This window comes from Microbulbifer sp. ABE4_465 (assembly GCF_056160765.1).
Genome location: NZ_JBSWXV010000009.1, coordinates 57,672 through 115,342, shown reverse-complemented (window position 1 = coordinate 115,342; position 57,671 = coordinate 57,672). Strand labels below are relative to the sequence as shown.

General features: G+C 56.9%; 45 protein-coding genes and 1 tRNA gene (2 of these 46 cut by a window edge). 15 read left to right on the top strand and 31 right to left on the bottom strand.

Annotated features, from left to right (window positions below):
• The 10 genes from dptH to ACXAG1_RS14160 all read right to left on the bottom strand — a co-directional run.
• Positions 1-4,867, bottom strand: the 5' portion of a protein-coding gene (gene dptH, locus ACXAG1_RS14205) for a DNA phosphorothioation-dependent restriction protein DptH (RefSeq protein ID WP_475120053.1). Its footprint begins 233 nt before the window's first position; 4,867 of the gene's 5,100 nt are visible here — the first part of the coding sequence; its start codon is at positions 4,865-4,867; the stop codon falls past the left edge of the window.
• Positions 4,848-6,194, bottom strand: coding sequence for a DNA phosphorothioation-dependent restriction protein DptG (dptG, locus tag ACXAG1_RS14200; RefSeq protein ID WP_475120052.1), 1,347 nt, complete (start codon positions 6,192-6,194; stop codon positions 4,848-4,850). The genes dptH and dptG overlap by 20 nt, the downstream gene beginning before the upstream one ends.
• Positions 6,194-7,762, bottom strand: coding sequence for a DNA phosphorothioation-dependent restriction protein DptF (dptF, locus tag ACXAG1_RS14195; RefSeq protein ID WP_475120051.1), 1,569 nt, complete (start codon positions 7,760-7,762; stop codon positions 6,194-6,196). The genes dptG and dptF overlap by 1 nt, the downstream gene beginning before the upstream one ends.
• Before the next feature lie 814 nt (positions 7,763-8,576).
• Positions 8,577-9,824, bottom strand: a complete 1,248-nt coding sequence (locus ACXAG1_RS14190) for a tyrosine-type recombinase/integrase (RefSeq protein ID WP_475120050.1) — start codon at positions 9,822-9,824, stop codon at positions 8,577-8,579.
• Positions 9,825-10,234: 410 nt separating this feature from the next.
• A tRNA-Phe gene (locus ACXAG1_RS14185) sits at positions 10,235-10,310 on the bottom strand.
• A 122-nt stretch (positions 10,311-10,432) separates the two neighbouring features.
• Positions 10,433-10,714: an oxidative damage protection protein gene (locus ACXAG1_RS14180; RefSeq protein ID WP_475091084.1), complete on the bottom strand. Its 282-nt coding sequence runs from the start codon at positions 10,712-10,714 to the stop codon at positions 10,433-10,435.
• Between the two features lie 8 nt (positions 10,715-10,722).
• A complete protein-coding gene (gene mutY / locus ACXAG1_RS14175) occupies positions 10,723-11,856 on the bottom strand; it encodes an A/G-specific adenine glycosylase (RefSeq protein ID WP_475120049.1) in 1,134 nt (377 codons plus the stop codon).
• A gap of 174 nt (positions 11,857-12,030) precedes the next feature.
• Positions 12,031-14,148, bottom strand: a complete 2,118-nt coding sequence (locus ACXAG1_RS14170) for an AsmA family protein (protein WP_475120048.1) — start codon at positions 14,146-14,148, stop codon at positions 12,031-12,033.
• Positions 14,149-14,245: 97 nt separating this feature from the next.
• Positions 14,246-16,537, bottom strand: coding sequence for a TonB-dependent receptor (locus ACXAG1_RS14165; RefSeq protein ID WP_475120047.1), 2,292 nt, complete (start codon positions 16,535-16,537; stop codon positions 14,246-14,248).
• A 130-nt stretch (positions 16,538-16,667) separates the two neighbouring features.
• On the bottom strand, positions 16,668-16,958 hold the full coding sequence (locus ACXAG1_RS14160; RefSeq protein WP_475091080.1) for a hypothetical protein: 291 nt from the start codon (positions 16,956-16,958) through the stop codon (positions 16,668-16,670).
• 151 nt (positions 16,959-17,109) lie between these two features.
• Here ACXAG1_RS14160 and hisB point away from each other — a divergent pair, with 151 nt between their 5' ends.
• From hisB to ACXAG1_RS14135, 5 genes are all read left to right on the top strand, one after another.
• Positions 17,110-17,697, top strand: a complete 588-nt coding sequence (hisB, locus tag ACXAG1_RS14155; protein WP_066960431.1) for an imidazoleglycerol-phosphate dehydratase HisB — start codon at positions 17,110-17,112, stop codon at positions 17,695-17,697.
• A gap of 13 nt (positions 17,698-17,710) precedes the next feature.
• Positions 17,711-18,355 carry an imidazole glycerol phosphate synthase subunit HisH gene (gene hisH / locus ACXAG1_RS14150; RefSeq protein WP_475091079.1) on the top strand — a complete coding sequence of 215 codons (645 nt, stop codon included), beginning with the start codon at positions 17,711-17,713 and terminating at the stop codon, positions 18,353-18,355.
• A 211-nt stretch (positions 18,356-18,566) separates the two neighbouring features.
• The gene (gene hisA / locus ACXAG1_RS14145; RefSeq protein ID WP_475091078.1) at positions 18,567-19,310 is read left to right on the top strand and encodes a 1-(5-phosphoribosyl)-5-[(5-phosphoribosylamino)methylideneamino]imidazole-4-carboxamide isomerase; all 744 of its coding nucleotides are present in this window, start codon (positions 18,567-18,569) and stop codon (positions 19,308-19,310) included.
• 27 nt (positions 19,311-19,337) lie between these two features.
• Positions 19,338-20,099, top strand: a complete 762-nt coding sequence (gene hisF / locus ACXAG1_RS14140) for an imidazole glycerol phosphate synthase subunit HisF (protein WP_475091077.1) — start codon at positions 19,338-19,340, stop codon at positions 20,097-20,099.
• A gap of 133 nt (positions 20,100-20,232) precedes the next feature.
• Positions 20,233-21,198, top strand: coding sequence for an AraC family transcriptional regulator (locus ACXAG1_RS14135; RefSeq protein WP_475120046.1), 966 nt, complete (start codon positions 20,233-20,235; stop codon positions 21,196-21,198).
• Positions 21,199-21,708: 510 nt separating this feature from the next.
• Here the strand turns inward: ACXAG1_RS14135 and ACXAG1_RS14130 are convergent.
• The 4 genes from ACXAG1_RS14130 to gpmI all read right to left on the bottom strand — a co-directional run bounded on the left by ACXAG1_RS14130 (position 21,709) and on the right by gpmI (position 26,464).
• A complete protein-coding gene (locus ACXAG1_RS14130) occupies positions 21,709-21,954 on the bottom strand; it encodes a DUF6316 family protein (RefSeq protein WP_475091075.1) in 246 nt (81 codons plus the stop codon).
• Positions 21,955-22,116: 162 nt separating this feature from the next.
• A complete protein-coding gene (locus tag ACXAG1_RS14125) occupies positions 22,117-23,526 on the bottom strand; it encodes a S41 family peptidase (RefSeq protein WP_475091074.1) in 1,410 nt (469 codons plus the stop codon).
• Positions 23,527-23,707: 181 nt separating this feature from the next.
• The gene (locus ACXAG1_RS14120; RefSeq protein ID WP_475091073.1) at positions 23,708-24,865 is read right to left on the bottom strand and encodes a murein hydrolase activator EnvC family protein; all 1,158 of its coding nucleotides are present in this window, start codon (positions 24,863-24,865) and stop codon (positions 23,708-23,710) included.
• A gap of 54 nt (positions 24,866-24,919) precedes the next feature.
• Positions 24,920-26,464 (bottom strand): 2,3-bisphosphoglycerate-independent phosphoglycerate mutase, encoded by a 1,545-nt coding sequence (gene gpmI / locus ACXAG1_RS14115; RefSeq protein ID WP_475091072.1) that lies wholly within the window; start codon positions 26,462-26,464, stop codon positions 24,920-24,922.
• A 380-nt stretch (positions 26,465-26,844) separates the two neighbouring features.
• Here gpmI and ACXAG1_RS14110 point away from each other — a divergent pair, with 380 nt between their 5' ends.
• From ACXAG1_RS14110 to smrA, 6 genes are all read left to right on the top strand, one after another.
• On the top strand, positions 26,845-27,261 hold the full coding sequence (locus ACXAG1_RS14110; RefSeq protein WP_475091071.1) for a rhodanese-like domain-containing protein: 417 nt from the start codon (positions 26,845-26,847) through the stop codon (positions 27,259-27,261).
• Positions 27,262-27,318: 57 nt separating this feature from the next.
• Entirely contained in the window at positions 27,319-27,570 is a 252-nt protein-coding gene (gene grxC, locus ACXAG1_RS14105) for a glutaredoxin 3 (protein ID WP_475091070.1), read from the top strand.
• A gap of 149 nt (positions 27,571-27,719) precedes the next feature.
• Complete coding sequence (secB, locus tag ACXAG1_RS14100) at positions 27,720-28,223, top strand: protein-export chaperone SecB (RefSeq protein WP_475120045.1); 504 nt, start codon at positions 27,720-27,722, stop codon at positions 28,221-28,223.
• Between the two features lie 291 nt (positions 28,224-28,514).
• The gene (locus tag ACXAG1_RS14095) at positions 28,515-28,961 is read left to right on the top strand and encodes an acyl-CoA thioesterase (protein ID WP_475091069.1); all 447 of its coding nucleotides are present in this window, start codon (positions 28,515-28,517) and stop codon (positions 28,959-28,961) included.
• 31 nt (positions 28,962-28,992) lie between these two features.
• Positions 28,993-29,856, top strand: coding sequence for an SDR family oxidoreductase (locus ACXAG1_RS14090; protein WP_475120044.1), 864 nt, complete (start codon positions 28,993-28,995; stop codon positions 29,854-29,856).
• Between the two features lie 51 nt (positions 29,857-29,907).
• Positions 29,908-30,504: a DNA endonuclease SmrA gene (gene smrA, locus ACXAG1_RS14085; RefSeq protein ID WP_475091067.1), complete on the top strand. Its 597-nt coding sequence runs from the start codon at positions 29,908-29,910 to the stop codon at positions 30,502-30,504.
• A 453-nt stretch (positions 30,505-30,957) separates the two neighbouring features.
• On the opposite strand, the gene ACXAG1_RS14080 is transcribed toward smrA, so the two are convergent.
• From ACXAG1_RS14080 to ACXAG1_RS14070, 3 genes are all read right to left on the bottom strand, one after another.
• On the bottom strand, positions 30,958-31,506 hold the full coding sequence (locus tag ACXAG1_RS14080; protein ID WP_475120043.1) for an META domain-containing protein: 549 nt from the start codon (positions 31,504-31,506) through the stop codon (positions 30,958-30,960).
• Between the two features lie 93 nt (positions 31,507-31,599).
• Entirely contained in the window at positions 31,600-32,073 is a 474-nt protein-coding gene (locus tag ACXAG1_RS14075; protein WP_475091065.1) for an META domain-containing protein, read from the bottom strand.
• Positions 32,074-32,806: 733 nt separating this feature from the next.
• On the bottom strand, positions 32,807-35,014 hold the full coding sequence (locus tag ACXAG1_RS14070; RefSeq protein ID WP_475120042.1) for a TonB-dependent receptor: 2,208 nt from the start codon (positions 35,012-35,014) through the stop codon (positions 32,807-32,809).
• 168 nt (positions 35,015-35,182) lie between these two features.
• On the opposite strand from ACXAG1_RS14070, the gene ACXAG1_RS14065 reads away from it, so the two are divergent.
• The 3 genes from ACXAG1_RS14065 to ACXAG1_RS14055 all read left to right on the top strand — a co-directional run bounded on the left by ACXAG1_RS14065 (position 35,183) and on the right by ACXAG1_RS14055 (position 40,837).
• The gene (locus ACXAG1_RS14065; protein WP_475120041.1) at positions 35,183-38,620 is read left to right on the top strand and encodes a PAS-domain containing protein; all 3,438 of its coding nucleotides are present in this window, start codon (positions 35,183-35,185) and stop codon (positions 38,618-38,620) included.
• Positions 38,621-38,745: 125 nt separating this feature from the next.
• Positions 38,746-39,918 (top strand): MFS transporter, encoded by a 1,173-nt coding sequence (locus ACXAG1_RS14060; RefSeq protein ID WP_475091062.1) that lies wholly within the window; start codon positions 38,746-38,748, stop codon positions 39,916-39,918.
• The gene (locus ACXAG1_RS14055; protein ID WP_475120040.1) at positions 39,905-40,837 is read left to right on the top strand and encodes an alpha/beta hydrolase; all 933 of its coding nucleotides are present in this window, start codon (positions 39,905-39,907) and stop codon (positions 40,835-40,837) included. The genes ACXAG1_RS14060 and ACXAG1_RS14055 overlap by 14 nt, the downstream gene beginning before the upstream one ends.
• A gap of 397 nt (positions 40,838-41,234) precedes the next feature.
• On the opposite strand, the gene ACXAG1_RS14050 is transcribed toward ACXAG1_RS14055, so the two are convergent.
• The 6 genes from ACXAG1_RS14050 to ACXAG1_RS14025 all read right to left on the bottom strand — a co-directional run bounded on the left by ACXAG1_RS14050 (position 41,235) and on the right by ACXAG1_RS14025 (position 45,251).
• Positions 41,235-41,912, bottom strand: coding sequence for a response regulator (locus ACXAG1_RS14050; RefSeq protein WP_475120039.1), 678 nt, complete (start codon positions 41,910-41,912; stop codon positions 41,235-41,237).
• Positions 41,897-42,682 (bottom strand): 3-hydroxybutyrate dehydrogenase, encoded by a 786-nt coding sequence (locus ACXAG1_RS14045; protein ID WP_475120038.1) that lies wholly within the window; start codon positions 42,680-42,682, stop codon positions 41,897-41,899. Before ACXAG1_RS14045 ends, ACXAG1_RS14050 begins: the two co-directional genes overlap by 16 nt.
• Before the next feature lie 134 nt (positions 42,683-42,816).
• The gene (locus ACXAG1_RS14040; protein ID WP_475091058.1) at positions 42,817-43,227 is read right to left on the bottom strand and encodes a hypothetical protein; all 411 of its coding nucleotides are present in this window, start codon (positions 43,225-43,227) and stop codon (positions 42,817-42,819) included.
• Positions 43,228-43,326: 99 nt separating this feature from the next.
• Positions 43,327-43,599: a hypothetical protein gene (locus ACXAG1_RS14035; protein ID WP_475091057.1), complete on the bottom strand. Its 273-nt coding sequence runs from the start codon at positions 43,597-43,599 to the stop codon at positions 43,327-43,329.
• A 381-nt stretch (positions 43,600-43,980) separates the two neighbouring features.
• A complete protein-coding gene (locus ACXAG1_RS14030; RefSeq protein ID WP_475091056.1) occupies positions 43,981-45,075 on the bottom strand; it encodes a hypothetical protein in 1,095 nt (364 codons plus the stop codon).
• A complete protein-coding gene (locus ACXAG1_RS14025) occupies positions 45,072-45,251 on the bottom strand; it encodes a hypothetical protein (RefSeq protein WP_475091055.1) in 180 nt (59 codons plus the stop codon). The genes ACXAG1_RS14030 and ACXAG1_RS14025 overlap by 4 nt, the downstream gene beginning before the upstream one ends.
• Here ACXAG1_RS14025 and serB point away from each other — a divergent pair.
• Positions 45,250-46,281, top strand: coding sequence for a phosphoserine phosphatase SerB (serB, locus tag ACXAG1_RS14020; RefSeq protein ID WP_475120037.1), 1,032 nt, complete (start codon positions 45,250-45,252; stop codon positions 46,279-46,281). The genes ACXAG1_RS14025 and serB overlap by 2 nt on opposite strands.
• A gap of 6 nt (positions 46,282-46,287) precedes the next feature.
• On the opposite strand, the gene ACXAG1_RS14015 is transcribed toward serB, so the two are convergent.
• The 8 genes from ACXAG1_RS14015 to ACXAG1_RS13980 all read right to left on the bottom strand — a co-directional run.
• Entirely contained in the window at positions 46,288-46,479 is a 192-nt protein-coding gene (locus tag ACXAG1_RS14015) for a hypothetical protein (protein ID WP_475120036.1), read from the bottom strand.
• A 173-nt stretch (positions 46,480-46,652) separates the two neighbouring features.
• Positions 46,653-49,772, bottom strand: coding sequence for an efflux RND transporter permease subunit (locus ACXAG1_RS14010; protein ID WP_475120035.1), 3,120 nt, complete (start codon positions 49,770-49,772; stop codon positions 46,653-46,655).
• Complete coding sequence (locus ACXAG1_RS14005) at positions 49,769-50,839, bottom strand: efflux RND transporter periplasmic adaptor subunit (RefSeq protein ID WP_475120034.1); 1,071 nt, start codon at positions 50,837-50,839, stop codon at positions 49,769-49,771. The genes ACXAG1_RS14010 and ACXAG1_RS14005 overlap by 4 nt, the downstream gene beginning before the upstream one ends.
• Before the next feature lie 240 nt (positions 50,840-51,079).
• Positions 51,080-51,628 (bottom strand): hypothetical protein, encoded by a 549-nt coding sequence (locus ACXAG1_RS14000; protein ID WP_475120033.1) that lies wholly within the window; start codon positions 51,626-51,628, stop codon positions 51,080-51,082.
• 3 nt (positions 51,629-51,631) lie between these two features.
• Positions 51,632-52,288, bottom strand: coding sequence for an AHH domain-containing protein (locus ACXAG1_RS13995; RefSeq protein WP_475120032.1), 657 nt, complete (start codon positions 52,286-52,288; stop codon positions 51,632-51,634).
• 151 nt (positions 52,289-52,439) lie between these two features.
• The gene (locus ACXAG1_RS13990; RefSeq protein ID WP_475120031.1) at positions 52,440-53,654 is read right to left on the bottom strand and encodes a pyridoxal-phosphate-dependent aminotransferase family protein; all 1,215 of its coding nucleotides are present in this window, start codon (positions 53,652-53,654) and stop codon (positions 52,440-52,442) included.
• Between the two features lie 152 nt (positions 53,655-53,806).
• Complete coding sequence (locus ACXAG1_RS13985; RefSeq protein ID WP_475120030.1) at positions 53,807-55,801, bottom strand: M1 family metallopeptidase; 1,995 nt, start codon at positions 55,799-55,801, stop codon at positions 53,807-53,809.
• Between the two features lie 208 nt (positions 55,802-56,009).
• Positions 56,010-57,671, bottom strand: the 3' portion of a protein-coding gene (locus ACXAG1_RS13980; protein ID WP_475120029.1) for an EAL domain-containing protein. It continues 420 nt past the right edge of the window; 1,662 of the gene's 2,082 nt are visible here — the last part of the coding sequence; its start codon lies beyond the right edge, outside the window — the gene reads right to left on this strand; it ends in the stop codon at positions 56,010-56,012.

Genomic DNA, 57,671 nt, shown 5'->3' with positions numbered 1-57,671 from the left:
TAAGCTCCTGTGTTGATAGAATCGTACCAACACCAAATTCCCGGCCTTCTTTTAATATCTTTTTCAGACTTTCGAAGTCCTGCGACATAAAGTTATCAGCTTCATCAACCAGAATCATTTTGGAGATTTGGCGGAAGTTTCCATCAAGTTTTGAGCTACCCTGCTGATGCATCTGGGTGTAAAACAAATCAAGAGTTAAAGCGACTACAAGATTTTGGATGCTGGGGTCGTACCCCGACAGGTTGATTACCGTGACTCCGTCGACAAGATCATATAACGATTTGGTCTTAGTACTGTCTGGTTCGAATATTTCGAAGCTGATCAAATCATCTAACGCAGCATAGAGTGAATCTTGCTCAACTTTATCCTGAGCCTGAAACTCGGCCCATACGTCAGCAATTGTTGGTGGCAGTTTGCTCCAAGTGCTACTATCTTGAGGGCGGATACCTGCAACTTGGTAAGCGTCCATAACCAAAGTTCGAACTTTATTTTGCTGCTTAGCCCCTAAACCAAATGCCTTAGAGATAGTTGTCTTAAAGAGGTTCGCTGTATGCATTGGCTGCATCGGCCTGCGACCAAATATGGCCAATGGATTAAATGGTAGCTTGTATAGGTCGTATACCTTGGCACAAGTGGCGTCGACAAAGTCGTCTTTCACATAGTCGGCTTTATAATCAAATATCAAAATTCCTATTGGCTTACCGTCAACGTTATTATGTTGGTTACGAACAAATTGCGTGATCACAGACTTAGTGAACTGGGTTTTGCCTGTCCCCATAGTTCCAATAATGCCGGTATTCGTGTTGAAGAGTTTTTCAGTATTCGTTGGCTCCCACAGCACTGGCTGATTCGTTGAGATATCAGTACCAAATTGAATATTCAGCGGGCATGCCTGGTGTTGAGTTTCAGGAGTTTCGGTCTCTTCCGAAGGATCAGCTTGAGGCGTCATTACTGCAGAGGAGGGGCTTTCTTCCTCTAGTTCTTCGTTGGCAAGAGATGTTGTTGTCAGAGCGCGACATACATCTTTCTGGAGGTTGCCGAGCATATACATTTCGGGCACCGCTAAATGACTACGCTGCCGAATTTCGTCTTTTAGGATCTTGTATGGGGTATGCACTAAATGGTTAAGCTTTGACATGGGGACTTCGATCTCGAGAACCCCATCATTTTCTTCATAGCGCTCAGCGATACAAGAATCCGTGTTCAGGTGTGCAACCACGATGCCGGTAGGGTAATTCGGAATATCCGCTATCTGATAATTACCTTCCAGCCATTGCTCCCGCTCGTTAAGTAACAAGTCGAAGTGACTTTCTTCAAACACGTCGTAGAGTTTGTACTTATCAACCTGTAGTAAAACCTGTCGAATAAACAAACCCCGATAGAGATTGCCTGCCAGGTTCTCCTGTCCCAACAGTGATTCCATATACGTCTTCAGTTCTTTTGCCTGAGTTCGAGCCTTGCGGTAATCTGGACGACTACCTGCTTTGGCTTCTACAGGCAATAAATACAGGTATCCGTCCTTAAACCCGGCAAACAAGATGTCGTCTGAGATCGCTCCCTGTTTTATACCAAGGTTATAACGTGAAAAATCAGAGTCAGACATAGCCAGCCCGACGTTACCGGCAACTCGGATCATCTCTGCAACCGAAAGAGGGACCCAGCAGATATCTGACTGCGATAGCATGCCGGAAACCACTTTGTAAGAAGCGATCACACCTGCTTTCCCAAGCTTCTCATTGCCATTGTCATTTACCATCTGCAACAGCCATTCCCCATTGAAAGCATTGAACTCTCTAATGAGACTTTCACCAGATGCACCTAGGACATTTCGGTAAAGTTGGGCCTGTCTAGTAACGGTAATTGCATCATATCCCGCAGAGCTCGTGTACTGATCAGAGTAATGAATCAGGATCACATCACCTGTATTATCGAAGAAGTCCAATGTTACTTTGGGGTCAATAATCGTCACCCAGACAGAGCTTTCGTATGACTTTTCAAGCTGTCTACGCACTCCATCACTCACAGCCAAGCTGATTCCCGAGTGATCGTGATATTGGTCGCTACTAAGACGCGAAGGTTTCCACATCGCACCCACTAAACGAGCAATCCTTAAATGTGGCTTATCTGAGCGATTAACGCTTTTAAGACCAAACGCGGTAAAATATGCGTCATTTTCACTGCGTGAAGACTCTCCATTAAGCAACCCTCCACATGCAATGCCGGAAAGATGCTCATCGATATTGTTATCTCGTACATCGACTACTTGATTGTTCTTAAAAAATGTTAAATGCGCGTAGTTCTGTTTTGAAACTTTAACATTTAGAAACTTGCTGAAGGTCAAACGAGTACGCAAAACATCCACTATTGTATCCGTATTGCGTTTGGCCGAACCTTTATCTAATCGATAACGGTCTTTTATGTCATCGTAGGTGGCCATTTCCGCAAATACATCAAACTCTGTTTCAACCTCTTCATCATCATAGAGATTTACATGTATGTGCCGGCCGTCTTCCAAATACTCTATGTAGTAGGCAAGAAGTCCTCTGAAAAGCTCTCTGTTTTCGTAATTATTTACAGAGTTGATCAAGATTGGTGCTGCAGAAACCGTATCAAATAATTTGGTAAAGGTTTCGGTGAATTCTTCAACCTTGTTTTTAACAAGCTTTGTTACATACTCGAAACTAGTATCCTCGCGTGGAACTATCTCAAGCCAAAACGCATTTTCTTCAACCGCTTGTGTGTAACTGTACTTCTGCGTTTCGTCGTACAAATGCGGCAAAAGCCCTCGTGCATTTAGACGTTTTAAAGTAACGTCTGGTAAACTTCTAAAACTAAGTTCGTCACCGTCGGCCTTAATTCGATCGATCAGATAAAGGTAGTAAGAAAGAATCAACGGATGGAATGGTGTTAGGTAGCTTTTGACGTGGCCATCTTGCGTATCACGCAATACTGCCGTGCCAAGTTTCATCACAAACTTAGCCCCGGAGTCCAGAGTTTTGCCGGTCGGAACCGATTCTAAGTAGTTTAGGTATGCTTCAATATAGTCTTTTGTGAGCCCTATAAGTGTTGGTCCCCATCCTTCGAGAGACGGAAGAGAGCGACGATTATTGGATTTAAAGTACCTTAAAAAGGCTAGGTATTTCTCACACAGGTCCATTAACCCATATGCCGTTAACCCTTTGGCAGGGAGCCCCTTTTCTTTGTTCGCATCCCAGAACGCGTATTCACCGTCAATAAATGACCACTCAGACTCCAGTAGCTGTTTGCGCAAAAAAACCTGTTTTATCTCCTGATTATCGATTACTACTGTTTCTTTTGACGCTTTATAGATGCCATAGTAGTTGTCGTTGAACATATGCCGTATACGGCTAGAATCCATAATTAATGGAAGCGTCAGAGATTCCTTCGCGGACTCTCCTTCAATCTGCACAGGCAATTCCGTAGTGCCACTCTTTAGAATAAACCGTACTTCGTCCGATTCATCGTAGATTTGCTGATAATCAAGTACTCCTACTTGATGGATGTCTATCACTTTCCCGTTATCTTGGAGTGTGAAATATTCATCAGAATCTGGATTTAAGATCAATGTCTGAACTTCAGATTGAATAATCAACGAAGACTTACCCGAAGACTTAATCAAGAACTGATTGATTATTTCGTCAAAATAGAAACTTCCTTCAGGCAACACCAGAAACTGGAACTTATACTGCTCGCTAGTCAATTCACGCTTAAGCCGAACCGAGAAAAATAACGGTTCATCTTTAATTTCTCCTGTGATGTATAATGCCGTATTTTCTCGCCTGGGCTTATGTTCGACCTCTAACAAGTTTGCGACTCTTCTTGGCTGAATCTCAAACTCGCTCTTTTCAGTTCTAGAGCCTGAAAAAGTTAGTTTGACTTGAAAATTGAAAGCCGAATCAGGAACCTGAAGAAGTACACTTCGGTCTCTCTGACCTGCCGGAGTTTCCCTCTTACTCCGATACTGGAGATTCCCCTCGCGCGCTTGAATGTCAAGAAACTCTAATGCCTGCTTCTTCTGTCGTTGTATTTCAGATATATACTCATCGTATGTTCGCTCTTTCCAGTTCTCGCTGTCGATGAAGTTGTCTTTGACGAATTTACTTCCGAATTGGTTCAACCGCTCTTCCAGCTCTGCTGCGTGGTGCTCTACTTGAAACGCAATTTCAGAACGGAGCTTTCGGTTATCCTCTAGACGGCGCTCAACCTGCCGAGCATTAGGCTCCGCCCCTGTACCAGACCAGGTCTCGGTAAGATATGGATCATTAAACAAACCCAGTTCGTCATAACGCAAATCACCATCGGAGAGTGACTTATAAAGGCTACGAAAACCGAATATGCTAGACCCTTCTGATGCAACGATCTTACTTTGGAGATCGAGAAGGCATTTCGACGTCACACGATTGTTCATGCTGTTATCAATGAGGCCTTCAAGTAGATCTTTTATTTTGTCGACTGACCAGATAGCGCCTGGCTGAGCAAGATCAAAGGTGCTATTGGTAATAGTGTCAAGACTACTATTATGTATCATGAGCAAGGCATTATTCTGCTCAACTACATTGTCACGAAGCTTCGCCAGATAGTTATCTGTGTAACACCCTTGTTCAACCGTTCTCTCTTCAGCATGCCCTGAAATAATAAGTTTCACACTATCGATATCGAGGTAACTTAATGGTTGCTCTTCATCATTTATAATTCCGTCGGAGCTAGATTGTAGTTCGGCCAATAACTTAATGGTGTTATCGGGGTCCGCTGATCGGAATTGAAAGCGAGCACCTGGCTTAATTCTTGCTGCCAGCCAATCTTTTAGGTGCTCTACCAGAAAGGCTTCAAATTGTCTTTCTGACATATACTGCATCTCCGCTGTCACTCATCCGATCGAGATTTCCAACTCGTTCGTAAAACTCAATTAATGCCTGTTGAGATTGTTGATCAAACCAGACCCCGCGGCGCTTAAACTCTCCCAGCAATAGCTGGTATTGCATCTTTTCGTTGTCGCCAATAGCCAGATTCGTCAGTAACAAAAGGTAATCTTGATTCATAATCAGAATTCGGCCTCCACGTTTACGATTCTGTATAAAGTGCCGCGCAACCTCATTTTCAAACGACCCGACTACTTTACGATTCACAGTCAATTGGCTCGAACGCGCTTGCTCGAAGATATTCATGGCTGTACGAACAATGGCTTTGAATACATCTTCAGCAGTATCCAATAGACCAGTCCATGGTTCTATCTGACGCTTTTCCCTATACCGATGTAGAAAACCGCGAAGGTCAGCTACAACTTTCTGCTGCTCAATTTCTGGTAAATTGGAGACATATTGGTAATGCATCCATAACGGATAGTGACAAGATGTTTTCGAGTCGGATTGATTTAGATACTCTAATGCAGACAATACAGGAAAGAGACTCTGCACTTGGTCCAGCAACTCTGGCAATGCCTCCCGTACATGAGTACGTTCGACACTGGCCCTTTCCGTATCAAGAATGAAGAATAACGGTTTGCTGCACGGTGTCTCTCGCCAGCCTCGGATATTCTTAGCTAGTTGCGCGCTGTAGAGAAAGTTGTACAAACTAATAAAGGCTTTGCAATTCTGCATCATATAGCTCGGATGCTGGCTCAGGTGTGTCATATCCTCAGCAAATACCTCCGCAAGGAACGGGAGATAATTAATAGAGCCAACAGAAATTTCAATATCGGTGACGAAGCTTTCGAGCTCGTTGATAAGCTCTGACTCCAGGAAGTTCACATCTAGAGACTTGGGTGGTGCTGAATGCCCGTTAGTCAAAAGCATATTGCCAAGAACGTTCGCTACATGCTTGGTGTTGCTACTTCCGGCGCCCGCAACTTTAAACAGTAAGAATTCTGGAGAAACTTGGTACAACCCTTTTGCGTCATCATCAAAATACATCTGAGCGAGCAAAGCTTCAAACCCTTCATCCGCTATTTTTGACTTTAGTCGTGCGGAACTTGATTCGATATACTTTTCTAGGGTGCTTCCTTTTTTCAGAGTTTTTCGCCAAGCGATAGAAAGAAGCTGTCCCGCAATAGACATGATATCGAGGTCAGAAATGGCCTCGCCACGCTGCTGTCTGAATGTTAGAAAATGATTAACGAAATTCCGGTCTTTTATTTCTATCGCTGGAATTGCCTGAAGATTATCTTTGATGTTCATTAAATTTCCGCCACTACAAATTCATCGTCTTCGAGAAGCAGTGCCCAGACATCATTTTTTCTATGGAAATATAAGGCCTCACTCTTTGAGGCCACCCGGGTAACTTCTTCGACAACCTCTTCCAGAATGACTACCGTATTTTTATCGTGCCTGTTAGGCCTGTAGCCGGCCATAATACGTTCTGTCAGTTCTAGAAATGAGACAGTGATAGGGAATGGTGTTATAGCGTGATCTTCAACTTTTAAAGCCGCATTAAAGCAATGTACCTGCCCAGAGTTTGCTTCCTGAATTGATTTTGTGTCTAGTCTTAAACGAATTTTTGCCGAAATGGTTACCCCATTCCGTTCGGCTAGATAGAGGCCATTGCCATCTAGTTTTGGGGCTAGCCGATTTGAGAATTTAATGAGGCTCGCGATCAGAGTTTTTTCATAAAACTCTCTTAATTTTTTTCGATCAGATGGTGAATTATGTAACTGCCATATATTAATGTAGTGTTCAAACAGGCTGCTCTCAAAGTCCGATGAGAACTTATGGTGATAATTGTTGCCAATATCAATTCCCTGAAGAACGTAGAATGCTCGTATCCAACTCATTGGCGATATTTCTATTGCGCCATAACGGTTCTGATACGCGGTTTTGAAATCTTCAAAATTCTTATCTTCAATGTCGAGCGAGCGTTGTACAACAAATTCGTCTATTTTTTGGGATCGAAGCAAGCATGGATCAAAATTTGACAAGCTCTCGGATAACCCCCCAGTGGTTGAGGAAAATAGGTTGTCAAACAATGTGGACTTGCCAGCAATTAGGTTATGGATGAAATCTAGGATTGCGCGCGCAGAAAAAAATTGATCATACTTCAAGCGCACATGGAGCAATGTTTTTGTTATAAGCTTTTGAACGCTCTCTTCCTGAAGTATTCGGTAGTTTTGAAATTCGAGCCTATGATGATTTTTTTTGTCAATTTGATAGGCAGCATACAGAGGATTTGCGTTGTCTTTAGCTGTTACCTTGGCCAGAAGTTTAGATATAAACTCTGATCCTACTTGACCTTCCTTCAAACTGAACTTTGGATAGTCCTCAAAACTAAGAAAGCGATAATTTCCAATATTACGCTCACCTTTAATGAAGCGACCAATAGCCTCTTTTATTGCAGTGTGACGCTCTGCCCCTGTGTTCTGGAAATTGAACATCATCCCAATGTTTATGCCCACAACAAGCGGTCGATCAGATTTCTGATGGTCATCAAAGAGCTGATTAAGCGCCTCCACAGCATTTTGATCAGGTTTAAAACTATGTGTAGCATCGAGATGAAAGCGATACTTATTTGAATAGTTATCGTAGTGGCGCCGTAAAATTTCAGACTTTCCATCACCACTTGAGCCGCACAGAAAAAGAATAGTATCGGAAGGAGGTGAGGAATCTAGCAGTTCAAAAAATCGCTTTTCAATCTCGGTTTCCACATATAGATAAGAGCGAAGCAGTTCAATTTCATCTGATGATTTTTTGAGCGTCGATACTGCTTGTGCAGAGGATCTAGCCAAGGTTCCTAAAAGATCTTGAAAATTCATATACTGTCCATGATGCTAGCCATATAGCTTTATGCGTTATGTTTAGACATTTGTTATTTTTCTTTCTAAGAGCCCGCCAATTTCACAGCCAGGACATATATTGGCCTCATTGCTCTTGGATGTTAATCACACCATTTGCCCTGAAAGCAATTACGGCGACAGTGGCTGTTAGTGTATCAACACTCTCCCGCTATGTTTAATACATATTAAGCGTGGAAAAACAGGCAAGAGATCGTTTTTTGTCCAATTTGGGGGCAGAAATGATATTTATAGGGGCGTTTAAATACTTAGATTGCTCAACGTGTACGCCGCTGCACTTGTGCCAGGATGGAAATAGTCGATAAGCCGATCGCTCGCGCCAGAGGGGCGGCGACCACCAAGCTTGGAGGTACGGCTAAGAATTCTCCGTGTTTTTTCTCGGCGGGTATTTGTAGGCCCTATCCTCTTGGATGATGGGGCCAATGGCCTTGGCGACTGAGGTCGTGATTGCTGGATCGAAGCCCACAACTTCCGGGGGACCACGGTCACGACTGAACAGCATCAGGATAGACATCGAGGACGTCGGCGAGTAGCGGGGCTAGCAATGGTGGGGTACTGACGACATAGTTCGGATGGGCTCCCGTAAACAATCTATTAAAGTAGGCTGCAGTGTCGAACTGAGGTCGCCGAGTTGCTTGGAGTCGGAGAATCGACCTGGTTGAGATGTGCGGCAGGCGACCGAGTACCACAAGCAATTCGTCTTTCGCTAGCGGTACTTTTGTGTAATTAAGGTCATCTACGGTAGATCAGGCTGATTTAAGCGGCCCCTGCAGCTTTAGCTGCTTTCAATCGAAATGTTTTTCAGCTGGTCTAGATAGTCTGCCCAGTGCTGCATCAAGGCGCGGCGCTCGGGTAGAAATGTTGTGCGGTTGTAAGCTCGACCGAGCGAATCACGCACGCGATGCGCCAGTTGCGCTTCGATGATCTCTACTCTTTCGCGCAGTGCTTCATCGAGTAGCGTGCGTGCACTTGCTCGAAATCCATGTGCGCTGTGTTTTGGCCTTTCGGTGCGGCTGTGTTGGCTATTAATCCGCTCTTTGTAACCGAGTTTTTCTAGGGCACGATTTAGCGATTCTGGATTCGCGTGATGTCGGTGGTCGCGTTGACTGCGAAACACGTACGGTAGGTGACCAGTATAAGGATGGATTGTCTTAAGCAGTTCGATTGCCTGTCGTGAAAGGGGAACTAGGTGATCTATTTTATTGCCTTTTCCTTCCTTTTTATCTTGCCAAGGAATAGTCCAAAGAGATTCCTCCCAATTGATATTTTCCCAACGCATTTTGGTCAGCTCGACTGGGCGCTGAAAGACCAGTGGTGCGACCTGCAGCATGGTGCGGATGACCATAGACCCCTGGTAATTGTCGATGACGACAAGCAGGCGCCCGAATTCGGCCGGCTCCACAATTGCTGCATGATGCTCGACCTGTTTCGGTGGCAGCACGCCCTGAAGTACCGCAGCCGGATTGTGGCGAGCGAGTCCGGATTGAACAGCAAACCTCAGTATCTGATTTAACACTTGGCGTGCGTTATGTGCTGACTCCAATGCACCACGGCCTGCAATCTCCTGTAGGAGCTGTGCGAGCTCAAAAGTCTCAATCTCGGTTACCGGGCGTGATCGCAAACGCGGAATCAGGTCATTATCCAGTAGTGCCCGCCGCTTTTTCCGCGTCGACGGTGCCCAGGTTGGTTCACGGAGTTCGTACCAGTGCTCGGCCACCTGGTCGAATCGATTATTCTGGACTTGGAATTTCTCCCGATCTTTTTGTTCACGCCAGATGCGGGGGTCGATTCCATCTGCCAATAGCTCCCGGTAATGCTCGCGAACTGCGCGGGCCTTTTTGAGGGAGACAGCGGGGTAGGTACCAAGGCCGATGTCGCACCTTTGCCCCTGCCAGACATAGCGGAAGAGCCAGCGCTTGGTGCTACTGGGAAGTACTTCTATCAGCAGGCCCTGCCCATCGCTCTTTCTGTACTTTTTATGTTCTGGTTTCAGAGATTTCAATTTGGGATCTGTCAAATACATGACGCTTGCCTCTCCTGTGCTCGATTTGCCTGCCGGGGAATTGCTGCCTTGCGACAATGGGTGCCAAGGGTGCCCATCACGGAGAGGTACATGCTGGCAGGGAGCCAGCAGTGCAGGTGTGGCGAGCACCGGGGGTAGAGGGGGCGCTCGCCTACGGCGTAATCGGAGGATGGAGACTTGAATTGGAGCGATTGGGGCGGGGTAACAATTCGCGCTAACCCCCGCCGTATAAGGGCTGGAGGGCGATTGTGTGGGTACGAAATTGCAGAAAGGCGCTGTAACCACACCTGTAACCACAGATTGTGGGTATACAGGGAGTGGATGCGAGTCGTTCCGAGAAAACAAAAAAGCCAGTAGACCTTGCGGTTACTGGCTTTTGAGCACATCGGAGAAAATCCGATAAAAGTAGATGGTGCCCAGAGGCGGAATCGAACCACCGACACGGGGATTTTCAATCCCCTGCTCTACCGACTGAGCTATCTGGGCATTGCTGATTCGGGGTTGTCCCCGGCAGCGAGGCGCGTATTAAACCTGCTCTCTCGGGGGGAGTCAACCCTTTGATTGATAAATAGTTTTTGCGATTGATCAGGGGGTTGGCGAGCGGTCGCTTACTTGTCGCCGTCTTGCTCGGGGACGAAGCCTTCGGCGTCGTCGTAGTCTTCGCCGCTGAAAAATTTGCTCATCTGGTCGGCTAAATAGGCGCGGGAGGAGGGTTCCATCATGTTGAGACGCTTTTCGTTGATCAGCATGGTCTGGTGGGCCATCCACTCCTGCCAGGCCTTGGCGGAGACGTTGTCGAAGATGTCCTGCCCTTTGGGGCCCGGGAACGGCGGGTTGGGGAGGCCTTCGAGTTCTTCCTGGTATTTGCGGCAGAAGACGGTGCGGGACATGGTTTCTCCTAACAGGGTGCCAATAGTGGGGCCCGCAGTGCCAGCAGCTGTTTGACCAGCCTGGTGATGGGTGCGGGCAGGCCCAGATCCTGGCCGGATCTAGGGCGGTCGAGCTGGCGCAGTTTATACCAGCCGCTGGCCCCTTCCGCCACCTGGCAGGGCCTGCTGGGCAGACTTATCCACACCGGGTGGATATCCAGATGGAAGTGACTGAAGGTGTGGCGCATGGGCGGCAGAGCCTGAATCTCGCTGGCGTCCAGATCCTGCGCTGCCAGCCATTCCTGGGCGCTGGCCTCGCCGCCGTCGTCGCCCTCCAGCTGTGGCGGTATCCACAGGCCACCCCAGATACCACTGGCGGGGCGCTGTTCGAGATACAGCTCGCCGTCGTGCTCGATCAGCAACAGGGTAGTCTGGCGCTCGGGCTTCTCCTTTTTCGGTTTCTTGCCGGGGTAGTCCGTGGGGTTGCCCTGGGCGCGGGCGATACAGTGACTCCCGAACGGGCAGCGCTCGCAGGCGGGTTTGGCGCGGGTGCACAGGGTGGCGCCGAGATCCATCATCGCCTGGGTATAGTCGCCGGTACGCTCCGCGGGGGTGTAGCGCTCGGCGATTTCCCACATCTGCTTTGCCACGGCGGTCTGCCCCGGCCAACCTTCAACGGCGTGGATACGGGCCAACACCCGCTTGACGTTGCCATCGAGAATCGCCGCTTTCAGACCCATGCTGATACTGGCAATGGCGCCGGCGGTGGAGCGGCCGATACCTGGCAGCTCGCTTAGTGCCTCGACATCCCTTGGGAATTCTCCGTCATGATCGTTCACCACGGTCTGCGCACATTTGTGCAGATTGCGCGCGCGGGCGTAGTAGCCGAGGCCACTCCAGTGGGCGAGAACCTGATCTTGGCTGGCGGCGGCGAGGGCCTGCACTGTAGGAAAAGATTCCATAAAGCGCTGGTAGTAAGGGATAACCGCCGCGACCTGGGTCTGCTGCAGCATGATTTCCGATACCCACACCCGGTAGGGGTTGATGTCCTGCTGCCAGGGCAGGTCGTGACGGCCGTGTTGGTCGAACCACTTCAGCAATGAGGACTGGAATCGGCCCGGGGTCTTGGGCTTGATGGCTGACTTTTCGATGGGATTGGGCATGAACGTAAACAAAAATGGGCACCGCGAAGGGTGCCCATGCTACTGCGTTATGTGTTTTCGTCATACCGGCGAATGCCGGTATCCAGTTAGTGTTGGCAGTTCAGTGGAGCTGGACCCCGGCCTTCGCCGGGGTGACGAGATGAGAGGCCGGGGCGACGGTACGTGGTATGAAGATCAGTCGCCGCGGTTGAACAGGCCTTTGAATTTGTCTTTCAGCTTGTCCTTCAGCTCGTCGGTTTTCTCTTCCACCTTGTCCCCGTACTTTTTCTCCGCCTGGTATTTCAACTCATCGCGGATCAGGTCGTCGATGCGACGGCTGTCGGGTTTGCAGGTAGTGGCGCCGGCCTCGTTGAACTTGGCGTTGCAGCGCAGTGGCAGCGGGCGGTTGCGCCAGCGGGAGTTCTGTACGGAACAGCCGTTGCCGGAGGTGCGCTCGCCGACAAGGGCGAGGCCTAGGGCGAAGTCAAAATCCTGTTGCTCCAGGTTGACGGTGCCATCGCCGGTGAGTGCGATATTTTCGATACCCGCATTGATGCCTTCCACCTTCGCCACATCGCCGTCCAGGCTTACGCTGGCACGCAGATCCTGCAGGCGGGTCTGTGCTGGCCACTCTACTTCGGGCATGGGGGTCTTTTCCGCATAGCTCACCAACTGGCACATGCCTTTTTCCAGGTTGAATGGCGCCAGTGCAAGTTCCCCGGAATTGAGTTGCACCGCCGCGCGCAGGTTTTTCTGCAGAGCGAGGGTGTCGGCGCCGCTGGTCTGACCTACCCAGGTGAGGTCGGTTTTGCCGGACAAGGTGACCTTTTTCTGGTCGGCCGCTTCCGGTTCGTCGCTGGCAAACAGGGCTTCCTGCACCTTGGAGATTTCCACCCCGGTGAGGCCGCCGCTCAATTCGCCGCGGGCGGAATTGCCACGGGCGTTGAATACTCCGGTGCTGTTCAGGGTGCCGCCGTAGACACCGGCGGCCAGCTTGTTCAACTGGTACAGGCCGTTGTTTATGTTTACCGCCAGCTGAGGATTGTCGATATCGAAATTCAGCGCGTGCAGCTTGTCCAGGGTCAGGTCCAGCTTGGCGTTGAATCCGCGCATGGCTTCCAGTGGCAGTGCCACCGGTTGTGCAGCGGCGACATCTGCGCTCAGTTCGTCCTGCTCTGAGGTGGTGGCTGGCGGTGGCAGGTAGTCGTCCACATTCAGCTCACCGCCTTTCAGGTCCAGGGAAACACTGGGAACGGCTTTGGCATTGGTGGCGGCCTGGAAGCTGGCGCTGCCGTTGAACGTATTGTCGTCCAGTGCCAGCTCCAATGGCTGCAGGTTCATCTGAGTGTCGGTGCCGCTGATATCGGCGTCGATGCGCAGGCTTTGCAGCGCACTGCTGCTCTGCGGCTTGTACTCGCTACCCACCGCGGCGAGCCAGCCGGCAATTGGTTCCACATCGACCTTCAGGTTCAGCTGAATCTGCCAGGGCGAATCGGCTTCGACGCGGCGCACATTGCCGCGCAAGCTCACCTCGGCCTTGGCACCCTCGGCACCGGTGAGTTTGATGTTCGCCGGCTGCAGGCGCAGGCCGTTCAGCCCCTCATCAATCGCGAGACTGCTGTGGATATCCAGGCTCACTGGCTCGGGTAGATCACTGCTGGCCAGTTCTGCCTGCAGGCGTACGTCGCCGGGTTTGCCGCCGGGGACCAGATTATCCGCGGCGATGTGCAGTTTGCTGATGGCGTACTCGGTGCCGCTCTGCTTGTCGGTGTAGCGCAGAACGCCGTCTTCCAGACGCAGTTGCTCCAGCGCCAGCTCCAGTCCACTACCTGAAGCGGATTCTTCCTGTTTGGGGATGTCGAGGGTGGGTGGGGTTTCGCGCTTAGTTTTGGCGTCCTGTTCGGCCTTGGCTTCCATCGCGTCGGTGATCAGTTCCCAGTTGCCCTTGCCGTTTTTATCCACGGTGAGCGCCACCTGCGGGCCGAGCAATACGATTTCCTTGGCTTCGATACGCTTGTCCAGCAGTGGCATCAGCGCTACACCGACCGCCACCTTGTCCGCTTCAAGCAGGGATTCACTGGGCAGTGCCAGGGGCGCAAGTTTTACCCCTTCGAGCTTGAGCGCGATATTCGGCCAGATCTGCCAGCCGATATCGCCGTCGAGGGTCAGGGCAATACCCTGGTCGGCGGCGAGCTTTACGATTTTGGGTTTGTATTGATTGGCATCGAGACCGGAGAGGAACCAGGCGATGACGCCGGCAAAAAGAACGAAGAGAACAACGAGGGTAATAAGACCGCGTTTGATCCAGGCCATACAGAGCGCATCCTTAATCTGAATTTGGCGAGAGCGTAGCGTTACCCGAAACGAGTGTTTCGGGTAACGCGGATGCGACTATTGAAGCAGTTGCCGGTCAGAATTGGAACCGGATACCCGCTTCCACGCTGCGCCCAGCTTCCGGCGCGAAATCGCGCAGCAGGGAAGTGGAGTTGCGGATCTCTTCATCCAGCAGGTTGCGGGCGCTGGCGAATAGAACCGCATCGGTGCCACCCAGGTTCAGGTTGTAGCGCGCGGTTAGGTCCATGCGGGTATAACCCTCGGTGGTTTCCTCGAAGGCGCCGGCGCGGTCCTGGGCTGCGGCTTTGGTGGTGCGCAGTTCCCAGTTCAGCTGGTCGTAGTTACCGCCCAGTGCCAGGCCTACACGCAGCGGCGGCATGCGCGGAACCGCGCGGTGGTAGTCGGCGACTTCCTCGTGCTCATGTTCGTGCTCATCGTGGTCCGCCTCTTCTTCGTGCTCGTGCTCATCGTGATGCAGCGTGAGATCACTGGTGAAGCTGGCGCGTACGCTGTCACCGAACAGTTCCACATAGTGACCGCCGGCGAAGGGGAAGCGCACGGAGGCTTCGGCACCGTAGAATACCGCGTCGCGATTGGTGTAGCCGTAAATCGCCAGCTCTTCATCGTGGTTTTCTTCGCCGGTGTTGGCGGCGTAGATATAGTCGGTCACCCGGTTGTAGAACAGGTTGGTCTCGACCTGTACCGCGTGCCAGCCGGATGCCTCCTGGTTGTGGTGGTGGTAACCCAGCTCCAGATTGAAGGACTTCTCTTTGTCGAGATCCTCTTCACCTTCCAGGTAGCGGGCTTCCGCCAGGTGGGCGCCATCGGCAAACAGCTCTTCCGCGACCGGCGCGCGCTCCGCGTGGGTGAGTCCAAGGCTCAGGTGCTGGTGCTCCGCGAGGAAGTACTGGATAGAACCGGACAGTCCCAGCAGATTGAAGTCCTGGGTTTCACCCTGCTCCGGATCGACGGTGACCTGCTCGACACGGCCGCCCAGATCGAGGTGCCAGTCGCCCCAGGCGCGCTCTTTCATGGTGAACAGACCGATGCTCTGGGTATTACTGGGCTGTACAAACGCCTCGTCGCCAACCGCGGCAAAATCCTTGTTGCTCAGCTGCATGCCGTAAGCGCCGCGCCACAGGCCGCCGTTGTCGTGAGTCAGCTCCACGCGGCTTTCCCAGGCTTCGTTGGTAAAGCGGGTGCCTTCGTGGAAGTGGTCTTCGTGAGACTCCAGCTCTACGTGCTCGTAATCGTTGTAGCCGAGACGCACGCTCAGCTTGTCCCAGTACTCGCTGTTGAAGCGGTGCTCACCCTTGATGTCGTAGCGGGTCTGGGTCATGGCGATGCGCACGCGCTCTTCACCATGCTCCTCATGTTCTTCTTCGTGCTCGTGTTCGTGCTCTTCCTCGAGGGCGTGATCTTCGTCTTCGTGGTGCTCGTCTTCCCCGTGCTCATCTTCGTGGCTGTGCTCGTGGGTGCCCAGGGGAATGCCGTAGTTGTTTTCCAGGCGGTTCACCGAGAAGCCCAGGAAGCCCGTATCGGTTACCCAGGACAGGCCGGCGCTGGCGCTCTTGGCGCGGGCGTTGGTGTTGCCGACGAAGCCATCCGTGTTGAACTCTTCCTCGTGGTGCTCTTCTTCGTGGTGCTCTTCTTCGTGGTGCTCTTCACCTTCGTGCTCTTCGTGGTCGTGCTCTTCATGCTCACCGTGTTCACGGATGGCGAGGCCCGGAATCTGGGTGTCGTCGTTGTCGCGGTAGACTCCGTCCAGGTACCAGGCCACGTTGCCCGCACCACCGGTCAGGCGAAAGACGCCGGCGTCCTGGCTGTTGGCGGTGTCGTGGCGCATTTCAACCGCGCCTTCCATTTGCTCCGGTACTTCGGTGGGGATACGGCCGTCGAGTACGTTGACCACGCCGCCGATGGCGCCGCTGCCATAGCGCAGGGCCGCCGGGCCGCGAAGGATTTCAATGCGCTCTGCCAGTAGAGGCTCAACGCTTACCGCGTGGTCGGAGCTGGTATTGGAGGCGTCGGCCACGTCCAGGTTGTCGTTCAGCACCTTCACCCGGTTGGCGCTCTGGCCGCGGATGACTGGCAGGCCTACACCGCTGCCGAACGCGGCATTGGCAACCCCCAGCTGATTGTTCAGGGTCTGCCCCAGGGTGCCGGCGGCCTCCTGGCGCAGGGCCTCACCGGATAGCACCGACACTGGCGCGGCGACCACATCGGCCGGCTTTGCCAGAGGTGAAACAGTGACGTTTACCTCTTCGATAGATTCTTTCTTGTCAGCAGTCTGTGCGGAAACGGCAGAAGGCACAGCAGAAGACAGCGCGCAGGCAACAGCCAGCGCCAGAGTGTTTACTCGGTACATTGTTGGTTATTCCTGTAGATTACAGGCAACGGCCACCCAAAAGGCCGACGCCAGAATACATAAGCGTTATTTGGCGACTAGCCGAAATGGCAGGCCATAGCAGGCGAGCCGGGGCTAGCAGCGAGAGCGATTAGCTGAAGGGCTGGAATGCGGGCGGGCCGCGGGCAGACTGGCTTTCCGGTTGGCAATCGAGGGCTGCAGGAGCCTGCTGTTCGATATACAGCGGTGCCCTATCTGCGGAAATGAAAGTGAACACACTGCCTGCGGGCGCAGGTGTGTGGTTGTTGGACAGGTCGCACATGGCGTGGGCCTGCTCTTCGACATGAATATGCTCCGCCAGCGCCGGCTGCGCGAGCATCAGCGCGAACAGCAACACAAAGCTGACCCACACAGGGGTCTTGTGGCGGGGAGTTATATTCATGGGGCGTATGATATTTGATCTCTACGGTGAATCAAGTTTCATCTGTCACTAACGTCCAAAATCCACCGCGTTTGAGCGTATAATTCGCGCCTTCTGTCTCAGGGACCGGCCAAAGGGCCTGTCCCGCTCTCCAATCAAGGATGTAGACCTCATGCGCACCGCCAGCGTCAACCGCGACACCCTGGAAACCAAGATCCAGGTCAGCCTCAACCTCGACGGCAAAGGCACCGGCAAATTCAACACCGGCGTCCCCTTCCTCGAGCACATGATGGACCAGATCGCCCGCCACGGCATGATCGACCTGGACATCACCTGCGACGGCGACGTGCATATCGACGACCACCACACCGTGGAAGACATCGGCATCACCCTCGGCAAGGCCATCAACCAGGCTATCGGCGACAAGAAAGGCATGACCCGCTACGGCCACGCCTATGTGCCCCTGGACGAAGCCCTCAGTCGAGTCGTCATCGACTTCTCAGGGCGTCCCGGTCTCACCATGAACGTGCCGTTTACCCAGAAGCGTATCGGCAACTTCGATACCGAACTGTTCTACGAATTCTTCCAGGGCTTCGTAAACCACGCTTTGGTAACGTTGCACATCGACTGCATCCGCGGCTTCAACGCCCACCACCAGATCGAGACCGTATTCAAGGCGTTCGGCCGCGCCCTGCGCATGGCCCTGACCCCGGACCCGCGCATGGAAGGCGCCATGCCCTCCACCAAAGGCGTGCTGTAAGGCTGGGATGACAATGCAAAAGATCGTCGTCCTCGACTACGGCATGGGCAACCTCCACTCCGTCGCCAGCGCCCTGCAAAAGGTCGCCCCCGGTGATGAAGTCGTCCTCGCCACCACCCCGCAGGAAGCCGAAGGCGCAGACCGCCTTATCGTCCCCGGCGTCGGCGCCATCCGCGACTGCGTAGAAGGTTTCATTCGCCCTGGCTTCGTACCGCTGCTGAACCAATGTGTCGAATCCGGTATGCCCATCCTCGGTATCTGCGTGGGCATGCAGATCATGATGGCCAGCAGCGAAGAAAACGGTGGCGTCGACTGCCTGGGTATCTTCCCGCAGCCGGTGAGATTCTTCGGCACAGACCTGCATGAAAATGGCGAAAGGCTGAAAGTCCCGCATATGGGCTGGAACCGTGTGCAGCAGAAAATCGACCACCCCATGTGGGACGGTATCGAAAGCGGCAGCCGCTTCTATTTCGTGCACAGCTACTATGTGCCTTCTGAAGGCAATGAAGCCGTTGCTGGCGAGACCGACTACGGTGTGCCATTCGCCGCGGCTGTCACCCGCAACAATATCTTCGCCACCCAGTTCCACCCGGAAAAGAGTGCGGATGCGGGTATGCAGTTATTGAAGAATTTTGTCGGTTGGAACGGTGCGGCGTAATAACTGCGGCTAACAAAGTAAATAACTACATGCGAAGGCGGAGTGCCGGGTAGGAGTTTTCAGAAGCGTCGGCAACAGGGATGTTGCCGACGCAGCGTATAGGGACGTATTCGCAGGGGGGCGCCTAGCCCGGTTCTGAAAACTCCTACCCGGTGCTCTGCCGCCACAGGGCGTCAACAAAACAGGGCCCCGAAACAGGAAGTTAAACAAAATGATCGTAATCCCAGCCATTGATCTGAAAGACGGCGAGTGCGTACGCCTGCGCCAGGGTGAAATGGAAGACGCCACCGTCTTCTCCGACGACCCGGTCGCCACCGCCGAACACTGGCTCAGCCAGGGCGCCAAACGCCTGCACATCGTCGACCTCAACGGCGCCTTCGCTGGCAACCCCGTCAACGGCGACGCCGTCAACGCCATCGCCCGCCAGTTCCCGCAATTCCCCATTCAGATCGGCGGCGGCATCCGCGATCTGAAAACCATCGAGTGGTACCTCACCGCCGGCGTCAGCTGGACCATTATCGGCACCGCCGCGGTAAAGAACCCCAAATTGGTCAAAGAAGCCTGCCGTGAATTCGAAGGCCACATCATCGTCGGCCTCGACGCCAAAGACGGCCTCGTCGCCACCGAAGGCTGGGCCGAAGTCTCCGACGTGCAGGCCACCGAACTCGCCAAGGAATTCCAGGACTGCGGTGTCAGCGCCATTGTCTACACCGACATCGCCCGCGACGGGATGATGCAGGGCGTAAACCTGGAATCCACCATGGACCTCGCCCGTGCCGTGCAGATCCCCATCATCGCCTCCGGCGGTGTCAGCTGCATCGAAGATATCGAAAAGCTGCTCGAAGCCGGCGACGACAAAACCGAAATCTTCGGCGCCATCACCGGCCGCGCCATTTACGAAGACAAGCTCGATCTGCGCAAAGCGCAGGAGCTGTGTGATAACTGGACCAAGTAACTGACATCAGGTAATCGGGATACAAACATGGGCCTCGCCAAACGCATTATTCCCTGTCTCGACGTCGACGCCGGCCGCGTGGTCAAGGGCGTCAACTTTGTCGATATCCGCGATGCCGGTGACCCGGTGGAAATCGCCCGCCGCTACAACGAGGCGGGCGCCGATGAGGTGACCTTCCTCGATATCACCGCCACCCACGAAGGCCGCGATACCACACTGCACACCGTGGAAAAAATGGCTTCCCAGGTATTTATCCCGCTCACCGTTGGCGGCGGTGTGCGCGAGATCCAGGATATCCGCAACCTGCTAAATGCCGGCGCGGATAAAACCGCGATCAATTCGGCCGCGGTATTCAATCCCGACTTTGTGCGCGAAGCCGCCGACCGTTTCGGTAGCCAGTGCATCGTTGTCGCCATCGACGCCAAGCAGGTGGCGGATGGCAAGTGGGAAATCTTCACCCACGGCGGACGCAAGCCAACTGGCATCGACGCGGTGGAATGGGCGAAGAAAATGGACAGCTACGGCGCCGGTGAAATCCTGCTGACCAGTATGGATCGCGACGGCACCAAAAACGGTTTTGACCTGGCCCTGACCCGCGCCATCTCCGACGCGGTCTCCGTACCGGTGATCGCCTCCGGTGGTGTCGGTAACCTGCAGCACCTGGCCGATGGTGTATTGCAGGGCGGCGCCGATGCCGTGCTCGCGGCGAGTATTTTCCACTTTGGTGAATACACCGTGGGCGAAGCCAAGCAGTTTATGCAGGATGCCGGTATCGAGATGCGCCTGTAGCCGAAAGTGATTACCGCGACTGTTGCCCGCAGAAGTGTGACTGACTCACCAGTTCTGGAGTTTGACCTGCGGGTTTCCGATATTCTCGGAAAATAGTGCTATAAATAAAGGTCCGGCAACTGGCTGGTTCGTTATGGGCTATTTTCGATTCAACTCGCAGGATTACTCCGAAAGCGAGCGCCGCACGGCGCTGGCGGAGACCTATGCGCCACTGTGCGGCCTGGATGTGGACGTCGGTTGTGAGCAGTTGGATGTCAATGTCGCGGTGCGGTCGCTCCCGCGCACAGTAGTGGCAGACTCTTTTCTGGTTGATCACAAAGCCTGGCGTACCCAAACCCATATTGCCGACGGCGACGATTCCATGATGCTGGTGATTCCGCGCCAGGGCGTATTGGGTATTGCCTCTGGTGGTGCCAACGAACAGTTCTGTACGCCAGGGGAGCTCTATTTACTGCCACTGGAAGACCCTTATGTGAGCCGGAATGAGGGGGCTCACTTTGTTACCAGTATTGGCCTGCCGAAACAGTTTCTGGAAAGTCGGCTCGCTGCACCGGACCGGGTGATTGGCAAGCGTTTTCGGCCTTGCGACGCCAGCGCATTCGAGTTACTTCTCGGCTATTTGAAGAACCTGTATCACGCCAAGGACGATTTATCAGCCTCTGCAGCGAAGCTCGCCGAAATCCAGATTATGGATCTGGCTGCTCTGGTGCTCGGGGTTGATAGCGATTGTGAAGTGGCGGCTGGCAACCGCGGTGTTCGACATGCCCGCTATCAGGCCATGCGCAACTATATCAAGTTGCGCATGTTCGACCCGGAATTAAGCGTAGATGTCGTGGCTCGCCACTTCAATATTTCGCCCCAGTATCTGCGCAAGATTTTTGGTGAATTCAACTTCACCTTTACCGATTACCTCAATGCCATTCGCCTGGACTGGGTGTACCAGCAGCTGGTCAACCCGGCCAAGGCGCGGGACTACATCTCTACTCTTGCCTATCATGCAGGCTTCAGTAATCTGGCCTGGTTTAACCGCGCCTTCAAACGCCGCTTTGGTCTCTCCCCGTCAGAGGTTCGCGAGAAAGTCACCGAGCACTCGTCATGATCAGCCGCACCGTATGGGGCACAGATTGTCGCAAATAGCATGTATCCGGGCAGCGGATAGTATTGGCGCGAAAATTCCTTTTTCGGTTGAATCAAACTAGCCTTGGGGTTGTGAACCTCACGCGATTTCAGAAATGGCGAAATGCCAATGGATTGGCGTGGGCAGCGGGGTTTACGTGGTTAATCTCGCTGAATTGCGTGCGGTTTGCAGCCTCGGGGCGCTTGGCGCGAAATTGCCTGCGGGATAGTGGCTTGAAAGATATGCGGCTAGTATCTGCCCGGGTAGCGAATAGTATCAGGGCGTGCGCCATGGTGCGCTTTACTTAATAAGCAGCTTGATTTGCTTCTTTGCATTGACGGTAGCACTACCTGCCCCGGCGCTTCAATGGAGTTGGAGTGAGTTGTTCGGCAAATGGACTTGCTGATTCCGGGCTTATCAGGCTGTCTCCAGCAGTAACTTTTTAGTACCTTCAAAATTCTCAAGTGCCAGGTTCCCTCCCTGGCATTTTTTTTAGAACCTGTTCGCACTGCGCCAGCGGCGCGCGCGCAGGCTGCCAAAAGGGCGAACATTGCCGGTGTAGTTTTGAGCCGGATTGAGAAATAGTGCCGCCGCTTTCTCCGCCTCCGCCTTGCACGTATAGGGCCCAAAAGTTTTTCCACCTCGGGCGGTAAAATACCAGTCATCCCCGAGTTTATAGAATCGATCCGAACGAGGTGGAATCGCTTTTCCCTGTTCGCCACGACGATACTGCTGCATGACACCCTCGCTACTGCTTAATCACAAAACTGCACGAACTTTGCTGCCGGACAAAATAAAACCGGCGACCCTGAATTCAGTCTAGCTACTTGGTAGCTCGCTCAAAACACAGGGGCGCCGGTTGTTATTTTTGTTGGGACTTTAGGGCTCAAAGACGACCGGTTAGAGATCTTCCGGCTGTACGCGCGCCACTTTATCTCTGGGTTCATCCGCTTCTGCCGTACGCTTCTCGCTGCTTTCGGCGGGGATGCGACGCACGTAGAGATTCAGCCCCTTGAGCACGTTCAGCGCTTCAAAAACCTGGTTGTCGCGGCTGTACCAGTCGTCCTGGTCGGCCTTGGCCCGCTTGCGATCTTCTGAACCACTTTCCTTGCCGCCATTGCCATTCCCAAGGTGACCAGCGAGGTCCGCTTCGGTGGTACGAGTACGGCCGCCCACTCGGGTTACCTGCACTCTTTCTACGGTAATGTCGGGCTTGATACCCTGGGCCTGGATGGAGCGACCCTTGGGTGTGAAATACAGCGCCGTTGTGAGCTTGATGGCGCGGTCATCGTTGATCGGAATCACCGTCTGCACCGAGCCCTTGCCAAAACTGTCGGTGCCCATAACCACCGCGCGGCGGTGATCCTGCAGTGCGCCGGCAACAATTTCGGCGGCGGAGGCGGAGCCGTCGTTAATCAGCACAACCAGTGGTGCACCTTTGCTGAGGTCGCCGGGGCTGGCGGAATAGCGCAGGTTGGAGGATTCATTGCGGCCCTCGGTGTAGACCACCAGGCCTTCTTCGAGAAAGGCGTCGACCACTTCCACAGAAGACTGCAAAACGCCACCGGGGTTGTTGCGCAGGTCAATCACCAGCCCTTTGAGCTCGCCTTGTTTCTTGAGCTTTTTCATCGCGCGCAACAGGTCGCCGCCGGTGTCCAGCTGGAACTGGCTGATACGCAGATAGCCGTAGCCATCTTCGAGCATTTCACCGCGCACGCTGTAGACGCGTACCTTGTCGCGCTTGAGAGTGACGTCGAACGGTTCTTTGTGGCCCTTGCGTCCGATGGTCAGCGTCACTGGCGAGCCCACCGGGCCGCGCATTTTCTCCACCGCATCATCCAGGCTGACGCCACGCATGGATTTTCCGGACATGCGCAGGATGACATCACCGGCGCGCAATCCGGCGCGTTCGGCGGGGGTGTCATCCATGGGAGTGATGATGGTGATGTAGTCGTCTTCAATACCGACTTCGATACCCAGGCCGGCAAATTCACCGGTGGTGTTGGCCTGCAAATCGGTAAAGGAGCGACTGTCGAGGTAAGAGGAGTGCGGATCCAGCCCCTGCAGCATGCCCTTGATGGCAAACTCCAGCAGGGTGCTGTCGTCGACTTCTTCGACGTAGCCCCGGCGGATCTGTTCAAAAACCTTGGCGAAGCTGCGCAGGTCTTCCAGTGGCAGGCGGGATTCGGCTTCCAGCGAGATTCGGTCATCGCTGCTTTCGAGCTGACCGGCCTGGCTGAGTCCCATCAGCGGCAGAGCGGTGAGTGCCGCGACGCCAATCAGGCGAGCGAGCATTTTGGGGGTGAACATAATCTGCACGTCCTTGGCATTTATCGTTACTTTCCAACAGAAATTGTAGACCCGGCGATAGCGCAGGGTTCTGAACTTGGCGGAGATTGGAACTGGCGTGCTGACCGGGAGGTAAAACTGCAAGGGGAATTATGTTAGGGACGAGGTGTATGGCGACCGCAGGGAGCGCGGTCGCTGGAGGTCAACCTCTACACCAGGCAGTGGGGTCCTGGGGTTTGCCGTTGCGGCGGATTTCGAAATAGAGACCGGGCTGGCTCATACCGCCGGTGTTGCCGACCTTGGCGATGGTGTCGCCGCGCTCTACCCATTCCCCGATGGCGCGGGTGAGGGACTGGTTGTGGCCGTAGAGGCTCATGTAGCCGTCGCCGTGATCGAGGATGATCAGCATGCCCTGGCCACGCAGGTAGTCGGAGAAGACCACACGCCCGCGGTGAATCGCTTTCACCGGTGCGCCTTCACTGGCGCGCAGGGTGACCCCGGTCCAGGTAATGCCGTTGGCGCGGCGCTGGCCGAAGGCGTTGGCGCGACGGCCGCTGGCGGGCCATTGCATACGCCCGCGCTGTTTTGCGAAGGGGGTGTCGTCGCTGGGGTTGATCAGGCTGGCAATGGCGCGGCCCACATGATCCACCAGTTTTTGCAGGCGACTGCGATCGCTATTGAGCTGATCCAGTTCGCCGCCTTTGCTGGCGAGCTGTTTGGCGAGTTTATCGAGGGTGCGCTGGCGATTGTTCTGGGCACTGACAAGTAAGCGGCGCTTTTCTTCCAGCTGGTCGCGCTCGCGGGCGAGGGTGTCCCGTTCCCGTTCGATACCGGTAGTGACGGTGGAGAGCTGATCGAGAGTGGAAACGTAATCTTCGATAACGCGGCTGCGTTGCTTGAGGAAGTAGTCGTGGTAGCGGAGTTGGCGGGCGATGTGCTGGGGGTCTTGCTGGTTGAGGAGCAGCTTGATCTGCTCCTGGCGTCCGAGTCGGTAAGCGGCGGCGACTTCCTGCTCGACCCGCCGCTGCATACTTCGCCGGGATTCCTGTAGCTGTTGCTCTTCCTGCTTTAACTCCTGCAGCTTCTCACCGCGGGACTGCATGTCCGATTTGATCTTGTCGATGCGCTGCAGCAGCTCCGAGATGTCTTTCTCGTTGGATTCCAGGTCTTTCAGCAGCTGGTCGCGCTCGCCTTTGACCTGGTTGAGCTCCTGCTGCAGGGTCTCGATGCGCTGCTTGATTTCCGCCAGGCGCGCCTGCTGTTCTTCGTCGGCCGCCTGCGCGAAGCAAGCGGGCACCAGAGACAGTGACAACAGTGCAGTGAAGAAAATTGCAGAAAATTTCTTGCTCGAAAGCTTCATGGTGTCAGCAAATTCCCGCTTGTAGTTTGCGCCCGCGATGCGGGCGCATTCCAATTAGTTGATTTTAACCAGCGGCTCGCCGTTCATTTCCACCGGCTGCGGCAGGCCCATCAGCGCCAGCATGGTCGGTGCCACGTCTGCCAGGCTGCCGCCGTCACGCATGGTGACATTGCGCTCGCCCACGTACACAAAGGGTACCGGCAGGGTGGAGTGCTGGGTACTCACCTGGCCGGAACCGGCGTCGAACATTTCTTCCACATTGCCGTGGTCGGCGGTGATCAGCACCTCGCCCCCGGCAGCCAGAGCGGCTTTGGTTACGCGATCCACGCAACCGTCCAGGGCTTCCACCGCTTTAACCGCAGCTTCGAAGACGCCGGTGTGGCCCACCATGTCGCCGTTGGCGTAGTTGCAGACGATAGCATCGAATTTGCCGCTTTCGATGGCGGCCACCAGTTTGTCGGTCACTTCCGGTGCGCTCATCTCCGGCTGCAGGTCGTAGGTGGCCACGTCCGGCGATTTGATCAGGATACGCTCCTCGCCATTGTAGGGCTCTTCGCGTCCGCCGCTAAAGAAGAAGGTCACATGTGCGTACTTTTCTGTCTCGGCGATACGCAGCTGGGTCTTGCTCTGGTTCTGCAGGTACTCGCCGAAGGAGTTCACCATCGGCTCCGGCGGGAAGGCGCAGGCGGCGTCGATGGAGCTGGCGTATTCGGTGGTCATCACGAAGTCGGCCAGTTTCGGGGTGACGGCGCGCTCGAAGCCGTCGAAGTCCGCTTCGGTAAAGGCGCGGGTCAGCTGGCGCGCGCGGTCCGGGCGGAAGTTCATAAAGATAAGTGCGTCACCATCTTTGAGCGGCGCGGGTTCGCCGATCAGGGTGGGGGCCACGAATTCGTCATTCTCGTCGCGGGCGTAGGCGGCTTCCAGACCGGCCAGGGCGGAGTCCGCCTGATGCTCGGCTTTGCCCTGGGTAATCAGGTCGTAGACCGGCTGCACGCGATCCCAGCGGTTGTCGCGGTCCATGGCGAAGTAGCGGCCGGCGATGGTGGCGATGCGCGCGGTGCCCAGGGCATCGCACACCTGGGTCAGGCGCGCCAGAGGGGTTTCCGCACTGCGCGGTGGGGTGTCGCGACCGTCGGTGAAGGCGTGGATATACACCGCCTTTGCGCCGCGCTGGGCGGCCAGGGTGGCCATGGCAACAATGTGGTCGTCGTGGCTGTGCACACCGCCTTCGGAGGCCAGGCCCATAATGTGCACGGCGCCGTCTTTGGCGATGGCCTTGTCCACCGCGGAGGTGTAGGCCGGGTTCTTGAAGAAGTCGCCGTCTTCGATCGCCTTGTTGATACGGGTGAAGTTTTGGTACACCACACGGCCGGCGCCGAGGGTCATATGTCCCACTTCCGAGTTCCCCATCTGCCCTTCCGGCAGGCCCACCGCCATACCGGAGGTGTGGATCAGGGTTTTCGGGCGATTGCCCCAGATCTGGTCCCACACCGGGCTCTTGGCCGCGGCGATGGCGTTGTGTTCGCTGTGCTCACTGTGGCCGAAGCCGTCCAGAATCAGCAGTACCAGGGGGCGCTTGGGCGAAGACTCGGATGCCATGGGATCGGAATTCCTGTGTTGAATGTCTGAGAAAAGCTGGTGTGTCAGGTCGCGTAACCGGTAACTGGCCCGCTCGTAAGCAGAAAGACCTACCGGAATATCCTCCGGCGTCATTGCCAGAACGCGAAAACTTTGGGGGTGCACTACCGCAGGTGGCGGATTTTAACCTGTTTGAGCCCCCGAGGTCAGTATGTACCCAGCTATGGCCGCGATTGACCGGCCCAAATGGCTGATTAAGAAGTGGTCATCATCGTGTATACTGCGCGGCCTTCAGGCCATCGCCTATAAGAGTTTTACTCTGGGCGGCGGCAAACTGGTCGACCGTAAAGTCAGCGGTTTGATCGCATCAAAACAACAAATTGTGAAATTTCGGGGGCGAAGTGGACTTTTTCGTCTTTATCAGCGAGCAGTGGCTGCTGGTGAGTGTGTTGGTGGCATTGATCTATACATTGGCCATCACCGAGCGTATCAAGGCGGGCAAACCCGCATCGGCCCACGCGGCCACCCAGCTGATCAACAGCGACGGCGCCAAGGTCGTAGACCTGCGCGACCGCTCCGACTTCACCGCCGGGCACATTGTGGACGCCATCCACATCCCTCACGGTGAGATGGAGGGGCGTATGGGAGAGCTGGCACCCTATAAAGAGAAGACCATTATCCTCGCGGACAAAATGGGTCAGCACGCAGGCCCCGCCGGTCGTATGCTGAAGAAAGCGGGCTACACCGTGCGCCGCCTGGAAGGTGGCATGTCCGAGTGGGCAAATCAGAAGCTGCCGCTGGTAAAAGGCAAAGGCTGATTGCCGCGGCTGTAGAGTGTTAACAGGAATCGAGTGACGCAAAGAGGTTATCTGGTCGTGAAAGAAGTTGTTATCTACACCACCCGCTACTGCCCCTTCTGCATCCGCGCCAAGTATCTCCTGGACAACAAGAATGTCCCTTACACGGAGATTTCTGTGGACGGAGATCGGGCCCTGCGCGCCGAAATGACCGCCAAAGCCGGCCGCCACACCGTGCCGCAGATCTGGATCGGCGATCACCACGTGGGCGGCTGCGACGAGTTGATGGCCATCGAGCGCAGCGGCGAGCTGGAATCCTTACTGGCGTAACAGCCCCCGCGCGGTCAAAGAATTTACCGAGTATTTTCTAGAATGTGCCTTGAAAGGGCTTTTCGAGGCCCCCATTAGAAGATTCCATACAGGGAGTCTTCTATCAGGGAAGGCAATTACAAACATTATTGAGTGAACAGGCTTGTAACATGGCTGAAGAACAAAACGGCGCTGCGGTTAACGGCGAAGATCAACAACAAGTACAATTCGCGATGCAGCGCATCTACCTGAAAGACCTGTCCTTCGAGACCCCGATGGGCGCCGAGATTTTCAAAAAGCAGTGGAAACCGGAAGTCTCTCAGGAACTGAACACCAAAACCGCCAAGATCGACGAAGATCTGTACGAAGTGGCCCTGACCCTGACCATCACCGTCAAGGTTGAAGGCGAGACCGCTTTCCTGGTAGAAGTACAACAGGCCGGCCTGTTCGGCATCAAAGGCCTGGAAGGTCAGCAGCTGGCTCAAGCGCTGAACACCGCCTGCCCGAACATCCTGTTCCCCTACGCGCGCGAAGTCGTCGACAACGTCGTCACCAAGGGCTCTTTCCCCGCCCTGATGCTGCCGCCGATCAACTTCGACGCTCTGTTCGCCGCCGCTCTGCAGCAGGCGCAACAGCAAGCCGCCGAGCAAGGTGGTGAGAAAGCTGACGCCTAAGCTTCAGTGATACTGAAAAAGGCTCCCTTGGTTTCGACCGAGGGAGCCTTTTTTGTATCTGACGTAATGTTTCACGGATGCTGAGCTTGTTAAGTTACGCGAACTTTGATGCGAAGGCGCTGCTGCCGGGTGCAACTGTGCGAGACCTTCAAAAACAGGGCCGAAGGCGCCGCGCTGAAGCGGCTGGACACTTTTTGCAGAGCCCCCAGGGATGGGTTGAGGGGGGGGCGCCTAGCTCGTGTCTCGCAAACATGCACCCGGCAGTAGCGCCGCCAATGAATTGGAAAAGATATGCAGTGGGACTTGCCCCAACCCTATACCTACAAAGTCCGCGTCAATGCAGAGCACGTCGATGGCCTGCACCACGCCAACAACGCCGAATACGTGCGCTGGTGTGAGCGCGCCGCCTGGTCGCACAGTGTCGAGCTGGGTCTTGATGTCACCAATTATCAAGCCATGGACCGGGGAATGGCCATTCGCCAGGCCGAGTACGACTATATACTGGCGGCAAAGGAAGGCGACGAGCTGCTGATCGGCACCTGGCTCACCATGGTGGACGGCCGCCTCAACATGACCCGAAAGTTCCAGATCCACCGCACCGGTGACCAGGCCCTGATCCTGCGGGCCACCTGGCAAATGGTGTGTATCGAACTCTCCAGCGGCAAACCCAAGCGCATGCCGCAAACCTTCAAAGACATCTATTGCCCCGCGGTGGTCGAAGACCCCCGCAATCCCTAGGCTGGAAATCACCCGAGACCGAGGAGCGCCCATGACCGACCCGATCACCCTCACCAAGAACACCGGCGCCCTCAAGGGCAAAACCATCTTTATCACCGGTGCCAGCCGCGGCATCGGCCGCGCCATTGCGCTCAAGTGCGCCGCCGACGGCGCCAACATAGCCATCGCCGCCAAGTCCGCCGAGCCCCACCCCAAACTTCCCGGCACCATCTACTCCGTTGCCGAGGAGATCGAAGCCGCCGGTGGCAAGGCCCTGCCCATGCAGGTCGACGTGCGCGACGAAGAGCAGGTGGCGGAAGCCCTCAAGAAAACCGCCGACACCTTTGGCGGTATCGACGCCGTGATCAACAACGCCGGCGCCATCAACCTCACCAGCGTTGAAGCCACCCCGCCCAAGCGCTACGACCTGATGATGGATGTTAATGCCCGCGGCGTGTACCTGACCGCGCACCTGGCCATTCCCTACCTCAAGCAATCGGACTGCGGGCATATCCTCAGCCTGTCGCCACCACTGAACATCGAGCCCCGCTGGCTGGGTCCGTTTGCCCCCTACGCCCTGTCCAAATTCGGCATGACCATCCTCAGCATGGGGCTGGCAGAAGAACTGAGCAAAACCAGTATTAGTGTGGCCACCCTGTGGCCGCGGACCCTGGTCGCCACTGCTGCCATCGAGTTTGCCGTGGGCAGCCGCGAAATGTTCGAGCAGAGCCGCAAGCCCATGGTCATGGCCGATGCCGCCTACGAAGTGCTGATTACCGAAAACCAGGGGCTCAACGGCGCCCAGCTGATCGACGAAACCCTGCTGCACGAACGGGGGGTGGAAGATTTCACCCAATATGCGCACAATCCCGCCAAGGCCGGCGATCTGGCAGTGGATCTGTTCCTCGATCCCTGAGGGTACCGGCAGCGGCGCTGTTCAGGCCGGTACTCGAAGTGGGGAGATGTTGTGGACAAGAGTGAACAGGACGATTTTCGCGGTGCTATGGGTGCCCTGGGCGATGTAAAGCCGCTGCCGTCCGGTCAGCGACAGAGCGCGCTGAAGAAAGAGACCAGAGATCCCCTCAATCAGCGCGCCCGCCGCGAGGCCGCCACCGCGCAGACCTACCGCGAACTCAATCCCCTCGGCGGCGAGTATGTGGAGCCGGTGGAGCCCTTCGACCCTATAGAATTCAAGCGCGACGGCGTGCAGAACGGTGTTTACCGCAACCTGCGCCTGGGCAAATACACCGTGGATGCGCGGCTCGACCTGCACAATCACACCGTGGAAATGGCTCGCAGCGCGCTGTATCAATTTGTGCGGGACTGTGTGGAAGCCGATGTGCGCTGCGCACTGGTAACCCACGGCAAAGGCGAAGGGCGCAAAACCCCGGCCATGTTGAAAAGCTGTGTGAATGCCTGGCTACCCCAGTTGGAGGAAGTGCTCGCGTTTCACAGTGCGCAGAAACAGCATGGCGGTCTCGGGGCGACTTACCTTCTGTTGAAGAAAAGTGAGCGCAAGCGCCAGCAGAATCTGGAGCAGCATCAGCGGCGCTCCCGCCCCTGACCCCGGCCGTTAAGATCGCGCTGCAAAAAGTTACCCGGAGATGGGAAATTTTCCTGTTTCGTAATTTGTTTGTAACGGGCGCCGATTACATTACTCCCACAACGAAATTTTGCTTGTCCGGTTGTTTCATCGCGCAACTGACTTGTTTTCGTTGTTCTTCTCTCTTTGCATCGCACCAATCTTTATTGGTGATTTTTGCTTCCGAGTTTGGAAGTGCCTCCACTTGGAGGATTGGACTCGAGCTCGCAGTTGCGAATCGAGACCCTTCTTGAATGGTTCTTCAGGCGGCCCTATGGCCGCCTTTTTTCGTCGCATCACCGGAAATCTACTGCGCGTGCGCCTGACGGCGTCCGGCGCTGCTCACAATGCTCATGTACTAAAGTACACTCCGCTTGCTGCGCTGCGGCGGCCACCATCAGCCACCCGCTCGCTACGATTTCTGATGATGCGAATTTAAGGGGAAGGGCTCGGCAATTCGCCGGTCTGTTTGAACTCTATTCGAGTACCTTCGCCGCCCTGCAGCGTCAGTATGTCGCCCGCGACGCTGGCGCGATCAATACGCGGTAGCGCTTTCAGAAAGTCCTTCTCCAGTTCGCTGCTGTCTTTGCGACCCACCATACGGGAGATTTTCGGGGCCTTGATCCACTCGATCGAGCCATCGTCGGCCAGGTCGAACTTGCCGAGATAGGGGTTGGAACCGGCGTTGCCGCGTACAAAGCCCAGTTTGTCGCAGGTGAGGTAGGGGCGGTCGCGGACCATTTTCTGCCAGAAAAGTCGCGACTTCTGCTCGCGTCCGTCCACGTTTATGCCGTGCAGTATCCACTGGTAATTGCAGATGTCGCCCGGGGCCATGGGCTCGGTGGCTGACAGCTGCTGCGGGTGGGACGAACAGCCGGAAAAGAACAGTGAGGCCAGCAATAGCCCGGCCAGTGTCGCGCAGAGTGCCAGGTGTGACCCGGAAACCGGTGAGAATTGCGGGCGCGAGCGGTGTGAGAAGTCCATCGGGTCTGTCCGGTAGCCGTTTGCAGTATTAAACCGCAAAGCCCGCGCAACGTCTGTGACCCAGGCGGGCTATTTAGTAGCGCTTAATGACGCTCAGTTACCCGCCTTGATGTATTCGATATACCGGTCACCTGAGGCGTCGCGCAGGATCAGGCGACCACCGCCGCTTTTGACGAACGCCTGTGTCGTGCCCGCCAGTGCACCCAGGTACTGGGATTCCTGCTCCATCACCTGTGGCGGTCCGGCCATTTTTGTCGAGGCAAAACTACCGGTATCCCACAGGATCTGGCCGTTCGCCGTAATCTGCATGGCGCCGCGGTAGGTATTGATACCGCTCTTGCCCATGGCTTCACCGCCGCTGTTGCACAGGAAGGTAAATTCCTGCGGCTGGTCGACGGGGACGGCCTGGCCGTTGATGCGCAACAGGCGCATTTCCCATTTGTCGCCACAGACACTACTGACGCTGCCGGGAGTCTGGCTGGGGCCTGAATCCTTGCCGCCCATATTCATACACCCCGCAATCACCAGCGCGAGCCCAAATAGCCATATCGGTAGCAGTTTTTTCATTCTCGAATCTCCTTCCTGTGCTACGTCCGTGTAGATAGATCAAGCTTAGTCAGCCAACGTCCATGCGAGTGGAATTGGGCGACAGCTTGTGGCGGAAATGGTCACAGCGTGTGGAGAATGCGGGCGCCAGGGCCCGCAGGGAATTCAATTTGGCGTCACGACTGGCGCACGCAACGCACCACCACCTTGGAGTCGAGCTCCTGTTCGAAGCAGCGAAAGCGGGTGCCGTTGACGTTGAGCGAGCGCGGCGCCTCGCGACTGCTGGTGCGCGGCCTTCGGTCTGAGGACCGCACGGAAAAATGGGCTGGGTCCATATGTGGGGGGACGGCGCTGCTGAAGGCGCGATTTGTATGATTTTCCGTGGGCGCGGTTGTAGTACAACCGGCAACAAGTCCTGTCGCTATGACCGCCGTCAGCAGAATACTACTCAATTTCTGCACGCGGATACCTCGATGGCTGATTCAAGTAGCGGCGTCACTGCCGCCCTCACTTTCAGATTAGAAGAGGTTGCCGCCAAAGTGTGAATTTGCGCGCCAATTTAATAATTCCCGCGCCGGATAGAGAAATCCACGACAGATAATGGCCTGAATAGGGGCTTGGTTCGGGGCCTGAACGGGCGCGCTAATTCGGCGCCAAAAACAAAAAAGGGGCCCAGTGGGCCCCAAGTGGAACGTGCGATGACTAAGCATGAATCATGCGTTGCACATATTTGCGAAGATGACAGTGACTGTATTTAGAAGTTGTAGCTACCTGTGAGTGCGATAGTGCGTGGTGCGCCGTAGAAGCCGGTGTCGAAGGCGCCGCCGAAGCCGTAGCCACCAACGCGATATTCTTCGTCAGTCAGGTTTTTACCGGCCAGGCCCAGGTTCCAGTTGCCGTCGGCGCTGTAGTAGGTCGCCGTCATATCAACCAGGGTGTAGGCCTCTTGGTCGAGAATACTCGGAGTTTCGAAAATCTGGGTATCCGCGCGGTAGGAAACCGTGGGCAGGAATACCAGCTCTCCGCCATTGCCCATGGGCAGCGAGTAATTCAGCTGGAACATGGCAGTGGTATCCGGCGTGTTCTGCATATCACGCTCGTCGGAAATATCCACGCCACCGGAAATGAATTCCAGGAATTCGGTATCCGCCAGGCCCAGGGTGAAGTTGGCCAGCAGGTTGTCGGTCATCGCCAGGGTGGCTTCAAGCTCCAGACCCTGAATGCGTGCCTGGCCGGCGTTCAGTACCGCACTGGAGAAACCACCGCCGGGATTGAGCTGCTGAATGGTCACCTGCATATCGTTGTAATCGGCGCGGAAGGCTGCTGCGTTCAGGCGCAAGCGATTGTTCAGCAGGTCAGACTTCACACCAAACTCGTAGGTGTCCACAGTTTCTGGGTTAAAACCGTCCACTGTGGAGGGCAATTTACTTGCATCACCGCGCATATCGAAGCCGCCGGACTTGAAGCCCGCACTGTATTTTGCGTACAGCAATACGTCGTCATTTACCTGGAAGTCCACACCGAGGTGCGGGGTGAACTGTCCCCAGCTGTCGCTGTTCTGATAGTCGGTTAGGGCGCCGAGGAAAATGGCGGGGTCTTGGCCGGGGTTGTATTTAGCTGCAAACAAGGGGCTATACAGGCCGGCAAAATTACCCTTGAATACTTCCGCGTCTTTTTCGTCTCTGGTGTAGCGACCGCCAACACTCAGATTCCAGTCCGGTGCAAACTGCCAGTTGTAGTGTGCGTAGGCAGAAAGGCTCTTGGTATCAACTGAGCCCGCTACCTGTTGGGTCAGGCCTACCGGCAAAGTGGGCTCTTCCTCAGGGTCATTCAGGTCAACATAGCCGAGTACAGCATCGAATGCGCCTGCTGCGGTGCCGGTGTAGTAATAGAGGCCACTGACCAGGTCGGCGTTATCGCCCTGCCAGATCAGCTGGAATTCCTGAGTGGTCTGGTCGTCTTCGTAATAGGCCGGCACGTCAAAGTCGGAACGGCTGACGCTGTCGAAATCAATCGCCGTCTCTGTTTCACCCTGGCGGTAAGCGGTGATGGACTTGACGGTAACGCTGTCGGACATTTCCCACTCGGCAATCAGCGACATACCGCTGGTTTCTACCAAGTTGTCCGAAGTCATGTTTGATTCGGTGTCGTAGATGCTGTCCAGAACGGGCTCGCCACCGAGGCCCGGGGCGAAGCGATGGCCGTGTTTGGAGGCAGACTCGTCCACGGTTTTGTCACCGGCAAACCGCACCCAGACAGCGTCTGAGGGGTTCCACTCAACAGCAAAGCGGCCGCTGATGATGTCCTTGTTGTATTGATCCTTACCAGTAACCACGTTTTCACCGTAGCCGTCGCGCTGGAAGCTGGCGATGGCACCGCCAATGTTGACGGTTTCGGAAATCGCTGTAGAGCCGGAGACTTTCAGGTCGCGCTGGTTGTAGGAGCCCAGGCCACCACCAATTTTCAATTCGGTGTCACCAGACATCTTCTTGGTGACATATTTCACCGCGCCGCCAATAGTGTTCTTGCCGTACAGGGTACCCTGCGGGCCGCGCAGAACTTCCACTCGCTCTACGTCGAGGATGTCGAGCACGGCACCTTGAGGGCGTGCCACGTAAACGTCGTCAATATAGATGCCTACGCCCGGCTCAAAACCCCAAAGCGGGTCCTGCTGGCCGATACCGCGGATAAACGCGGTCAGGGTCGAGTTGGTGCCACGACTGGCTTGCAAAGTGGTGTTGGGGGACAGTTTCTGAATGTCGGTCAGGTCGCTGATACCGTTTTGCATCAGTTGGTCAGCGCCAATTGCAGTCACGGCAACCGGTACTTCCTGCATGGACTGCTCGCGCTTCTGCGCGGTCACGGTCACTTCTTCCAGTTGGGGGTCTGCGTAGGCGAGGGACGCTCCGCAGGCGAACATGATGCCTGCGGCTAGGGGGTTGAATTTCATTGGATTGCGCATGGCTCTCTCCGATCACCGGTTTATGGTTTTTATCTAAGTTACGGATCTGCACTGTATCGGCTGACGGTGCTGTTGCCTGCTAGACCAAGGTATGACGATGGTTCTGCGCGCAGAGCAGGACAAAAAACGCACGATCAGTTACTCTGTGCATAATAAACAAAATAATGAATGAGGCGCCAATTGTTCAGCCTTACCCTGCTGGCCGCCGTGGGCCTGAGCTACCTGCTGTTGCTGTTTGCCATCGCCTTCTGGGGGGATCGGCTGCCGGTCGGGCGTATCCGCCCGGTCAAACCCCTGCTGCTCGCGCTCGCCGGTACCTATACCAGTGCCTGGATGTTCTTTGGCGTGCCCGCCCAGGCGGTGAGCGAGGGATGGGTGCTGCCCCCTACCTTTGTCGGCGCCTGCCTGATGCTGATCTTCGGCGCCCCCCTGCTGATGCGTTTTGTGCGCCTGTCCAAGCAGCAGGGATCCACCTCTATTGCGGATTTTATCAGCGCGCAGTACGGCGGATCCCAGTGGCTGGCGGCTGCGGTCGCGCTATTGGCGGTGGTGGCCATTGTTCCCTACCTGTCCCTGCAGTTGCGCGCGGTGGCGGACAGTTTTCTGCTGCTGGCGCAGGCGGGTGAGGGCTCAACGGACACTAGTGCCTCGGTGGTCACTGCGGTCGTGGGCATCACTCTGGGCCTGTTTGCCCTGCTGTTCGGCACTCGCCATATCGACAGTTCGGTGCACCGCAACGGCATGCTGCTGGCGGTGGCGTTCGAAGCACTGGTCAAGATCGGCGCGCTGGTGGCGGTGGCGTGGTTCGTACTCTACTCCGCCTTTGACGGCACTGCCGACCTGGCGCGCAGCGCCCTGGCCAGCGATCGGGTGGCGGCAATTGCCGAGTCCCGCCCGGCGGATACCGGGTATTTTGCCGTGGTGGTATTGGGGATGGCGGCTATCTTCTGCCTGCCGCGGCAGTTCCATATCCTGATGATCGAGAGCGACGGCGAGCGCGATATCGGCCCGGTGCGCAAGCTGATCCCGGTATATCTTGCGCTGGTATCTGCCGCGGTGCTGGTGGTGGGATACGGCGGGTTGCTGTGGTTGCCGGACACCTACACCAATGCCGAGCGCTTCGTGCTTGGCATCCCGCTTGAGAGCGGCACGCCGTGGCTTGCCCTGCTGGCGTTTATTGGTGGCCTTTCCGCCGGCTCCAGCATGGTCATCATCGCCACCATCGCCCTGTCTACCATGATCGCGAACACCATGGTGGTGCCCCTGTGGCTGAAACGCCTGCAGCAGCGCCCCGCAGGTGTTGCCCTGGGCAGTGACCTGCGGCGGGTGCGGCGGGTGATTATCGCCCTGCTGATGCTGGCCGCCTTCGGGGTGAGCGAGTTGATTGGCTCCGGCGTGAGCCTGGGTACTTTCGGACTGCTGTCCCTGGCATTGGCCGCACAGTTGGCGCCGGCGATGATCGCCGCGGTGACCTGGCCGGCACGCTGGCCGCAGCTGCGCGCGGTGGGGGTGATTGCCGGGCTGGTAGTCGGCGCCCTGATCTGGGCGCTGTCTGCGCTACCGGCGGCGCTGGGGCAATGGGATTTGATCGCCAACACCCTGGGACTGGAGTGGCACGCGCTCACCACCAGCTGTGTGTTTGGGCTGGGGCTCAACGGGCTCACTTTGATCGGCGTTTCCCTGCTGCAGGGGCGCTGGCTGCCCGGCGGTGCCGCGGTGCAGGCCGCACCGGTGGACAAGGCGCGGCTGCGACAGCTGCTGGCGCGCTTTGTGGGAGAAGATGCGGCGGCGCGGGCGCTGGCATCCCTGGGGCAGGGTGCAGGAAGTGAATCGACCGGCAGTAGCGCGGCGGATACTTCCCAGAGTTACCGCGAAGCAGTGGAGAAAATCCTTGCCGGCATCGTTGGCAGCACCAGCGCCCAGCGCCTGGTGCGCCAGCTGGGCGAACCGGAAAGCACCTCCCATGAGCTGGAGCAGGCGTCCGATATTTACCAGTTTGGTCGGGGGCTGCTGCAGAGCAGTATCGATAATATCGACCAGGGTATTTCGGTGGTGGATGCCAATCTCAACCTGGTGGCCTGGAATCGCCGCTATCTGGCGTTGTTCCACTATCCGGCGGAAATGATTTATGTGGGGCGTCCGGTGGCGGAGCTGGTGCGCTACAACGCGAGCCGCGGCGAGTGCGGGCCCGGCGATGTGGAAGAGCATGTGCAGAAGCGGGTCGAGCACCTGCGCAATGGCACCGCCTACCGGGTACAGCGCAATCGCACCGACGGTACGGTTCTCGAAATTCGCGGCAACCCGCTGCCCGGTGGTGGTTTCGTAACGACCTATACCGACGTTTCCGATTACCAGCGGGCGCTGGGCGAACTCACCGAGATCCGCAATTCCCTCGAGCAGAAAGTAGCGCACCGCACCGCGGAACTGGAGACGGTCAACGATGAGCTGCAGGAGTTGAACCGTGAACTGCAGGCGGCCAGTGCCGGCAAGACCCGCTTCCTCGCGGCCGCCAGTCACGATCTGGTGCAGCCCCTGAACGCCAGTCGTCTGTTTATCGACGCCCTCGCCGCCCATCCTTTGGAAGACAGCAGTCGGCAACTGCTTACCCGCGCCGACCGCGCGCTCGCCTCCGCCGAGCAACTGATTACCGACATGCTGCAGATTGCGCGCATGGATGCGGGGGATATTCGCCCCAGCTTCGCGCCGGTTTCCCTCGACAGTATTCTCGACGACGCGGTGGCCCAGGCGAGGGTTGCCGCCGGCAGTCGCGGTATCCGCTTGCGCTATCGTCGCAGTCACCTGTGGGTGCACAGTGATGAGAGGATGCTGCGCCGGGTGGTACAGAACCTGTTGGACAACGCGGTCAAATACACCGCCCGCGGCGGGGTGTTGGTGGCCGCGCGCAAGTGCGGTGCCGATATTTCTCTGGAGGTGTGGGATACCGGTGAGGGTATTGCCCGCGAACAGCAACAGGCGATCTTCCGCGAGTTCTGCCGGCTGACGTCTCATGATCCTGAGAATACCGCGCGACAGCACGGTTACGGCCTCGGCCTGGCTACGGTGGAGCGTCTGTGCCGCCTGTTGAACAGTCCGATCAGTCTGTCCTCGGTACTTGGCCGCGGCAGTGTATTCCGCGTGCGTCTGCCCCGCGCCACCGCCCGTGTAAATCCGCGCTCGGCCATTGCGGCGGTGCCGGGGCGCGGCGCCAGGCTGGATCTGAATGTGCTGTGTGTGGATAACGAGCCGTCGATTCTGGAGGCGATGAGTGCTCTGCTCGGCGGTTGGGGCTGCACAGTGCACTGCGCGCGCAATCGCGCCGAGGCGCTGGCCGCGGACGAGCCGGACCTGCTGTTGATGGACTTCCACCTGGATGACGGTGACAACGGCATCGACCTCGCCGCCAAGCTGCTGTCGCGCTGGGGTGGCGGCATCCCCTGCGTGATCATCTCTGCGGAAAACACCAACACCGTGAAAACCCGCGCGCAGAACGCCGGCTGGCAGTTCCTGCAAAAACCCCTGCGCCCGGCGGCCCTGCGTGCGCTACTGCAGCAACGGCAGAAAACCCGTGTGCGCGAACCGGCAGAGCCTGCGACCAAGGTCGTATAGCGGTGGTGGTGCTGGAAAAGCACTCTGTCATTGAATAATGAAAATAGTATTTCGCCTGTAGGAGCCTGCCCTGCAGGCGAACAAGAGCGGTGTAAAAAATGAAAAAATATGTTTTGGAAATACTCATGTTCAGCGCTTATGCGCTGTTCGCCGCAAGTTGGGTTTCGGGGGCCATTCTCACCCCGGCGATCCAGTCTTCCTTTGGCGAGGAAGGCTTCGCCAACGCCACCTGGGGTAGCAACGTCATCACCATCGCCAAGATCGTCGGCAACCTGGCGGCGGCAGCGCTGCTGATGCGCCTCGGTGCCAAGCGCGCCTTTGCCATCGCCATCATCCTGATTGCCGCCGGCGGTTTCGGTGCGCTGGCGGGTAGCTACGGTGCCTGGCTGATGTCGCGTCTGGCGCTGGGTCTCGGCGGCGCCCTGGCCATCGTGTATTTCGCACCGGTGGTTCTGCACTATTTCGCCGCCAAAGAGCGGCCGCTGATCAATGGCATCAACGCTGCCGCATTCAATACCGGTAACCTGCTGGCCCTGCTCACCACTACCACCCTGCTGAGCTGGCTGGGCAGCTGGCAATCGGTGGTGGTGCTATACGGTGTGATGGTGCTGGCACTGGGCGTGCTGTGGTGGCTGACCGCGGAGAACTTCTCGCTGTCTGGCGGTGGCGACAAGCCCGCGGAAGAATACGGCTTCAAGCATGGCGCGAAGGAAGGCTTTAACTGGTGGCTGCCTCTGGCCTACTGCGGTGTTCTTTTCTGCTACATCGCGGTATTCGCACTCTTCCCGCTGATCGACGGCTTCGCGGTGGCGAGCCACCACCTGTCTGCGGTCATGATCGCCGCCGGCATGCTCGGCACAGTGGCCGGTATTATCGTCACCAAGCGCTTCCCGCTGCGCCTGCCGGTACTGCGCTTTGGCGGTCTCGCCCTGGTCATTTTCGCGGCCCTGATGGTCACTAGCCGCGACCCGATCATCGCCTACACCGCTGCGGCCCTCGCCGGCTTCTGCATGTTCCTGCCTATGACCGCGCTGGTTACCCTGCCGCAGGAACTGCCCGGCATGACCCCGGCAAAAATTACCGTTACCTTCGCCATGTTCTGGTCCATCTCCTACGGCGTTGAAACCGTGCTGATGTACGGCGCAGGCGTGCTCGCGGATATCACCGGCGAACCGGCAACCGCCGCCTACTTCGCGGTGGCCTGCTCCGCGTCCCTGTTTGTGTTTTCTTTCCTGCTGCCGGAAAGTGGCAAGAAACCCGAAATGGAAAACCTGGAGGCGGACAATGCGACAGCTTGAACCCAAACTGGCCGAGTGGCTGGAAGCGGTCAATGCACAGATTGCGCAGTTGAAAGCCGCGGGCTTTGAAGCGACCCCGGTAAACGCCCGCGAAAGCCTCGCAAACCTGACCCGCAATTTTGTAGAGCCGGGCCCGGAAATGGCGGTGGCGGATACGGTGGTAAAGGGTGGGGAATATTCCGTGCCGGTGCGCATCTACCAGCCGGAGGATGCGGCCGAAGGAGCATCCATTATTTACTGCCACGGCGGCGGCCACATGGCCGGCAGCGTCTCGGTTTACGATCCAATCTGCCGCCGTGTTGCCGACGCGTGCAAGCGCAATGTAATTTCCGTGGAGTACCGTCTGGCTCCGGAAAATCCCCACCCGGCAGCGCTCAATGACCTGATCAGTGTGGTGCGCAACCTCGGCGAAACCCTGGATCGCAAAAACGTTGCCCACAATGGCCGCTGGGTTCTGATGGGTGATTCCGGCGGCGGTGCCCTGGTCGCTACCGCCACGCGAATCCTGCAGCACCAGCCACACACCATCGATGCCCAGGTTTTGATTTACCCCAGCCTCGACTACACCATGCAGGCGCCGTCCATTGAAGAAAATGGCCGCGGCTATTTACTGGAGAAAGAAAAAATTCTCTGGTACTTCGAAAACTATTTGCAGAATGGTGAAAATCCCTACCAGACATCTCCGCTACACGGTGAGTTCACCAAAAACATGCCTGCAACTATGGTAATCACCGCGCAGTTCTGTGCGCTGCGGGATGAAGGTGTGGAATATGTGAAGAAAGTGCGAGCCGGCGGTGCCAACGCCGAGCATCTGCACTTTGAAGACATGATTCACGCTTTTCTAAATATCGAAAATATTGTTCCTGATGCGTGTGGTCGGGTCTATCGCCACGTTGCTGAGTACCTTCAGGGGGTCTAACTTTGTGGTGTTGGGTTGGTGCTCAGGTCCTCTTATGAGGCGGCTGAGCACCGGGTGCGGGTTTTCAGGACCGAGCTAGGCGCCCCCCTGTGAATACATCCCTGGGCGCTGCGGCGCAAACATCCTGTTTGCGACGCTCCTGAAAACCCGCACCCGGCACCCAGCCTTCGCTTCAAGCAATTAGCTTCGAACTGCGAAATGCTAACGAAGTGTAGAACTAAGAATTGAAGGGGAAGTGGCGGGTATTCGTTTTTGAAAGCGTCGGCGACAGGGACGTCGCCGACGCAGCGTACAGGGATGTATTCACAGCGGTTTCAAAAACGAATACCCGCTGCTTCACCGCCACAAAAAGAAGACCAGAGCTCCGAATAAAAAGCTACGAAGCACAAAACCAGACTCAGAGTTGAATAAGAGCCTGAGCCTCACGAATCAACTGCTTCCGATCCCGCAATTCCAACTTGCGCAAAATCGCAGTGACATGGCTCTTTACGGTGGGTTCGGTAATATCCAGATCGTATGCAATCTGCTTGTTCAGCATCCCCTGCGCAATCATCTGAAAGATCTTCAACTGCTGTGGGGTGAGTTGGTTTAACTTCTCCGCCAGCGCCGACTCAGGCTCCGCCTGTAAAGCCTCCTCACTGAACCACTGATCTCCCGCAAGCACGCACTCAATGCACTGCAGAATCTCATCCGGCCGCGCCGTCTTGGAAAGAAAGCCACTGGCACCCAGGCTGGACGCCTGCTGGATCACCGAGTGCTTGTCACTGCCGGAAACCACAACCACCGGCACCGCCGGGAAATCGTTGCGGATACGCGCGAGTCCCGAAAAGCCCTCACTGCCCGGCATATTCAAATCCAGTAACAGTAAATCGACTTCAGATTGGGAAAGCCGCTCAAGGGTCGAATCCAGATCCTCACTCTGCAGCAGATCTGAATTGGGGAAATGACTGGAAAGGGTGGTCGCCAACGCATCGCGGTAAAGCGGATGATCGTCGGCAATCAACAACTGATAATTCACGGCAGCACCCTGCAGGATAAATTGATCGGGTGCGAAGGATACTACTGCGCGGTCCATCCACCGTCCACCGGCAGCGCCGCACCGGTAATGGTGCTGGCAAAATCGCCACACAAATACAGCGCCAGCTCGCCAATGGCCTCAGGCTTGCTCGCCTTGGCCATCGGTTGCTTGGCACCTACCAGCTCCGCCCGTGCTGACTCCAGATCTACCTGCTGCTCGCGGCTGATTGCCTCGATCTGCGGTTGAATCAGCGGTGTCTCTACCCAGCCCGGGCAGATCGCATTGGCGGTTATATTGCAATCCGCGTTCTCCAATGCCAGTACCTTGGTCAGGCCGATCAGTCCGTGCTTGGCGGCGCAATAGGCCGCCTTGTGTTCGGATGCCACCAGTCCGTGCACCGAGGCAATATTGATCACGCGACCCCAGTTCGCCGCGCGCATCGCCGGCAGCAGGTCGCGGCTCAGGTAGAAGCCTGCACTGAGATTGATCGCGAGAATCTGTTGCCATTTTTCCGCGGGAAAATCGTGGGCGGGGGCGGTGAACTGGATGCCGGCGTTGTTTACCAGTACCGAGGGGTTGCCGATGGCTTCGCGGGTGTCACTCACCAGCTGCGCGCAACCATCTTCGGTCGACAGGTCGGCGCTGCTGAAGCCGCTATTGCCACTGTAGTGCGCGAACTCTGCCAGTAGCGCCTGCGCGCTGTCCCGGTCGGCGAGGCCATGCAGCATCACGTGGTAGCCGGCGCGCCCGAAACAGTGGGCCATGGCCAGTCCGATTCCACTGGTGGAACCGGTGATCAGAACGGCGTGTGATGAATCTTTGTGCACGGCAAACTCCCGCATGCATTTTTATTTATGAAGATCCTAGCAGCGGGAGGAGATACGGGTCTGTATGACCAAGGTATGAAACGCGAGAAGCCGCCCGCAGGCGGCTTCTCTCATGAGGGTTTCAATACACCCTGTTAGCGGCGGCGACCACCGCGAGCCGGGCGAGAAGGACGATGCGCCGGACGACCTGGACGATGAGCGGGGCGACCTGGGCGATGTGACGCGTGCGGAGGGCGATGCCCAGGACGGCCGGGACGATATCCAGGTTTACCGGGGCGATAGCCCGGACGGTTGTAGTAGTGGCGACCGTGATAGCGATAGTAGCCACCGCGGTAGTAACGGGGATAGGCGCCGTAGCGGTAATAGCGCGGTGACGAATAGTAGAAGGAGACACTGCCCGAGGGGTAGACATAGGGGCGTGAGTACGGGTAGGTGGAATAGCCTGTGGTGCTGGAGCTGTAGTAGCCGTCCGAGACACAGGCACCCAGGGTCAGGCTGCCGAAAACCGTTAAGGCCATTAGGGCTTTTTTAACGATGCGATTCATGTGAGACCTCCGCGATGCGGTTTTTGGTGCGGGGCTGTACGCGTTCACGCGGGCAGTAGGTGCACCGGGTTCATTGACTGATCAGCGATGAGAAGGCAATCAGCGGGGCTGATTGACGCGGTGCCTGGGCAGATCGTGGCGATAGTCACCACTGCCGCGCTGGTAGTAACTGGGGTTGCGCACGTTGTGGCATTTCCCGTTCTGGTGGCAGTGGTAGTAACGGCCTTTTACCGAGTAGTAACCGGGGCCTTCGCCAGTTCGGTTTACCGCTGTGGTCGTGTCAGTCATGTCCTCCATGCTGGTGCAACCGGTGAGCGTCAGCAGTGCCGCTGCCCCCAATGCCCCGGCGAGTCCTCCGAGTGAACGCTTCATGAAAACCTCCGCGCCCGCAGGCGGGTAACTTTCTTACTTTCCTTCGAGCCACCCACCGGTCAAAAACGTCTGTTGACAACCGGCGAAACTGGTTCGAAACCCAAGTGAAAGTTATTAAAGGGTGGCGCAGGAGCAATCACGACCCGTTGCGATGAATATCAACAACTAAAAAGTTATGACGGAGAGACGGGATATAAGTGGATGTAGTTTTGCGTAGAGTGGTCAAGAGCGAAGGTGGCGCTGCCGGGTGCAACTTTGCGAGACCTTCTGCGAGAGGGACCTCGCGGAAGAGCCCCCATGGATGGGTTCACGGCGTGTCTCGCAAAGTTGCACCCGGCAGCGTCACCGCCACAGGAGGTGTAAACGGCCTCGTCTAGGGGCTCAGGCGCTAACCAATTGCTGCAACTGATTATCCAGCAACTGCTGCAATTTCGGATTCAACCCGGTCACCTCGGCGCCCCAACTGGTGGTGTGGCACTGGATACGATTTTCCAGCGACTCGTCATCCAGCAATTGCGGGTGCAGGGTCAGGCCGCGGGACTGGCTGAGCAGTTGTTCGCCGTTGAAATCGAACTGTTCCGGTTTTGCCGGCAACACGGACAGCGCCAGTTGCAGGCCGGTGGCGCGGCTGGACTGTTGCAGGCCGCGCAGTAGCAGGCCTGCGCATATTGCGCGAAAGGCGGCGTCTTCACCGGCGAAGCCGAGACCCACAAATGGACCGGCGCTGGGCAGCGGGCGGGCGTCGTATATGCGAGTGAGCAGCTGCAGGCGCTGTTCCAGTTCACTCTGCAGATTATCCAGCGCGCTGCGGGAAAGCTGGTTGCCGAGCTGGGCCCAGTTCAGCGGGCGCAGGTAGAGGCCGGCGGTGACTTCCGGGGGCGGTTTGGGTTGGGCTTTGGGGACCAGTAGTGGTTTGCGCTGCTGGGGTTTGGCGGATACCAGCTGGGTAATGGCCAGCGCGCAGGCGGCGCTGAATGGCAGGGCGAAGATCAGGCACAGCAGCAAGCTCGCCCAGGGGTAACCGACCCCGGAGCCGGGCTGGATATTCAGCGCGACGCTGCCGGCGAAGCTGTCGTGGAGTACCACAGGCTCGGTGATCATCTCGCCGCGGTCGCGCACACCGGTCTGTGCCAGGGGACTGGAATCCACGTCCTGGATGGTCACGCCGTGCACCGCGGGCAGCTCCAGGGTCTGCTGTGCCAGTAACTGCAGGCTGATACGGTCACCGGCGACGATCTGTTGCAGACTCTGGCCCGCGAGCAGTCTGGCGGCGGCCTGGGCGCTGGCGCGGTCTTGGCGTTTGGCTGTGGATAACTGCTGGCTGTAGGCGTGGCCGAGGGTGGCGACACAGAAACCGGCGAGGGTCAGCCAGATGGTGGCGGCGAGCAAATGGCGCTGTTGGTTGCGGCTAAGACCGGCCAGCCACTGGGGCAGGCTGGCTGAGAGTCCGGACAGGCTGGCGAGAAGGTTTTTCATCTTGTTATGCATTCGCTGGCAGTACAGCCGCTGATTTTATCCCACTTCTTCAGCGAAAAAACGCGCCGGGCTATAATGCGCGGCCATTTCGCCGGGTTGCGGCAGGTTTTGCTGCCGGGCCGGTCAATTTGCCGGCAATCGCCGCCGGCAGCCGTTAACAAGAAAGAGTCAGTCATGGACGCCAACTCCCCCACTTCCCAGTACGCATCCCTCGCCGCCCACTGCGCGTCCGCCTTTGCCTTACCCGTCGCCCGGGCGCTCCCGGAAAAGCCCGCCGCGGTAACCGCTCCCTGGTGTCTGACAGTACTTGCCGGAGACATTGAGGCAGCGCAGCTGGAAAAACTGGCCGCATTTGTGAATGCGGACCAGTGGCGCCCGGTGGCACTGGATATCCTGGCGGCCCGCGCCGACTGCAAGGTGGTACGGATTCAGCTGGAGGGCGATATCGCCTTTGCCGCGGCGCGCCTCGCGCTGCTGGATCTCGGGCAGTCACTGGGACTGGAGCTGGTGTTGCAGGCGGGGGTAACCCAGCGCGCACCGAAACTGGCCTGCTTCGATATGGATTCCACCCTGATCCAGGCGGAAGTTATTGACGAGCTCGCCAAGATCGCCGGCGTTGGCGACCAGGTGGCGAAAATTACCCTGTCTGCCATGCGCGGTGAGCTGGACTTCCAGCAGAGCTTCCGCAAGCGCATGAGCCTGCTGAAAGGCTTTACCGAGGCCAGCCTCGCGGAAATTGCCCCGCGGATTCCGATTATGCCCGGTGCCCAGCGTCTGCTGCTCGCCCTGCGAGCCCTCGGCTGCAAGAGCGCGATTCTCTCCGGCGGATTTACCTATTTCGCCAACTACCTGCGCGAAAACCACCTGGCGGTGGATTTTGTGCACGCAAACCTGCTGGAGTTCGATGGCGGCGCACTGACCGGTAATGTGATCGATCCGATTGTGGACGGTGCGCGCAAGGCGCTACTGCTGCAGGAGATTGCGCAAGAGCTGGAGCTGCCCCTGGATCAGGTGATTGCGGTGGGAGATGGTGCCAACGATCTGCCGATGCTGGCATTGGGAGCGCTGGGAATCGCCTTCCACGCCAAGCCCAAGGTGCGCGCCGAGGCGCCGCAGGCGATTGACGGCTTTGGCCTGGATGCAGCGCTGTACCTGTTTGGCCTCAACGACCGGCAAATCGCGCAACTGCTGCACGAAGGCGCGTAATTTCGCTCAGTGAAGGGTGGTGTAGGCGCCGGCGAGTCCCGCCACCGGTGCGAATTCGCTGACCACGCTGGCGAACGGAATTGGCGGTTTGCGCTTGTTGTTGCCGTCCTTGTAGCAGGCCTGCTTGTTACAGGCGGCTAAAAACAGCGCGAATATGATCAGTACAATGGCGGCGAGTGTGCGCTTACCCATCAACATGTTGAGTCCCTGTCAGCGTTTTGCAGTGTCTTTCCGATGATGCCGGTGGTGTTGTGACCGGCAATCAATAGACGCACCGGGCCCGGAAAAAGTTGCACCCGGCACGTGAAAGTGCGCAGAAGATTAAGAGAAAAGCGTCGGCGCCGATAGCCCCCGGTGATAATCGGCGCCAATCAATCTCCTTTTTGCACCGGATGCTCTGCTTCGAGCGCATCCACGTCCCGCGCTACCTGGCCCGGTGATCCGGTGCGCCGCGCCAGCACATCGTAAGCCACCGGCACGATATAGACGGTAAACAGCGTTGCCGCCAATACCCCGAACAGCACCACGGTACCGATCACCGCGCGGGTTTCCGAGCCGGCACCGGAGGACAACAGCAGTGGCAGCGAACCGGCAGCGGTAGTGATGCCGGTCATCAGAATAGGGCGCAGGCGGGTTTCCGAGGCCTGGCGCAGAGCCTGGCCAAACTCTACACCGCGATCGCGCAGCTGGTTGGCAAATTCCACGATCAGAATGCCGTTCTTGGCCGCCAGCCCCACCAGCATGATCAGTCCCACCTGGCTGTAGATATTCAGCGACTGATTGGTGAGCAGCAGGCCCAGCAAGGCACCGGCCATGGCCAGGGGCACGGTGAACATAATCACCAGCGGGTGCACGAAGCTTTCGAACTGGGCGGCGAGTACCAGGAATACCACCAGGGCTCCCAGCAGGATCGCGAACAGAATGGTATTGCTGGAATCCTGGAAGCTCTTGGACTGACCCTTGTAGTCGATCACCGGCGAACCCTCGAGATTTTCCTCCGCCAGCTGATTCAGGTATTGCAGAGCCTCGCCAAGCACCAGGCCGTCCGCCAGGTTGGCGTCGAGGGTAATGGAGCGCACCCGGTTGTAGCGCTGCAGTTGCGGTGAATCCGCGTACTCGCTCACTTCCACCAGGCTCTGCAGGGGAATCATTTCACCGGTAGTTTTGGAGCGCACATAGAGATTCTCCAGGCTGTCCGGGGTGCGTTGCATTTCCCGCTCGCCCTCGAGGATCACGTCGTACTCTTCACCGTTATTGATAAAGGTGGTGGCGCGGAGCGATCCGAACATGGTCTGCAGGGTGGTGCCCACATCGCTGACCTGTACGCCCAAATCTGCGGCGCGCTCGTAATCCACATTGATGCGCAGCTGCGGCTGGGTTTCCTTGTAGTCCCAGTCCACACCCAGCAGGCCCGGGTTGGACTCGTCGATGGCTGCACTCAGCTGATCCCGCCACTGGGTCAGCTGCTCGTAGCTGCTGCCACCCAGCACAAACTGCACCGGCTTACCCAGGCCACCGCCAAAGCTCTGGCGCATCACCGGGAAGGCGCGCACCCCGCTGAGGTCCTTAACCGCTTCGCGCACCTGGTTCATCAATTCAAATCCGGATGGCCGCTCGCCCCAGGGGGCCAGGGTGAAAATCACCATGCCGGTGTTGAAGGTGGCGGAGGTGCCAAAAGAGCGCGGCGAGCGCACCAGCAGGCGGTTTACGTAGCCTTTTTCCACCAGCGGCATCAGCCGCGCCTCGATAATGTCCATGTATTCCTGCATGTACTGGTAGCTGGCGCCCTCGGGGCCGTTGACCAGCAGGAAGAAGGAACCGCGGTCTTCCCGCGGCGCATACTCGGTGGGGATAAGCCGGAACGACAGCGCGGCAAATGCCATCACGCCAACAAATACCAATCCGGCAATCCAGTGCCTGCGCAGCAGCACATTCAGGCCGCGGCCATACACCCGCTGTATGCGGGTCAGTGCATTGTCCATAAAGCGGGTGGCGGCATTGTGCTGATCGTTGGGGCGAATCAGCTTTGCCGCCAGCATCGGCGACAGGGTCAGTGCGGTGATGGAAGAAAAGATCACCGCCGCGGACATGGTGAGTGCGAACTCGGAAAACAGCCGGCCGATATCCCCTTCGAGAAAAGTGATCGGCACAAACACGGCGACGAGAACCAGCGTGGTGGCCACCACCGCAAAACCCACCTCGCGCGCACCGCGATAGGCGGCCAGCAGTGGCGGCTCGCCGTATTCGTCCATGCGCCGGAATATGTTTTCCAGCACCACGATGGCATCGTCCACCACCAGACCGATGGCGAGCACCAGTGCCAGCAGGGTGAGCAGGTTGATACTGAAACCAAACGCGTAGAGCAGGATGGAAGTGGCAATCAGGGAAACCGGCACCGTCACCGCCGGCACCAGGGTCGCGCGCCAGTTACCGAGGAACAGGTAGATCACCAGGGTGACCAGAATCACCGCAATAATCAGCGTTGTGTACACCTCCTTGATCGCCTCGGACACAAATACCGAGGCGTCGTAACTCTGGCTCAGGCGCATGCCGTCCGGCAGGGTCTTGTTGACCTTGTCCATCTCCGCCTTGGCCGCTTCTGCCACCGCCACAATATTGCCGGTGGACTGGCGGGTAATACCGATACCCACCATGGGTTCGCCATTGCCGCGGAAGGTGGAACGGTCTTCTGCGGAACCCAGCTCGACGCGGGCCACGTCACCCAGGCGCACCACATGGCCGCTGTCGCCGGTGGCGATCGCGAGCCGCGCAAAATCCTCGGCACTCTGGAACTGGCGCTGCAGGCGCAGGGTGAACTGGCGATCGATGGATTCCAGATAGCCCGCCGGCAGCTCGCGGTTTTCCGCGCGCAGGGCCTGTTCGATATCCGCGCTGGTAACGTTGTGCGCGGTCATGGCGCCGCGGTCCAGCCAGATACGCATGGCAAAGTCCTTGGCCCCGCCCACCCGCACCCGCGCCACACCGTCCAGCACCGAGAAACGGTCCACCAGGTAGCGATTGGCATAATCGGTGAGTTCCGGCACGGTCATGCGATCGGAGGTGAGATTCAGCCAGATCACCACGTCGTCGCTGCTGTCGACCTTTTCGATCTCGGGGGGATCCGCCTCTACCGGCAGGTTGTTCAGCACCCCGGAAACCCGGTCGCGGATATCGTTGGCCGCGCCATCCACGTCGCGGTTGATATTGAACTCGATGGAAATCCGCGAGCGCCCGTCGGTGCTGGATGAGGTAACTGTCTTGATCCCCTCGATCCCGGCAATGCGGTCCTCGATCAGACGGGTGATACGGGTCTCGACAATATCCGCCGAGGCACCCGGGTAATTGGTGTCGATGGATACAATGGGCGGGTCGATATCCGGGTATTCCCGCAGTGCCAGCCGGTCAAAACTGATCAGGCCGAACACCACCAGCAACAGCGCCAGAACCAGCGCAAAGACCGGGCGTTTGACCGCCGTATCACTGATGATCATTGGCTGGCCGCTCCCTCTTCAGCGGTAATGGAAACCGCCTGGCCGTCGCGGATATGCAGGGTGCCGCGGGTCACTACCTGATCCCCCTGATTGAGACCGGAGAGCACCTCCACCTTGCCCCGGTAGCGCTGGCCAATTTCCACCGCGCGGCGCTGCACCATATGCCCGCCCTCGGTTTTCTTCACCACAAACACCGACTGGTCGCCCGCCAGCGGCACCAGCGCCGCCTCGGGAATGGTCAGGGCCTGGCGCGGATTGCTGATGATCTTCACCCGCAGCAGCATCCCCGGCTTGAGGTCGCTGTCCGGGTTGTCGAGACGGCCGCGTACGGTAAAGGCGCGGGTCTGCGGATCCACACGCGCTTCCACAATCATCACCTCGCCATTGAATACCCGCTTGGGGTGCGCCTGACTCATGGCCTCAATTTTCATGCCGCCGGAAATCGCGGACAACTGCCGCTCGGGTACGGTGAAGTCCAGCTTCAGCCGGTCGATTTCCTGAATGGTGGTGATCTCGGTGGTGGGGGTGGCCAGGCTGCCCACGCTGATATTGCGCAGCCCCAGCTGACCGTCGAACGGCGCGCGGATAATGCGATCGTCGATGCGCGCCTGCAGGCCATCGATCAGCGCGCGGGTCTCTGCCACCTGGGTCTGCACCGCTTCCCACTGCTCGCGGGTGGTCAGGTTTTTGTTCACCAGGCCACGCAGGCGTTTTTCATCCCGCTCAAAGCGCTCTAATGTGGCGCGTGCCCCCGCCAGTTCCGCCAGTTCCTCACCGTGGCTCAGTTCCACCAGCACCTCACCGGCTTTCACCTTTTGGCCACTTTCGAAATGAATCTTGCTGATATGTTCGGTCACCCCCGCACGCAGGGAGACAAACTCCCAGGCCCTGGCGGTACCCAGCGCCTCCACCGGGTTGGAGATCTGCTCCAGCTCCACGGTGGCCGCGCGCACGGGTACTGGGCCGGCATTGGGTCCCTGGGCGTGGAGGGTGGATGGGGTGGAGAAAGTTGCGAGCAACGCGAAGACGCTCGCGCGAATGGTTCCGAAAGCGCGGATCAATTTCATGATGATTGGAAATACCTGATGGTCAGCGGCGTTATGTAGTTTCCTGCGGGCACAAGTCTGGCACCAAGTGCAGCAACTTTCAGGCCAGAATAAAGGGATGAAATGTCAGGATTGAGGAGATTTACATAAATTTACCTCCCGCCAAATGGGCGGCGGGAAGTGATTCGATGAGTGGCTGAAAATCCGGGGTAGATGGGGTTGGCAGTTTGAAAATAAGGAAGGGTGAACCCAATGGACAGTTTATGGGCAATGTAAATCTTTTCGAAGCTTTAGTCCGGTAACCCCACAATCACGGATCAGACTCCTGAATGTTTCTGTACAATAAATGCCCACTCTTTCATCGAAATCCGTTTTGAATAGCAAGTACTCCCCCACTTCGCCTTCGATAAAGTTAAGAGACTTCAAGCCCATGTAAATTCCGCCTCGCAAATTTTGCTCACTATGCGCATGATCAATCGCATTCGAAACAGCCAGCGTGTTGAAAATAAACCATGGTCCGCCATTGATTGTTACTGGTAAAAACTCGCCTGCGCTTTTCAGGTTATTTCCCAATAGTTGAAAGGCTTGTTCATTAAATACGGGCGCTCCCTCCCAGCTCGCAATATCCGGCGTGTTCAACGCCCGATTCTTTCCAAGCCCGTCATAGAGTTCTCCAAGGGTTTCGGTCCAAACATCGGATAACGGAAGCCCCTCGGGGTAATAGAGATCTCCCATCCGCTCTTCCATGTCGTCTTGATCCAAGTCGATACAGAAGAAGTTTTCTCTGTCAAAATCCAGGCGGTAAATCATTCGTTATTCTTCAGGGAGTGCGTGTTTGGGAAGCATTACCCACTCGGGGATGTCGCCGTTTTGGAGCATGCGACCAATCAGGTCCAGTTTTACTCTGAACATGATTTTGTTTCTTTCGGTAGAGAGGATGCCCGTCAAAAACCGGTAATACCCTTCGCGATGAATTCTTCGATGTGGTACGGCGTTGGGGTGTTGCGGAATCTTGTCCCTAGAAGTCTTGGGTAACCCGGCGCCGTTATCGGGGTCGTTGATACGAACCTTCGCTCGCGCCAATCGAGCACGAAGGAGTTGGGCTTTATCGAAGCGTAAATCAGCGCCAGGGACGATATGGTGAGCCTCAACGCGATTCGGCGTTTCAGCGGGTATTCCCTTAATGCGCGGTATGGGGCAAGGCTTTCGGTTCCTTGCCATGTTGGCGGCCAGCTTGGATGAGTCGTGAGTTTCTTCGCGAAACTGCTTGTTACTCCAGCCATCAGAATCTCTGCGATATTTCTGTAAGCCCGCATCGACACTGGCTAAGCATTGGATATAGCCAAGCAATGCCTGTTCTTCTGAAATGGAAATTTTTTCAGGAAGCTCACCAAAATTTTCTATTGCACAGTCGAGCAAAGACTTTTGGCGGTGGTGCGACCGGCCTTCCAGATCTTCTAGCAGCGGCATAAGATGAATCCCTTATCTTATTCAAATCCGATTTTTTTGCATTGAACCACGAGTGCGCTGAGGTCGCCAAGGCAGCGTGAAGTTAATTTTGCAAAATGCGAAATCCACCCCGCCCAGTGCAGTATTATCTGGAACCATCTTTTCCGTTGACTTACCCAGAGCAAATAAGCAAGCTCTCAAGCTCACCCATGCCGCGAGGGATATCCACCGCAACGCCCAGATCCCGCATGGTGCAGCCAAGTGCATGTAGTGTCCGGAATAGGTTCTGCGCACGGCACTGTTCCCCCATCTGCCCGATACGGACGATGGGCAAGCCAAAGGACCCGGAAATTTCTACCTGGTATTTTGCTGACATGGTCGTACAAATATCGCGATTACTGACCTGTTCTGGCGCCTCGATACCAATTACCGAGTTCAGGCGGCTTTCTTCGGGTACAAACAGGTTGAGCCCCATTGCCTGGATGCCTTTCTGAAGTGCGAGTGAGCAGCGCTCGTGTCGTTGGAAACGCGCCTGCAACCCTTCCAGACAAATCAATCGTAGGGCTTCGTGTAATGCCAATACGCCGGAAACGGGTGCCGTGTAGTGGTACGAGCCTTTATGCCAAAAATTTTCTGCAAGGCTGGCGTCGAGGCACCAGTGCGCCGGTGTCCATGAGCGGCTTTGGATTCGGTCCCAGGCATTTTCCGAGAAGGCAACGAGGGAAACGCCGGGGATTGAAGATAGACCTTTCTGCCCACCGGTGATTACCGCATCAATCCCCCATTCTTCCATCTGCAACGGCATAGTGCTGAGGGTGCACACCGCGTCGACGATAGTGATACAGCCTCTTTTCCTGGCCTCTGCAGCGAGCTTGGGTAATTGTCGATTGAAAGTGGTATTGGAGGTTTCGCCCTGAACGATCGTAATGCAATCGGGCTGAAATTTTTCGATCGCAGTAGCAAAGTGATCGAGTTCGACCTGTGATTTCTCAGGGCTTTGCAGGGTTTCAATATTTGCACCGAGGCGCTGGCACATTTCTGCCATTCGCTGGCTGAAGCAGCCATTGCACACACAGAGGACTTTCGTGTTGCGAGTGACAAGATTGGCGATCGCCATTTCCATGGCGGCCGACCCGGGGCCTGCAACGCCCAGAATCCACGGCGAACGCGTCTGGAAGACGTACTGGGACATCTCCTTTACCTGGCGGATGATCCGGGACATGGTAGTGCCGAGGTGATTGATCACATTGCGGTTAGCGTTGGCCACGGCTTCGGGAATTGGTACAGGCCCGGCACCCATCATCAGTAAGGGTTCGGCAGGCAGTATTTCGTTGAGCGATACGATAGAGGGGGCGGGGAGCATTCCTACTCCGGTGGCGTCTTCCATGGTGAGCTTCAGTAAATCGGTTGTGTAAAAATAGGCGTTGCCATTTTTATCACATCGCGGTGGTGAATGCCGGCTGTTTATCTACAAAAAAAGCCCCGGGCTATCGCGAACCGCGGGGCTTTTCTGTTTCAGTGGCGAAACAGAGGTGGGAATCAGTCGCCGTAAATAATCTTGCTGTTCACCTTCACAGTCAGCGGATGGTAACCCGGCTTGGCTTTCTCGAAGATACGCTTGGCTTCGTCGGTCTTGCCGCTTTCCACCATGTTGCGGTATAGCGGGCGCAGGAACTTGTTGCGGCCGATGCTTACCAGGAAATCTTCCAGGCGTTGGTTGGCCGGCTCGTAGTCGTTGCGCACGGCGATCATCAGCCAGCTGAAGACGATTTCGTTGTTTTTCGACTGGGTCAGGTCAAAGGTCCCGTCCAGTTCTTTCAGCTGATCTTCGCTCAGTTTTTCCGGCATGCCGTCGAGGAAGTATTTCCACTGATGGAAGGTCCAGCCCTTGGTGTCGATATCGCTGGCTTTCATCTCGCCGTTCAGCCATTTCTCGCGGATCGGGTCCAGCTTGGTGAAAGCGTCGGACGTGGGCTGCGGGGCACCTTCGGGAATACCCGGTTCAAAGATCCACTCCTGAATACGTGCGCGATCCAGTTTGTCCGGGTACTGCTTCAGCAGCGTCTCATCCAGATACTTCACAAAGTCTTCGGTGGTGATGCTCTGGAACGCGAAGTGATTGAAGTATTCCATCAGGAATTTGTCGAAATTCTCGCGGCCCACTTTCTGCTCCAGTTCGTACAGGAACAGGGAGCCTTTTTCGTAGGGGATATTCGAGAAAACTTCGTCCGGATCGCGGCCGCGCAGGTCGATGGCCATGATCTCGTCTTTGTCCGGGCGGTCCGCAAGGTCGGCCTTCAGGTCGTCGTAACCCAGGGCCATTTCCATTTGGTAGCGCTCGTCACCGTACACAAACTGCATGATGCGGTTGGTGAGGTAGGTGGTGAAGCCTTCGTTCAGCCACAGGTCGCGCCAGCTGGCGTTGGTGATCAGGTTGCCGGACCAGGAGTGGGCCAGTTCGTGGGCGATCAGCGCCACCAGGCTCTTGTCACCGGCGATCACGGTGGGGGTGATAAAGGACAGGCGCGGATTTTCCATACCGCCGAAGGGGAAGCTCGGGGGCAGGATCAGCAGGTCGTAGCGGTCCCAGCGGTAGGGGCCAAAGTTTTCTTCGGTGACCTCGAGCATGTCCTCGGTGTCTTCGAACTCTTTTGCCGCGGCTTCCAGCAGTTCCGGCTCGGCGTAAACGCCGGTGCGCTCACCCATGGCCTTGAAGTCCAGGTTGCCGATACCGATGGCGATCAGGTAGGACGGAATCGCCTGGGGCATTTCAAATTCGAACACGCCATCCAGTTCCGCTTCCGGATCGTTGTTGGCACTCATCACCGCGCGCAATTCCTGCGGGGTGCGGATGGTGGCCTTGTAGGTCATGCGCACCTGGGGGGTGTCCTGCAGGGGAATAAAGCTGCGCGCGTGAATGGCCTGGGCCTGGGTAAACAGAAAGGGGTGTTTCTTGCCCGCGGTCTGCTGCGGCTCCAGCCACTGTACGCCGGAGGCGCCGGGGGAGGTCTGGTACTGAATGGCGACCTTGTTGGCGCCCTTGGGCAGGTTGATCTTCAGCGGGGTGCCCAGGTTCGGGTCGGTTTTGCCTATGCTGAATTTCACGTCCTGCAGGCTGTTGCCCACTCCCGCGCGCACGGCAGTGACGTCGATATCGCGGGTGTCGAGAATCAGCGCGGGGCTTTTCTGGGTGAGGCGCTGGATGTCGAGGATGGCTTCGCCCTTCAGCACCTTGTTGTCAAAATCGGCGGTGAGGTCCAGATCGAGGTGCTTGACGCGATAGTCGTCTGTGTTCGCAAAGGAGTGGTAGTCGACACCAGATTCCGGGGCGCCTTTCTCTGCCATCGGGCCCTGCTTTTCCTGGTTGGCCGAGGCGTCCTCGGTGCTCTGGCTGGCAGCGGGGCGCTCTTCGATCTGTTTCTGTCTTGCGGGGTCTTCCGATTTGCTGCAGGCGCTCAGTGTGACGAGGCTGCAGGCAAGCAGTCCGGCGCCGATCAGACGGCCGAAGCTGGTGTGGAACAATTGGGGCAGCATGGCGGGCTCCGTGATTGTTGTACTTGTGGATTCAGAACTGGGTAAATTCATCGCGGCACAGAATACCCAATTGGGGCCGTGACGGGAAAATTTGGTTTGAGTGTGGTCTTTAAGGTAGACCGAAATTGAAGCTGCAGGGGGAATGGAGCTTGGAGTGATAGAGGGGCAGGTGCCTGCCCCTTTGGTCGAATGCAATCAGCCCGGTGTATCAATCCAAACTGAAATCAAAACTCATCTCTTCCCCGGGTGGCTGCACATAGTAGCCCTGGATATAGTCGGTGCCGGTCTGCCACAGGGTGGGCAGCATGCTGGCCTGTTCGACGTGGGGGACGATGACCTGGGTGTCGATTTCTTTCAGCTGGCTGACGAGTTTGACCAGCGCTTCGCTGTCTTCGCCCTCGTCCTGTACCTCGCGCACGAAGGAAGCGTCGATCTTGGCGATGTCGACCTTGACGTGTTCGAGGGCCTTGAACGGGCTGAGGCCGGTGCCGAAGTGGCACACGGCAACGCGGCAGCCGAGGTCCTGTACCTGTTTGGCAAAGTCGCGGGCGGCGTGAAGGTTGCTGTTGATGTCTTCGGCGCGCAGCTGGAAGGTGACGGTTTTCGGGGTGACTTTGGCGGCTTTGAAGGCGACGCCGAGCCACGCCGGGAGGCTGCTGTCTTTGAGCGAGGCGGCGGTGAGGTGCAGCAGCACCGAAACCGGCTCGCCCATGGCATTTTGCGCGGCGGCGGCCTTGACCGCGTTGAGGATTACCCAGCGATCCATTTTGTTGGACAGGCCGGCATCGCCGAGCGCTTCAAGGAAAGCGATGGGGGCGAGTTCCTCTTTGCCGTCGACCATGCGCACCAGTACTTCGTAGAGCTTTTCGCCGCTGCCCTGCAGGCTGAGAATCGGCTGATACAGCAGTTTGAAGTTGCCGGCCTCCAGCGCCTGGGTAACACGGGCGCGGTGATAGGTATCGGCGTCGCCCTGCTGCTCGCTGTCGGGTTCGTACAGGGCGAAGCCGCCGTTGCCTTTCGCGGTGGCCTGATCATGGGCTTTGGAGGCCTGCTCGAGCACCTTGTCGGCGTTGCCGGACGTTTCGCTCATCAGGGAAATACCGATGGACGCGGTGATGTGCAGGGTTTTGCCGGCGGACTCAAAAATGGTGTCGGCTACCTTTTTCAGCAGTTCCTTTGAGCGGGATTCGGCGCTGTCCGGCGTAGTTTCCGGCATCAGCAGGCAGTAACTTTCCTCGCCGTAGCGGGCGATGATATCCCCGCGGCGTGCGCCACTTTGCAGCAGCTCGCCGAACTTCTTGTGCAGCTGGTCGGCGCCGGCGACCCCGATGACCTGCAGTACGGACTCTTCGAAGCGATCGATTTCGATATACATCAGACCGCCGGTGCGCTGGGAGCCGGCGGCGGCAGTGATGGCGTGATCCAGCAGCTGTACGAAGCGCTGGCGGTTGTACAGGCCGGTGGCGGCGTCGCGGTTCTTGGCTTCACTGAGCTGGGCTTCCAGCTCCTCGGTGTTGCCGCTGCTGGCGGCGATGCGCACCTGCAGGCAGCGCTCGTCGTCGTAGACCGTGGACAGCACTTCCGCCTTGGTGGCCAGCGGTGTGCCGTTGGCGGTTCTGGCAGTGAACTGCCAGACCTGGGCTTCCACCTCGTTGTTGTTGATGGCGCAGTTGCGCAGGAAGTCCCGCGCGTCTGGCTGCTCACCCTCGGTGAGCATATCGATAAGCGGCTGGTATTCGACATCGTCGCGGTCTTGGTAACCAAAGCGCTCGGCAAAGGATTCGTTGGCGTAGACGATCAGGCCATCGGATATGTAGGCGATGGCATCTTTGGAACTGTCCAGTAGCTCTTTGGCGCGGTTCAGAGTGGC

Excerpts from the sequence above, each read along its gene's own strand:
- dptG (WP_475120052.1), bottom strand. The coding sequence starts at position 6,194 with ATGAACATCAAAGATAATCTTCAGGCAATTCCAGCGATAGAAATAAAA.
- dptF (WP_475120051.1), bottom strand. The coding sequence starts at position 7,762 with ATGAATTTTCAAGATCTTTTAGGAACCTTGGCTAGATCCTCTGCACAA.
- ACXAG1_RS14190 (WP_475120050.1), bottom strand. The coding sequence starts at position 9,824 with ATGTATTTGACAGATCCCAAATTGAAATCTCTGAAACCAGAACATAAA.
- ACXAG1_RS14180 (WP_475091084.1), bottom strand. The coding sequence starts at position 10,714 with ATGTCCCGCACCGTCTTCTGCCGCAAATACCAGGAAGAACTCGAAGGC.
- mutY (WP_475120049.1), bottom strand. The coding sequence starts at position 11,856 with ATGCCCAATCCCATCGAAAAGTCAGCCATCAAGCCCAAGACCCCGGGC.
- ACXAG1_RS14170 (WP_475120048.1), bottom strand. The coding sequence starts at position 14,148 with ATGGCCTGGATCAAACGCGGTCTTATTACCCTCGTTGTTCTCTTCGTT.
- ACXAG1_RS14165 (WP_475120047.1), bottom strand. The coding sequence starts at position 16,537 with ATGTACCGAGTAAACACTCTGGCGCTGGCTGTTGCCTGCGCGCTGTCT.
- ACXAG1_RS14160 (WP_475091080.1), bottom strand. The coding sequence starts at position 16,958 with ATGAATATAACTCCCCGCCACAAGACCCCTGTGTGGGTCAGCTTTGTG.
- hisB (WP_066960431.1), top strand. The coding sequence starts at position 17,110 with ATGCGCACCGCCAGCGTCAACCGCGACACCCTGGAAACCAAGATCCAG.
- hisH (WP_475091079.1), top strand. The coding sequence starts at position 17,711 with ATGCAAAAGATCGTCGTCCTCGACTACGGCATGGGCAACCTCCACTCC.
- hisA (WP_475091078.1), top strand. The coding sequence starts at position 18,567 with ATGATCGTAATCCCAGCCATTGATCTGAAAGACGGCGAGTGCGTACGC.
- hisF (WP_475091077.1), top strand. The coding sequence starts at position 19,338 with ATGGGCCTCGCCAAACGCATTATTCCCTGTCTCGACGTCGACGCCGGC.
- ACXAG1_RS14135 (WP_475120046.1), top strand. The coding sequence starts at position 20,233 with ATGGGCTATTTTCGATTCAACTCGCAGGATTACTCCGAAAGCGAGCGC.
- ACXAG1_RS14130 (WP_475091075.1), bottom strand. The coding sequence starts at position 21,954 with ATGCAGCAGTATCGTCGTGGCGAACAGGGAAAAGCGATTCCACCTCGT.
- ACXAG1_RS14125 (WP_475091074.1), bottom strand. The coding sequence starts at position 23,526 with ATGTTCACCCCCAAAATGCTCGCTCGCCTGATTGGCGTCGCGGCACTC.
- ACXAG1_RS14120 (WP_475091073.1), bottom strand. The coding sequence starts at position 24,865 with ATGAAGCTTTCGAGCAAGAAATTTTCTGCAATTTTCTTCACTGCACTG.
- gpmI (WP_475091072.1), bottom strand. The coding sequence starts at position 26,464 with ATGGCATCCGAGTCTTCGCCCAAGCGCCCCCTGGTACTGCTGATTCTG.
- secB (WP_475120045.1), top strand. The coding sequence starts at position 27,720 with ATGGCTGAAGAACAAAACGGCGCTGCGGTTAACGGCGAAGATCAACAA.
- ACXAG1_RS14095 (WP_475091069.1), top strand. The coding sequence starts at position 28,515 with ATGCAGTGGGACTTGCCCCAACCCTATACCTACAAAGTCCGCGTCAAT.
- ACXAG1_RS14090 (WP_475120044.1), top strand. The coding sequence starts at position 28,993 with ATGACCGACCCGATCACCCTCACCAAGAACACCGGCGCCCTCAAGGGC.
- ACXAG1_RS14080 (WP_475120043.1), bottom strand. The coding sequence starts at position 31,506 with ATGGACTTCTCACACCGCTCGCGCCCGCAATTCTCACCGGTTTCCGGG.
- ACXAG1_RS14075 (WP_475091065.1), bottom strand. The coding sequence starts at position 32,073 with ATGAAAAAACTGCTACCGATATGGCTATTTGGGCTCGCGCTGGTGATT.
- ACXAG1_RS14070 (WP_475120042.1), bottom strand. The coding sequence starts at position 35,014 with ATGCGCAATCCAATGAAATTCAACCCCCTAGCCGCAGGCATCATGTTC.
- ACXAG1_RS14065 (WP_475120041.1), top strand. The coding sequence starts at position 35,183 with ATGAGGCGCCAATTGTTCAGCCTTACCCTGCTGGCCGCCGTGGGCCTG.
- ACXAG1_RS14060 (WP_475091062.1), top strand. The coding sequence starts at position 38,746 with ATGTTCAGCGCTTATGCGCTGTTCGCCGCAAGTTGGGTTTCGGGGGCC.
- ACXAG1_RS14055 (WP_475120040.1), top strand. The coding sequence starts at position 39,905 with ATGCGACAGCTTGAACCCAAACTGGCCGAGTGGCTGGAAGCGGTCAAT.
- ACXAG1_RS14050 (WP_475120039.1), bottom strand. The coding sequence starts at position 41,912 with ATGGACCGCGCAGTAGTATCCTTCGCACCCGATCAATTTATCCTGCAG.
- ACXAG1_RS14040 (WP_475091058.1), bottom strand. The coding sequence starts at position 43,227 with ATGAATCGCATCGTTAAAAAAGCCCTAATGGCCTTAACGGTTTTCGGC.
- ACXAG1_RS14035 (WP_475091057.1), bottom strand. The coding sequence starts at position 43,599 with ATGAAGCGTTCACTCGGAGGACTCGCCGGGGCATTGGGGGCAGCGGCA.
- ACXAG1_RS14030 (WP_475091056.1), bottom strand. The coding sequence starts at position 45,075 with ATGAAAAACCTTCTCGCCAGCCTGTCCGGACTCTCAGCCAGCCTGCCC.
- serB (WP_475120037.1), top strand. The coding sequence starts at position 45,250 with ATGGACGCCAACTCCCCCACTTCCCAGTACGCATCCCTCGCCGCCCAC.
- ACXAG1_RS14025 (WP_475091055.1), bottom strand. The coding sequence starts at position 45,251 with ATGACTGACTCTTTCTTGTTAACGGCTGCCGGCGGCGATTGCCGGCAA.
- ACXAG1_RS14015 (WP_475120036.1), bottom strand. The coding sequence starts at position 46,479 with ATGTTGATGGGTAAGCGCACACTCGCCGCCATTGTACTGATCATATTC.
- ACXAG1_RS14010 (WP_475120035.1), bottom strand. The coding sequence starts at position 49,772 with ATGATCATCAGTGATACGGCGGTCAAACGCCCGGTCTTTGCGCTGGTT.
- ACXAG1_RS14005 (WP_475120034.1), bottom strand. The coding sequence starts at position 50,839 with ATGAAATTGATCCGCGCTTTCGGAACCATTCGCGCGAGCGTCTTCGCG.
- ACXAG1_RS14000 (WP_475120033.1), bottom strand. The coding sequence starts at position 51,628 with ATGATTTACCGCCTGGATTTTGACAGAGAAAACTTCTTCTGTATCGAC.
- ACXAG1_RS13995 (WP_475120032.1), bottom strand. The coding sequence starts at position 52,288 with ATGCCGCTGCTAGAAGATCTGGAAGGCCGGTCGCACCACCGCCAAAAG.
- ACXAG1_RS13990 (WP_475120031.1), bottom strand. The coding sequence starts at position 53,654 with ATGGAAGACGCCACCGGAGTAGGAATGCTCCCCGCCCCCTCTATCGTA.
- ACXAG1_RS13985 (WP_475120030.1), bottom strand. The coding sequence starts at position 55,801 with ATGCTGCCCCAATTGTTCCACACCAGCTTCGGCCGTCTGATCGGCGCC.